Origin of the sequence: Brevundimonas sp. TWP2-3-4b1, assembly GCF_049897665.1 — a bacterium.
In the GTDB taxonomy this organism is placed as follows: domain Bacteria; phylum Pseudomonadota; class Alphaproteobacteria; order Caulobacterales; family Caulobacteraceae; genus Brevundimonas; species Brevundimonas subvibrioides_B.
This window is the reverse complement of sequence record NZ_JAFCWQ010000017.1, coordinates 1-53,382: the sequence shown is the minus strand read 5'-3', so window position 1 is coordinate 53,382 and position 53,382 is coordinate 1. Positions and strand designations below refer to the sequence as shown.

At 66.7% G+C, this 53,382-nt stretch carries 61 protein-coding genes, 2 tRNA genes and 1 pseudogene (1 of these 64 only partly in view); 48 read left to right on the top strand and 16 right to left on the bottom strand.

Features of this window, described 5'->3' with window-relative positions:
• Together yaaA and ACP7A5_RS12975 are read right to left on the bottom strand one after the other, a co-directional pair.
• Positions 1–298 carry the 5' end (the start) of a peroxide stress protein YaaA gene (gene yaaA / locus ACP7A5_RS12980; RefSeq protein WP_426042300.1) on the bottom strand. The gene continues 476 nt to the left of window position 1, outside the view, so only the first 298 of its 774 coding nucleotides appear in the window; it begins with the start codon at positions 296–298; its stop codon lies beyond the left edge, outside the window.
• A 68-nt stretch (positions 299–366) separates the two neighbouring features.
• Positions 367–1,773, bottom strand: coding sequence for an FAD-binding oxidoreductase (locus ACP7A5_RS12975; protein WP_426042299.1), 1,407 nt, complete (start codon positions 1,771–1,773; stop codon positions 367–369).
• 77 nt (positions 1,774–1,850) lie between these two features.
• Between ACP7A5_RS12975 and ACP7A5_RS12970 the strand changes: the two genes are divergently transcribed.
• From ACP7A5_RS12970 to ACP7A5_RS12955, 4 genes are all read left to right on the top strand, one after another.
• Positions 1,851–2,267, top strand: coding sequence for an NUDIX hydrolase (locus ACP7A5_RS12970; RefSeq protein ID WP_426042298.1), 417 nt, complete (start codon positions 1,851–1,853; stop codon positions 2,265–2,267).
• Between the two features lie 138 nt (positions 2,268–2,405).
• A complete protein-coding gene (locus tag ACP7A5_RS12965) occupies positions 2,406–2,861 on the top strand; it encodes a hypothetical protein (protein ID WP_426042297.1) in 456 nt (151 codons plus the stop codon).
• A 124-nt stretch (positions 2,862–2,985) separates the two neighbouring features.
• On the top strand, positions 2,986–3,969 hold the full coding sequence (locus ACP7A5_RS12960; protein WP_426035555.1) for an SPFH domain-containing protein: 984 nt from the start codon (positions 2,986–2,988) through the stop codon (positions 3,967–3,969).
• Between the two features lie 14 nt (positions 3,970–3,983).
• Positions 3,984–4,445 (top strand): NfeD family protein, encoded by a 462-nt coding sequence (locus ACP7A5_RS12955; protein WP_426035557.1) that lies wholly within the window; start codon positions 3,984–3,986, stop codon positions 4,443–4,445.
• A gap of 4 nt (positions 4,446–4,449) precedes the next feature.
• Here the strand turns inward: ACP7A5_RS12955 and ACP7A5_RS12950 are convergent, their stop codons facing one another.
• Together ACP7A5_RS12950 and rnhA are read right to left on the bottom strand one after the other, a co-directional pair.
• A complete protein-coding gene (locus ACP7A5_RS12950) occupies positions 4,450–5,040 on the bottom strand; it encodes a hypothetical protein (RefSeq protein WP_426042296.1) in 591 nt (196 codons plus the stop codon).
• A gap of 72 nt (positions 5,041–5,112) precedes the next feature.
• Positions 5,113–5,559, bottom strand: coding sequence for a ribonuclease HI (gene rnhA, locus ACP7A5_RS12945; RefSeq protein ID WP_426035561.1), 447 nt, complete (start codon positions 5,557–5,559; stop codon positions 5,113–5,115).
• Positions 5,560–5,662: 103 nt separating this feature from the next.
• Here rnhA and ACP7A5_RS12940 point away from each other — a divergent pair, with 103 nt between their 5' ends.
• The 4 genes and pseudogenes from ACP7A5_RS12940 to ACP7A5_RS12925 all read left to right on the top strand — a co-directional run.
• Entirely contained in the window at positions 5,663–5,881 is a 219-nt protein-coding gene (locus ACP7A5_RS12940) for a twin-arginine translocase TatA/TatE family subunit (RefSeq protein WP_303695654.1), read from the top strand.
• Between the two features lie 26 nt (positions 5,882–5,907).
• Positions 5,908–6,453, top strand: a complete 546-nt coding sequence (gene tatB, locus ACP7A5_RS12935; protein WP_426042295.1) for a Sec-independent protein translocase protein TatB — start codon at positions 5,908–5,910, stop codon at positions 6,451–6,453.
• A complete protein-coding gene (gene tatC / locus ACP7A5_RS12930) occupies positions 6,450–7,337 on the top strand; it encodes a twin-arginine translocase subunit TatC (protein ID WP_426042294.1) in 888 nt (295 codons plus the stop codon). Before tatB ends, tatC begins: the two co-directional genes overlap by 4 nt.
• A 282-nt stretch (positions 7,338–7,619) precedes the next feature.
• Positions 7,620–7,727 (top strand): annotated as a pseudogene (locus ACP7A5_RS12925) (excalibur calcium-binding domain-containing protein); the annotation flags it as partial.
• Between the two features lie 67 nt (positions 7,728–7,794).
• Here the strand turns inward: ACP7A5_RS12925 and glnA are convergent.
• On the bottom strand, positions 7,795–9,204 hold the full coding sequence (gene glnA / locus ACP7A5_RS12920) for a type I glutamate--ammonia ligase (RefSeq protein WP_426035567.1): 1,410 nt from the start codon (positions 9,202–9,204) through the stop codon (positions 7,795–7,797).
• A 71-nt stretch (positions 9,205–9,275) separates the two neighbouring features.
• Positions 9,276–9,614 carry a P-II family nitrogen regulator gene (locus ACP7A5_RS12915; RefSeq protein ID WP_271086072.1) on the bottom strand — a complete coding sequence of 113 codons (339 nt, stop codon included), beginning with the start codon at positions 9,612–9,614 and terminating at the stop codon, positions 9,276–9,278.
• 118 nt (positions 9,615–9,732) lie between these two features.
• Between ACP7A5_RS12915 and ACP7A5_RS12910 the strand changes: the two genes are divergently transcribed.
• The 5 genes from ACP7A5_RS12910 to ACP7A5_RS12890 all read left to right on the top strand — a co-directional run bounded on the left by ACP7A5_RS12910 (position 9,733) and on the right by ACP7A5_RS12890 (position 15,129).
• Complete coding sequence (locus ACP7A5_RS12910; protein WP_426042293.1) at positions 9,733–10,551, top strand: NAD(P)H-hydrate dehydratase; 819 nt, start codon at positions 9,733–9,735, stop codon at positions 10,549–10,551.
• Positions 10,552–10,592: 41 nt separating this feature from the next.
• Complete coding sequence (locus ACP7A5_RS12905) at positions 10,593–11,102, top strand: flavin reductase family protein (RefSeq protein WP_426035571.1); 510 nt, start codon at positions 10,593–10,595, stop codon at positions 11,100–11,102.
• Positions 11,099–11,953, top strand: coding sequence for an NAD(P)-dependent oxidoreductase (locus ACP7A5_RS12900; protein WP_426042292.1), 855 nt, complete (start codon positions 11,099–11,101; stop codon positions 11,951–11,953). The genes ACP7A5_RS12905 and ACP7A5_RS12900 overlap by 4 nt, the downstream gene beginning before the upstream one ends.
• Before the next feature lie 1,342 nt (positions 11,954–13,295).
• A complete protein-coding gene (locus ACP7A5_RS12895; protein ID WP_426042291.1) occupies positions 13,296–13,694 on the top strand; it encodes a carboxypeptidase-like regulatory domain-containing protein in 399 nt (132 codons plus the stop codon).
• Positions 13,695–14,052: 358 nt separating this feature from the next.
• Positions 14,053–15,129 carry an alpha/beta fold hydrolase gene (locus ACP7A5_RS12890; RefSeq protein ID WP_426042290.1) on the top strand — a complete coding sequence of 359 codons (1,077 nt, stop codon included), beginning with the start codon at positions 14,053–14,055 and terminating at the stop codon, positions 15,127–15,129.
• A gap of 287 nt (positions 15,130–15,416) precedes the next feature.
• Here ACP7A5_RS12890 and ACP7A5_RS12885 read toward each other — a convergent pair whose 3' ends face one another.
• The 3 genes from ACP7A5_RS12885 to hemB form a co-directional block, all read right to left on the bottom strand.
• A complete protein-coding gene (locus ACP7A5_RS12885; RefSeq protein ID WP_426042289.1) occupies positions 15,417–16,025 on the bottom strand; it encodes a peptidylprolyl isomerase in 609 nt (202 codons plus the stop codon).
• A 42-nt stretch (positions 16,026–16,067) separates the two neighbouring features.
• Positions 16,068–17,276 (bottom strand): hypothetical protein, encoded by a 1,209-nt coding sequence (locus tag ACP7A5_RS12880; RefSeq protein WP_426042288.1) that lies wholly within the window; start codon positions 17,274–17,276, stop codon positions 16,068–16,070.
• A gap of 62 nt (positions 17,277–17,338) precedes the next feature.
• Positions 17,339–18,343 carry a porphobilinogen synthase gene (hemB, locus tag ACP7A5_RS12875; RefSeq protein ID WP_426042287.1) on the bottom strand — a complete coding sequence of 335 codons (1,005 nt, stop codon included), beginning with the start codon at positions 18,341–18,343 and terminating at the stop codon, positions 17,339–17,341.
• Positions 18,344–18,537: 194 nt separating this feature from the next.
• On the opposite strand from hemB, the gene ACP7A5_RS12870 reads away from it, so the two are divergent.
• From ACP7A5_RS12870 to ACP7A5_RS12855, 4 genes are all read left to right on the top strand, one after another.
• Positions 18,538–19,677, top strand: a complete 1,140-nt coding sequence (locus tag ACP7A5_RS12870; RefSeq protein ID WP_426042286.1) for an isobutyryl-CoA dehydrogenase — start codon at positions 18,538–18,540, stop codon at positions 19,675–19,677.
• A complete protein-coding gene (locus tag ACP7A5_RS12865; RefSeq protein WP_426042285.1) occupies positions 19,674–21,185 on the top strand; it encodes a tryptophan halogenase family protein in 1,512 nt (503 codons plus the stop codon). The genes ACP7A5_RS12870 and ACP7A5_RS12865 overlap by 4 nt, the downstream gene beginning before the upstream one ends.
• Positions 21,182–22,222 (top strand): enoyl-CoA hydratase/isomerase family protein, encoded by a 1,041-nt coding sequence (locus ACP7A5_RS12860; protein ID WP_426042284.1) that lies wholly within the window; start codon positions 21,182–21,184, stop codon positions 22,220–22,222. The genes ACP7A5_RS12865 and ACP7A5_RS12860 overlap by 4 nt, the downstream gene beginning before the upstream one ends.
• A gap of 63 nt (positions 22,223–22,285) precedes the next feature.
• Positions 22,286–23,059, top strand: coding sequence for a class I SAM-dependent methyltransferase (locus ACP7A5_RS12855; protein ID WP_426042283.1), 774 nt, complete (start codon positions 22,286–22,288; stop codon positions 23,057–23,059).
• On the opposite strand, the gene ACP7A5_RS12850 is transcribed toward ACP7A5_RS12855, so the two are convergent.
• Positions 23,056–23,364: an EthD family reductase gene (locus ACP7A5_RS12850; RefSeq protein ID WP_426042282.1), complete on the bottom strand. Its 309-nt coding sequence runs from the start codon at positions 23,362–23,364 to the stop codon at positions 23,056–23,058. The two genes, ACP7A5_RS12855 and ACP7A5_RS12850, sit on opposite strands and share 4 nt — an antisense overlap.
• 128 nt (positions 23,365–23,492) lie before the next feature.
• Between ACP7A5_RS12850 and ACP7A5_RS12845 the strand changes: the two genes are divergently transcribed.
• The 15 genes from ACP7A5_RS12845 to ACP7A5_RS12775 all read left to right on the top strand — a co-directional run bounded on the left by ACP7A5_RS12845 (position 23,493) and on the right by ACP7A5_RS12775 (position 36,379).
• Entirely contained in the window at positions 23,493–24,245 is a 753-nt protein-coding gene (locus ACP7A5_RS12845) for a class I SAM-dependent methyltransferase (protein ID WP_426042281.1), read from the top strand.
• A gap of 70 nt (positions 24,246–24,315) precedes the next feature.
• On the top strand, positions 24,316–25,224 hold the full coding sequence (mmsB, locus tag ACP7A5_RS12840) for a 3-hydroxyisobutyrate dehydrogenase (RefSeq protein WP_426042280.1): 909 nt from the start codon (positions 24,316–24,318) through the stop codon (positions 25,222–25,224).
• A 175-nt stretch (positions 25,225–25,399) separates the two neighbouring features.
• The gene (gene hemA, locus ACP7A5_RS12835) at positions 25,400–26,626 is read left to right on the top strand and encodes a 5-aminolevulinate synthase (protein ID WP_426042279.1); all 1,227 of its coding nucleotides are present in this window, start codon (positions 25,400–25,402) and stop codon (positions 26,624–26,626) included.
• Positions 26,627–26,666: 40 nt separating this feature from the next.
• On the top strand, positions 26,667–27,023 hold the full coding sequence (locus ACP7A5_RS12830; RefSeq protein ID WP_426042278.1) for a hypothetical protein: 357 nt from the start codon (positions 26,667–26,669) through the stop codon (positions 27,021–27,023).
• On the top strand, positions 27,023–27,202 hold the full coding sequence (locus ACP7A5_RS12825; protein ID WP_426042277.1) for a DUF6898 family protein: 180 nt from the start codon (positions 27,023–27,025) through the stop codon (positions 27,200–27,202). Before ACP7A5_RS12830 ends, ACP7A5_RS12825 begins: the two co-directional genes overlap by 1 nt.
• 72 nt (positions 27,203–27,274) lie before the next feature.
• On the top strand, positions 27,275–28,561 hold the full coding sequence (gene glyA, locus ACP7A5_RS12820) for a serine hydroxymethyltransferase (protein ID WP_426042276.1): 1,287 nt from the start codon (positions 27,275–27,277) through the stop codon (positions 28,559–28,561).
• A 9-nt stretch (positions 28,562–28,570) separates the two neighbouring features.
• Positions 28,571–29,047, top strand: coding sequence for a transcriptional regulator NrdR (nrdR, locus tag ACP7A5_RS12815; RefSeq protein ID WP_425991610.1), 477 nt, complete (start codon positions 28,571–28,573; stop codon positions 29,045–29,047).
• A complete protein-coding gene (locus ACP7A5_RS12810) occupies positions 29,047–29,682 on the top strand; it encodes a RibD family protein (RefSeq protein ID WP_426042275.1) in 636 nt (211 codons plus the stop codon). Before nrdR ends, ACP7A5_RS12810 begins: the two co-directional genes overlap by 1 nt.
• A gap of 57 nt (positions 29,683–29,739) precedes the next feature.
• Positions 29,740–30,345 (top strand): riboflavin synthase, encoded by a 606-nt coding sequence (locus ACP7A5_RS12805; protein WP_426042274.1) that lies wholly within the window; start codon positions 29,740–29,742, stop codon positions 30,343–30,345.
• A complete protein-coding gene (gene ribB, locus ACP7A5_RS12800; protein ID WP_426042273.1) occupies positions 30,342–31,490 on the top strand; it encodes a 3,4-dihydroxy-2-butanone-4-phosphate synthase in 1,149 nt (382 codons plus the stop codon). Before ACP7A5_RS12805 ends, ribB begins: the two co-directional genes overlap by 4 nt.
• A complete protein-coding gene (gene ribH, locus ACP7A5_RS12795; protein ID WP_303695932.1) occupies positions 31,487–31,948 on the top strand; it encodes a 6,7-dimethyl-8-ribityllumazine synthase in 462 nt (153 codons plus the stop codon). The genes ribB and ribH overlap by 4 nt, the downstream gene beginning before the upstream one ends.
• Positions 31,945–32,475 (top strand): transcription antitermination factor NusB, encoded by a 531-nt coding sequence (gene nusB, locus ACP7A5_RS12790; protein WP_426042272.1) that lies wholly within the window; start codon positions 31,945–31,947, stop codon positions 32,473–32,475. The genes ribH and nusB overlap by 4 nt, the downstream gene beginning before the upstream one ends.
• Positions 32,476–32,478: 3 nt before the next feature.
• Positions 32,479–33,468, top strand: coding sequence for a thiamine-phosphate kinase (thiL, locus tag ACP7A5_RS12785; RefSeq protein WP_426042271.1), 990 nt, complete (start codon positions 32,479–32,481; stop codon positions 33,466–33,468).
• Positions 33,469–33,561: 93 nt separating this feature from the next.
• Positions 33,562–33,990 carry a hypothetical protein gene (locus tag ACP7A5_RS12780; protein ID WP_425991600.1) on the top strand — a complete coding sequence of 143 codons (429 nt, stop codon included), beginning with the start codon at positions 33,562–33,564 and terminating at the stop codon, positions 33,988–33,990.
• A gap of 241 nt (positions 33,991–34,231) precedes the next feature.
• On the top strand, positions 34,232–36,379 hold the full coding sequence (locus ACP7A5_RS12775; protein WP_426042270.1) for a sodium-translocating pyrophosphatase: 2,148 nt from the start codon (positions 34,232–34,234) through the stop codon (positions 36,377–36,379).
• 272 nt (positions 36,380–36,651) lie between these two features.
• Here the strand turns inward: ACP7A5_RS12775 and ACP7A5_RS12770 are convergent, their stop codons facing one another.
• Positions 36,652–37,131, bottom strand: a complete 480-nt coding sequence (locus ACP7A5_RS12770) for an outer membrane protein assembly factor BamE (protein ID WP_426042269.1) — start codon at positions 37,129–37,131, stop codon at positions 36,652–36,654.
• Between the two features lie 91 nt (positions 37,132–37,222).
• Here ACP7A5_RS12770 and ACP7A5_RS12765 point away from each other — a divergent pair, with 91 nt between their 5' ends.
• From ACP7A5_RS12765 to ACP7A5_RS12735, 7 genes are all read left to right on the top strand, one after another.
• A complete protein-coding gene (locus ACP7A5_RS12765) occupies positions 37,223–37,762 on the top strand; it encodes a ubiquinol-cytochrome C chaperone family protein (RefSeq protein ID WP_426042268.1) in 540 nt (179 codons plus the stop codon).
• Entirely contained in the window at positions 37,759–38,283 is a 525-nt protein-coding gene (locus ACP7A5_RS12760; RefSeq protein WP_426042267.1) for a YceD family protein, read from the top strand. The genes ACP7A5_RS12765 and ACP7A5_RS12760 overlap by 4 nt, the downstream gene beginning before the upstream one ends.
• Positions 38,284–38,379: 96 nt before the next feature.
• Positions 38,380–39,456: a phosphate acyltransferase PlsX gene (gene plsX / locus ACP7A5_RS12755; RefSeq protein WP_426042266.1), complete on the top strand. Its 1,077-nt coding sequence runs from the start codon at positions 38,380–38,382 to the stop codon at positions 39,454–39,456.
• Positions 39,453–40,430, top strand: coding sequence for a beta-ketoacyl-ACP synthase III (locus ACP7A5_RS12750; RefSeq protein WP_426042265.1), 978 nt, complete (start codon positions 39,453–39,455; stop codon positions 40,428–40,430). The genes plsX and ACP7A5_RS12750 overlap by 4 nt, the downstream gene beginning before the upstream one ends.
• Before the next feature lie 83 nt (positions 40,431–40,513).
• Positions 40,514–40,816: an integration host factor subunit alpha gene (locus ACP7A5_RS12745; protein WP_426042264.1), complete on the top strand. Its 303-nt coding sequence runs from the start codon at positions 40,514–40,516 to the stop codon at positions 40,814–40,816.
• Complete coding sequence (locus tag ACP7A5_RS12740; RefSeq protein WP_426042263.1) at positions 40,816–41,244, top strand: MerR family transcriptional regulator; 429 nt, start codon at positions 40,816–40,818, stop codon at positions 41,242–41,244. Before ACP7A5_RS12745 ends, ACP7A5_RS12740 begins: the two co-directional genes overlap by 1 nt.
• Before the next feature lie 73 nt (positions 41,245–41,317).
• Positions 41,318–41,394 (top strand) — tRNA-Pro (locus ACP7A5_RS12735).
• Between the two features lie 176 nt (positions 41,395–41,570).
• On the opposite strand, the gene ACP7A5_RS12730 is transcribed toward ACP7A5_RS12735, so the two are convergent.
• Positions 41,571–41,783, bottom strand: a complete 213-nt coding sequence (locus ACP7A5_RS12730; protein WP_426042262.1) for a DUF2842 domain-containing protein — start codon at positions 41,781–41,783, stop codon at positions 41,571–41,573.
• Positions 41,783–42,088, bottom strand: a complete 306-nt coding sequence (locus tag ACP7A5_RS12725; RefSeq protein WP_426042261.1) for a transglycosylase — start codon at positions 42,086–42,088, stop codon at positions 41,783–41,785. Before ACP7A5_RS12725 ends, ACP7A5_RS12730 begins: the two co-directional genes overlap by 1 nt.
• A 93-nt stretch (positions 42,089–42,181) precedes the next feature.
• On the opposite strand from ACP7A5_RS12725, the gene ACP7A5_RS12720 reads away from it, so the two are divergent.
• The 5 genes from ACP7A5_RS12720 (at position 42,182) to msrB (ending at position 46,374) form a co-directional block, all read left to right on the top strand.
• Entirely contained in the window at positions 42,182–43,273 is a 1,092-nt protein-coding gene (locus tag ACP7A5_RS12720; protein ID WP_426042260.1) for a COX15/CtaA family protein, read from the top strand.
• 184 nt (positions 43,274–43,457) lie between these two features.
• Positions 43,458–43,934 carry a 50S ribosomal protein L13 gene (rplM, locus tag ACP7A5_RS12715; RefSeq protein ID WP_426042259.1) on the top strand — a complete coding sequence of 159 codons (477 nt, stop codon included), beginning with the start codon at positions 43,458–43,460 and terminating at the stop codon, positions 43,932–43,934.
• Between the two features lie 2 nt (positions 43,935–43,936).
• A complete protein-coding gene (gene rpsI, locus ACP7A5_RS12710; protein ID WP_426042258.1) occupies positions 43,937–44,437 on the top strand; it encodes a 30S ribosomal protein S9 in 501 nt (166 codons plus the stop codon).
• A gap of 235 nt (positions 44,438–44,672) precedes the next feature.
• A complete protein-coding gene (gene argC, locus ACP7A5_RS12705; RefSeq protein WP_426042257.1) occupies positions 44,673–45,611 on the top strand; it encodes an N-acetyl-gamma-glutamyl-phosphate reductase in 939 nt (312 codons plus the stop codon).
• A gap of 259 nt (positions 45,612–45,870) precedes the next feature.
• Positions 45,871–46,374, top strand: a complete 504-nt coding sequence (msrB, locus tag ACP7A5_RS12700) for a peptide-methionine (R)-S-oxide reductase MsrB (protein ID WP_426042256.1) — start codon at positions 45,871–45,873, stop codon at positions 46,372–46,374.
• On the opposite strand, the gene ACP7A5_RS12695 is transcribed toward msrB, so the two are convergent.
• Together ACP7A5_RS12695 and phaC are read right to left on the bottom strand one after the other, a co-directional pair.
• Positions 46,361–46,735 (bottom strand): hypothetical protein, encoded by a 375-nt coding sequence (locus ACP7A5_RS12695; RefSeq protein WP_426042255.1) that lies wholly within the window; start codon positions 46,733–46,735, stop codon positions 46,361–46,363. The two genes, msrB and ACP7A5_RS12695, sit on opposite strands and share 14 nt — an antisense overlap.
• Positions 46,732–48,711: a class I poly(R)-hydroxyalkanoic acid synthase gene (gene phaC / locus ACP7A5_RS12690; protein WP_426042254.1), complete on the bottom strand. Its 1,980-nt coding sequence runs from the start codon at positions 48,709–48,711 to the stop codon at positions 46,732–46,734. The genes ACP7A5_RS12695 and phaC overlap by 4 nt, the downstream gene beginning before the upstream one ends.
• 120 nt (positions 48,712–48,831) lie before the next feature.
• On the opposite strand from phaC, the gene ACP7A5_RS12685 reads away from it, so the two are divergent.
• The 4 genes from ACP7A5_RS12685 to ACP7A5_RS12670 all read left to right on the top strand — a co-directional run bounded on the left by ACP7A5_RS12685 (position 48,832) and on the right by ACP7A5_RS12670 (position 52,237).
• Positions 48,832–49,251 (top strand): hypothetical protein, encoded by a 420-nt coding sequence (locus tag ACP7A5_RS12685; RefSeq protein WP_426042253.1) that lies wholly within the window; start codon positions 48,832–48,834, stop codon positions 49,249–49,251.
• 62 nt (positions 49,252–49,313) lie between these two features.
• Positions 49,314–50,270: a class II fructose-bisphosphatase gene (gene glpX / locus ACP7A5_RS12680; protein ID WP_426042252.1), complete on the top strand. Its 957-nt coding sequence runs from the start codon at positions 49,314–49,316 to the stop codon at positions 50,268–50,270.
• Entirely contained in the window at positions 50,270–52,102 is a 1,833-nt protein-coding gene (recJ, locus tag ACP7A5_RS12675) for a single-stranded-DNA-specific exonuclease RecJ (protein ID WP_426042251.1), read from the top strand. The genes glpX and recJ overlap by 1 nt, the downstream gene beginning before the upstream one ends.
• A 60-nt stretch (positions 52,103–52,162) precedes the next feature.
• A tRNA-Glu gene (locus ACP7A5_RS12670) sits at positions 52,163–52,237 on the top strand.
• Between the two features lie 218 nt (positions 52,238–52,455).
• Here the strand turns inward: ACP7A5_RS12670 and ACP7A5_RS12665 are convergent.
• A complete protein-coding gene (locus tag ACP7A5_RS12665) occupies positions 52,456–53,085 on the bottom strand; it encodes a hypothetical protein (protein ID WP_426042250.1) in 630 nt (209 codons plus the stop codon).
• Positions 53,086–53,382 lie beyond the last annotated feature (297 nt).

Here is a 53,382-nt window from a genome sequence, read left to right as displayed (position 1 = left end):
GGCCCGCCTTGTCGAGCGTCCGGGCGTCGAGCCCCTGATAGACGTCGCCGTCGAAGGCGAAGGCGGCCTGGATGCCGGCGTCGAGCGCTTCGGGCTCGAAGGCCTTGAACCGGGCCTGATTGAGCTTGGCGAGATCGGCGGAGATGCCCATCAGACGGCGCAAATCGGCCTGGCTCTGGTTGCGCGCGGTCCTCGAAAGTGTCGTTGTGTCGTCGATGAAGCGCCGATGCGTCGCGGGGACGTCATGCGAGGGTTCGGTGAAATCCAGCCGCTTGGCGGGAGAAAGCACTATCAACAAGGGCAGGGCGCTCCGTTCGTCAGCCGCGGGGTTTAGGCCGGTTCGGCGACGGTTTGAAGCCGGTTGCTCTAGAACAATACCGCCGGGTTCATGATCCGCTGCGGATCGATCGCTTTCCTGATCGCCTGCATGGTGGCGATCTCCAGCGGCGACTTGTAGCGGCGCGCCTCGTCGGTCTTCAGACGGCCCAGGCCGTGCTCGGCCGAGATCGATCCGTCGTAACGGGCGACGATGTCGTGAATGACCCGCGACCCGTCCAACCAGCGGCCGAGGAAGGCCGGCAGGTCGCCGCCCGGCGGGCACAGGATGTCGTAGTGCATATTGCCGTCGCCGACGTGGCCGAAGGCGCTGACGCGGGCGCCCGGCTCGAAGGCCTCGACGGCGGCGGTGGCTTCGTCGAGGAAGTCGGCGATGCGGCTGACGGAGACCGAGACGTCGTGCTTCCAGCCGCCGCCCTCGGGCCGCTGGGCCGCCGACTGCTCTTCACGCAGCTTCCAGAAGTCGCGGACCTGGGACTCGTTCTGGGCGATGGCGGCGTCGGTGATCAGGTCTTCCTCGAAGGCCGCGGTCAGGATCCGCTCCATCCCGGCCCCGGCGGCACCGGGCTCGCCCGAGACCAGTTCGATGAGCACGTACCAGGGCTGGACGCTGTCCAGGGGCTCGCGGACACCGGGGATGTGTCTGATCGCGAACTCGACGCCGATCCGCTTCATCAGTTCGAAGGCCTCGACCCCGCCGCCTGTCTCGGCCTTGGCGCGGGCGAGGAGTTGGATGGCGGAATGGGCGCTGGCCAGACCGACGACGGCCGTGGCACGGCTGCGCATGATCGGGAACAGCTTCAGGGTCGCGGCGGTGACAACACCCAGGGTGCCCTCGGCGCCGATCAGCAGCTGTTTCAGGTCGTAGCCGGTGTTGTCCTTGCGAAGCCGTTTCAGGCCGTTGAACATCTGGCCGTCCGGCATGACCGCCTCGATGCCGAGCACCAGGTCACGCATCATGCCGTAGCGCAGGACGGCCGTCCCCCCGGCGTTGGTCGAGATGACCCCGCCGATGGTGGCCGTGCCCTCGGCCGCAAGGCTGAGGGGAAAGAAGCGATCGGCCCCGGCGGCCAGTTGCTGGGCCTCCAGCAGGGTGACGCCAGCCTCGACCGTCATGGCGTCATCCAGGGGGGTTACATCGCGTACGGCGCGCAGGCGGCGGGTCGACAGCAGCACCTCGCCCATCGGAATCTGGCCGCCGACCAGGCCGGTGTCGCCGCCCTGGGGCGTGATCGCGACGCCGTGACGGGCGCAGATCTCCACGGCGCGGGCGACCTCGTCCGACGTGCCGGGCTTCAGCATCATCGGTGTGTGCCCCTTCCACTTGTTGCGCCATTCGGTGAGCCACGGGGCGATTTCGGACTGATCCTCCGTCCAGCCCGAGGGGCCGAGCGCGGCTTTCAGTTCGTCGAGGGCGGTGGAGGAGGGGGAGGCCATGGCGTCTTCTCTCAAAGCCTTGCCGTAGACGCTACTCAAAAGAGGGGGCCAACCAAAACAGGCGTTAGGGTGGCGTCATGAGCGATTCCTCCATGACGCCCGTGCCCGCCGTCGGCGTGGTTTGCCTGAAGGGCGACGAGGTCCTGCTGATCCGACGCGGGACGCCGCCGCGGATGGGGGAGTGGAGCCTGCCGGGAGGACGCATCGAGGCCGGAGAGCGCGCGGTCGATGCGGCGCTGAGGGAACTCGTCGAGGAGACGGGGGTCGAGGCGCGTATTCTCGGCCTCCTCGCGGTCGTGGACGGCATTTTTCCCGAGGCGGGGCGGCACTATGTGCTGATCGACTATGTCGCCGAATGGACCGGCGGCGAGGCGGTCGCGGGCGACGATGCGGCGGACGCTGTCTTCATGCCCATCGCCACCGCCATGGCCGCTGTGGACTGGGCCGAGACGCGCCGAGTGATCGCCCTGGCGGTCGCGTTTCGCCAAGATTGACGGCATTGTCAGGTCCCGTCACTTAACCTAGCGTGCTGCAAAGCCGACATGTTTACAGGACGGCCCAGACGATTCCGTGCTCGGTCGCTCTCTTTTGAACTTTGGCCGGCATCCCGCCAGCCTTGGGGGACTATACAGATGAAGACGAAACTGTTCATGGCGGCCTCGACCGCCGCCATCCTGTTCGCGACGGGCGCCATGGCGCAGGCCACCATGACCGTCACCAACACGGGCGAAGTCGCGATCACCGAACTGGCCATCTCCGGCACGTCGGTCGAGGACTTCGGCGACAACCTGCTGGACGAAGAAATCGCACCGGGCGACGGCGTCGAAGTGACCTTCGAGGTCGGTGACGACTGCGTCCAGGACGTGCAGGCCACCTATGAGGATGGCGACACGGAAGAAGTGTACGACGTCGACCTGTGTGAAGGCGGCGGCTTCGAAGTCGAAGACGACGACGTCGATGAGGAAGATCCGAGCGAAGACGAAGAAGACGAAGAAGAAGACGAAGAAGACGAAGACGAAGACGAAGACGAAGAAGACGAAGACGAAGACGAAGAAGACGAAGACGAAGACGAAGACGAAGACGAGTAGTCTTCCGACCCGCTCTTTGCGACGCGGCGGCTCCCGGGAGGGGGCCGCCGTTTTCGTTTGCAGCGTCCAGATTCCGTGGCGTGCCGGCTCGGCACGGGCTAACTTGCGGCCAGGAGGATCCTGAATGACCTATTTCGCCGTTGTGCTGCTGGTTTTCGCAGTCATATTCGTGTTCAGCACCGTCAAGATCGTGCCCCAGGGGCGGGAGCTGACGGTCGAGCGGTTCGGCAAATACACCAAGACCCTGAAGCCCGGCATCAGCATCCTGATCCCGTTCGTGGAACGGATCGGCCGGCGCATGAACATGATGGAGCAGGTCCTGGACGTGCCCCAGCAGGAGGTCATCACCAAGGACAACGCCATGGTGAAGGTCGACGCCATCGTCTTCATCCAGGTGATGGATGCGCCGAGCGCCGCCTATCGGGTCGAGAACCTGCCCTATGCGATCACCCAGCTGTGCTCGACCAACCTGCGCACCGTGGTCGGGTCGATGGATCTCGACGAGGTCCTGTTCCAGCGGGACAATATCAACTCGCGTCTGCTGACCGTCATCGACGCGGCGACCGAGCCGTGGGGCGTCAAGGTCAACCGGATCGAGATCAAGGACCTGACCCCGCCGGTCGACATCACCAACGCCATGGCGCGCCAGATGAAGGCCGAACGCGAACGCCGCGCCGTGATCACTGAGGCCGAGGGCGAGAAACAGGCCGCCATTGCTCGCGCCGAGGGCGCCAAACAGGCGGCGATCCTCGAGTCCGAAGGTCGCAAGGAGGCCGCCTTCCGCGACGCCGAGGCCCGCGAACGCGCCGCCGAGGCCGAGGCCAAGGCCACCGCCATGGTGTCCGAGGCCATCGCCCGTGGCGACGTCAACGCGATCAATTACTTCGTCGCCCAGAAATACGTCGAGGCCTTCGCCGAACTGGCTCGCAACCCGACGGCCAAGACGGTCATCGTGCCCGCCGAGATGAGCGGCCTGGTCGGGACCATCGCCGGCATCGGCGAACTGGTCGGACTGGCGCGCAACCAGCAACAGGCGGCGCGCCCGGCTCCGGCGGCGCCGCCGGCGCGGTCCACCCGGTCCGGCGGCGCCGTGCCGCCGACGGCATGACGGAGATCTGAGCCATGGGCGCAATTCTGGACATCTATGCCGCCCAGCCGTTCTGGATCTGGCTGGCCGTGGGCGTGCTGCTGCTCGCAATCGAGGCGTCGCTGTCGACCGAATGGCTTCTTTGGCCGGCGGTTGCGGCCGGCGTGGTGGCTGTCCTGACCGCCCTGGGGCTGCGCATGGGGCTGGCCGTCGAGGTGGGTCTTTTTGCTGGCCTGACGGTGCTGGCGACCGCGCTGTCGCGGCGCCTGATCCGACGTGTGAACCCGGAAGACCACCCCGACATCAACGACCGCGATCTGCGCCTCGTCGGACAGCGGGCGCGGGTCGTTCAGGCCTTCGTCGAGGGCAGGGGACGGGTCTTCGTCTCCGGCGCCGAATGGGTCGCCCTGATCGACGGCGACGCTCCGCCCGTGGGCGACAGCGTCGTGGTGGATCGGCTGGAAGGTCCGTCGCTGAAGGTGCGGCGCGAGGCCTGACCGGTCAGCCTATGCCCGCGACCGCGCCGACCTCGTCGCGACAGGCGCCCGACGCGGTGTTCAGCTGGTCCGTTTCCTCGCCCGCGAGTCGCTCGAGATCGGCGATGTCCCGGGCCGTGATGACGCCGGCGTCCAGCACCTCGACCTGCTTGTTGTAGAGCGCCACCCGCTTCTCGCTGGCGGCATAGGCGGCGTCGCTGATCTCGTCGGGGAAGACCATCGTCATCTGAAGATACTGTTGGTAGATCGACGTCGAGACGGCGTCGCCGGCCTCGAGGCGCGCGGTGATCTCGGCGCTGACGTCGTCGTCGATCGGTCCCTCGGTCAGGGCTGCGGCCTTTTCGCTGTCCGACGAGGCGCGGGCGGTCAGTTCGCTGAACTGCAGGCAGGTGGCCAGCTGGGTTTCAAAGATCTTCTGCTTCGCCGCCGTGCGGGACACGTCCAGAGCCTGGACGGCGGTGAACATCGACGCCGCCGCGACGATCATTGCAGAGATGGCCGAGACGGAGGCGATCGTGCCCTCGACGGAAACGCGCTGGGTCTTGCCCCTGGAGCCGCTATCGATCGGATCGGTCTCGGGAGGAATCGGGGTCATGTCGGTCATCCCTGGACCTGACCTCATCCCAAGCTTCACGGCAAGACGTCGTTCGGCCGTCGTTGGGAAGCGTCAGGTCGAGGCGGCGCGCATGCGGTCGATTCCGAGGTTGGCCAACTGGTCCGCGCGCTCGTTGAGTTCGTGACCGGCGTGGCCCTTGACCCAGTGCCACTTCACCTCGTGGCGGGTGCGGGCGATGTCGAGCCGCTTCCACAGGTCGTCGTTCTTGACGGGCTTCTTGTCCGCCGTCTTCCAGCCGCGCGCCTTCCAGCCGTGAATCCAGCTCGTGATTCCATCCATCACGTATTTGCTGTCGGTATGGAGGTCGATCTTGCAGGGCCGCGTCAGCGCCTCCAGCGCCATGATGGCCGCGGTCAGCTCCATGCGGTTGTTGGTGGTCAGTGTTTCGCCGCCGCACAGTTCCTTGGTCTTCCCGCCGGCCTGCAGGATCGCGCCCCAGCCGCCTGGGCCCGGATTGCCCTTGCAGGCGCCGTCGGTGTGGATTGTGACGTGACTCATTTGCGCGGACTTACAGCTTCCCTTGGCGCGTCGCCATCCGCTGGACTATAGGAACCGTATGTTTGACACGGGCCGCATTCGGCCCGTTCGAGGAGACCGTTCCGTGGGCAGCTTCAGCATCTGGCATTGGGCCATCGTCATCGTCGTCGTCGCCCTGCTGTTCGGCGGCAAGGGCAAGATCTCGGGCCTGATGGGCGACGCCGCCAAGGGCATCAAGGCCTTCAAGGAGGGCCTGAAGGACGACGACAAGAAGGACGGCCCGTCCGACGGCGTCAGCAGCCTGCCGCGAACCGACGCGGAAAAGGAAGAGCTGAAGCGCTAGGTCCGGTTCGGGAAAGAGCCTGACGCATGGGCGGCCTCGGCCCCGGGATCGGGGGCCTCGAATATCTCGTAATCGGCATCGTCGCCCTGGTGGTGGTCGGCCCCGAGCGGCTGCCTGGAATGCTGCGCCAGCTGGGCAAGATGGTCGCCAAGGCGCGCGGCATGGCCAATGAATTCCGGTCCAGCTTCGAGGAGATGGCGCGCCAGTCGGAGCTCGACGATCTGCGCAAGGAGGTCCAGGCGCTGCGCGACGGTCAGGGACCGGTCGGGCAGGGGATGGTCCGCCTCGGCGACGAGGCCAACGCCGCCTTCAAGGACATCAAGGCCGAACTCGAAGCCCCCGCCTATGTTGAGCCGCCGCCGCGCGCGGTGATGCTGGATCAGCCGGAATTCCCCGAGCCGGCGACACCGCCCGTCGTCGCGCCGGCGAAGACCCGCAAACCCCGCGCGACAGCGCCCAAGGCCGCCGCGACGCCGGCCGCCAAGGCCGCAGCCGCCAAGCCTCGCGCCAAACCCGCGTCCAAGGTCGCCGCCAAGCCGCGCGCGCCGCGCAAGCCCAAGACTGTCCCATGACCGACCGCGACGAAGCCGAGATCGAGGCCTCGCGCGCCCCGTTGATGGAGCATCTGATCGAGCTGCGCGGCCGGATGATCTGGTCCGTCGCCGCCTTCTGCCTCGCTTTCATCCTGTGCTTCTTCTTCGCCGCCCAGCTGCAGGTCGAGTTGATCAAGCCGTTCCAGGCCGCCGCAGCGGTTCACGCCGCCGCCGTGGCGAAGGGCGAGCACGGCAATCCTCTGGACCTGCTGGCCATCACGGCCGGCCTGAAGCCTTTCCCGCCCGGCGGGCTGGCGGCGGTCGAACTGATCGCCACGGCGCCGCTGGAACAGCTTTTCACCAAGATGAAGATCGCCGGGTTCGGCGCCATCGTGCTGGCCTTCCCGATCCTGGCCTATCAGCTCTACGCCTTCGTCGCGCCTGGCCTGTACCGCAACGAGAAGGGGGCCTTCCTGCCGTTCCTGATCGCGACGCCGGTGATGTTCTGCCTCGGCGGGGCGCTGGTCTATTTCGTCATGCTGCCGTTCGTGATGCTGTTCTCCCTGAGCCAGCAGATCTCCAGTGAGGGCATCACCGTCCTGCTGACGACCAAGATCTCGGACTACCTGAATCTGGTGACCTCGCTGATCCTGGCCTTCGGCCTGTGCTTCCAGTTGCCGGTCGTGACGACGCTGCTGGGCATGGCCGGGCTGGTCTCGGCCAAGATGATGAGCGAGGGGCGTCGCTATGCGATCGTCGCCGTCGTGGTCCTGGCCGCCGTGGTCACGCCGCCGGACCCGATCAGCCAGCTGATGCTCGCCGTGCCGCTGGTGCTGCTCTATGAGGTCTCGATCTGGTGCGTCCGCCTGATCGAATGGCGGCGCAAGAAGGAAGAGGACGCCGAGGGGTTGGCAGCGGCCTAGGCCGCGGCGGCTAACCATTTCGGCCAACCGGCTGCTAACCGATGTGGGGTCTGTTGCTCCGCATGGCTCGTCGTCAATCCTGGTTCAGGCATCTTTCGCTAGGCAGCGCGGTGTTCATCGGCGTCTTCCTTGTCATGGCCGGCGTTCTCTGGCGAACCGATCTCGAGTCGTTCGGACGGAGCAGGCTTGATCCCCCCCCGGGTCCATGCCGTCGCTCCGCGCCCGGTCTCCTGACCAGGCGCAGTCTTCGAGCCTCCGCGAGATCAGCATTTCTCTGGCTGTGACGCGGCGCGAGCGGCGGGACGGGTGAACATCCCCGCGTCCGATCCTTCGTACAGATCGTCCATGGACGGAGATGGCGACGGGTTGGCGTGCGAGCCTTGGCGCTAGCTCCACCCAACAAAAAGCCCCGGACGGCGGACCGTCCGGGGCTTTGTCTATCCGCCGATCGAACCGATCAGCAGCTGTAATACATGTCGAACTCGACCGGGTGGGGGTGGAGGGCCAGGCGCATGACCTCTTCCATCTTCAGCTCGATGTAGCTGTCGATGAAGTCGTCATCCATGACCCCGCCCTTCTTGAGGAAGGCCCGGTCCTTGTCGAGGTTCTCCAGGGCTTCCTTGAGCGAGCCGCAGACCTCGGGGATCGAGTGACGCTCTTCGGGCGGCAGGTCGTAGAGGTTCTTGTCGGCGGGGCCGCCCGGATCGATCTGGTTCTCGATCCCGTCGAGGCCGGCCATCAGCAAGGCCACGAAGGTGAGATAGGGGTTGCCCATAGGGTCGGGGAAGCGGGCCTCCAGGCGCTTGGCCTTGGGGTTCGAGGTGTGCGGAATGCGAATCGAGGCCGAGCGGTTGCGGGCCGAATAGGCCAGCTTCACCGGGGCTTCGTAGCCGGGCACCAGCCGCTTGTAGGAGTTGGTGGTCGAGTTGGCGAAGGCGTTGATGGCCTTGGCGTGTTTGATGATGCCGCCGATGTACCAGAGACACTGCTGCGACAGGCCGGCGTATTTGTCGCCCGCGAACTGGGGCTTGCCGTCCTTCCAGATCGACATGTGGACGTGCATGCCCGAGCCGTTGTCCCCGAACATGGGCTTGGCCATGAAGGTCGCTGACTTGCCGTAGGCCGCGGCCACATTGTGGATCACGTACTTATAGAGCTGGAGGCGGTCGGCCATGGTCAGCAGGTCGGAGAACTTCAGGCCGAGCTCGTGCTGGGCCGGGGCGACCTCATGGTGGTGCTTCTCGGGGTTGAGGCCCAGGTCGCGCATGACGCCCAGCATCTCGCCGCGCAGGTCCTGGCCGCTGTCGACGGGGTTGACGGGGAAGTAGCCGCCCTTGGGTCCCGGGCGGTGGCCCATATTGCCCTCGGTGTATTCCGCGCCCGTATTGGCCGGCAGCTCGATCGAGTCGTAGCTGTAGCCGGTGTTGTGCGGGGCGGTGTTCCAGCGGACGTCGTCGAAGATGAAGAACTCGGCTTCCGGGCCGAAATAGACCACGTCGCCCACGCCCGAGGACTGGACATAGGCCAGGGCCTTCTTGGCCATCGAGCGGCTGTCGCGGTTGTAGGGCTCCATCGTGTCCGGGTTCATGACGTCGCAGAACAGGAACATCGTGGTCTGCTGGTAGAAGGGGTCGATATAGGCCGTCGTCAGGTCCGGCAGCAGCAGCATGTCGCTCTCGTTGATTGCCTTCCAGCCGGCGATCGAGGAGCCGTCGAACATCGTGCCTTCTTCGAGGAATTCCTCGTCGACCAGGTCGATGTCGAAGGTGACGTGCTGCAGCCGACCCTTGGTGTCGGTGAAGCGGACGTCGACGTATTTTACGTCCTTGTCCTTGATCTCCTGCAGGATTTTCTTGGCGGCGCTCATGGTCGATGATCCTTATGCGTTTCTTCTGGGGAGGAAGTCTTTTGCGGGGTTCGGCCTAGACGGCCGTTCTTCTAGACAGCTTGCGCTCCGGTTTCGCCGGTGCGGATGCGGATGACGTCGATCACGTCCGAGACGAAGATCTTGCCGTCGCCGATCTTGCCGGTGCGGGCGGCGGTCTGGATGGCCTCGACCACGGCCGGGTAGAGGTCGTCGGCGACCACCACCTCGATCTTGATCTTGGGCAGGAAGTCGATGACGTATTCGGCGCCGCGATAAAGTTCGGAGTGACCCTTCTGGCGGCCGTATCCCTTGGCCTCCAGCACAGTCATGCCTTGCACCCCGATGTCCTGGAGCGCTTCCTTCACGTCGTCGAGCTTGAACGGCTTGATGACGGCTTCGATCTTCTTCATGGGCGACCCCGAGGCGGCATCAGGTGGGCCAGACGCTCGGGAACCAAAGGGACATCGCATCGCAGCATAAGGCAAGGGGCGATTTGCATTTTCGTCACGGAAGGGCGTTGAGAGAAGCATGAGCGAAACCAACGATCCCGCCCTGTGGCGCAGCCTGCTGCCGTGGCCCGGCCCCGATGCGCACAAGCATCAGCGCGGTCGGCTGGGCGTCGTTTCGGGCGGGATGCTGCACACCGGGGCGGCGCGACTGGCGGCGCGGGCGGGTCTCAGGATCGGCGCGGGGCTGGTGCGGATCCTGTGTCCGCCGGACGCCGGACCGGTGATCGCGGGGGCGATGGAGGCGGTGATGGTCTCCGACTTCGACACCGCGGAGGCGCTGGCGACCCTGGCCGAGCCGCTGGATTGCGTCGTGATCGGACCGGCGGCGGGGCTGACCCAGGCGACGGCATCGAACCTGAAGGCGCTGACCGGGACGACAGCCGCGCTGGTCGCCGATGCGGACGCGTTGACGCTGTTCAAAGGGCGGGCGGAGGATCTGTTCGCCTGTCTCGAGGCGAAGGATGTGATCACGCCGCATGAGGGCGAGTTCGAGCGGGTGTTTCCGGGCCTTCTGGGTCAGGGGCGCGAGACGGCCGCCGTCGAGGCGGCGCGGATCAGCGGGGCGCATGTGGTCCTGAAAGGTCGGGAGACGGTCATCGCCGCGCCCGATGGTCGGGTCAGGGTCAATCGCAACGGCTCGCCCTGGCTGGCGACGGCGGGCAGCGGCGACGTCCTGGCCGGATTGATCGGAGGACTGATGGCCCAGGGGATGGAACCCTTCGAGGCGGCGTCGGCCGCCGTGTGGATCCATGCTGACGCGGCCGGGCGGTTCGGGGCGGGGCTGACGGCGGAAGATCTGCCGGGATTGATCCCCGCCGTGCTGGGCAATCTCGCATGACGCCGGTTGCCTCAATGGGCGGTGTCGCCTAGGTCCGGTCCGTGAGCCTTGAATCCCTTCCCCAAGAGGTCGCCGGGGGCGACGTGACCGCCTATCGGCGCGCGCTGGGCGCGTTTGCGACCGGAGTCTGCGTGGTGACGGCCGACAGCAGCCTCGGGCCGCTGGGGATCACGATCAACTCCTTCACCTCCGTGTCGCTGACGCCGCGTCTGGTGCTGTGGTGCCTGGATGAGCGGTCGGAGCGGTGGCAGGCCTTCTGTGAGGCGGAGCGGTTCTCGATCCATGTGCTCGACGCCCAGTCGGAGGCCCTGGCGCGCCGGTTCGCCAAGGGCATAGGCCTGATGGAGGCGCACGAGTTCCAGCGGGTCGGCGATGCGCCGCCGCGGCTGGGCGCCGCGGCCGCCCGGTTCGACTGCAAGACCCACGACCGGGTGCAGATGGGCGACCACATGATGATCATCGGCGAGGTCGCGGGCTTCGAGTCCTCGGATGCCGCGGCCCTGACCTATTTCCGGGGGCGCTACGGCGTGGCCGGAGGCGCCCAGGCATGAGGATCGGTTTCGCCGGCCTGGGGGTCATGGGCGGGCCGATGGCGCGTCATCTGGTCGCGGCCGGGCACGAGGTCGCCGGCTACAACCGCTCGCCCGACAAGGCGCGGGCCTGGGCCGAGGCGAACGGCGGACGGTTCGCCGCGACCGTGGCCGAGGCGGCCGAGGGCGCGGACCTGTTCGTGCTGTGCGTCGGCAATGACGACGACGTGCGTCAGGTGGTGGGCGAGGCCCTGCCCGTGCTGAAGGCGGGGGCCGTGATCGTGGATCACACTACCACCTCGGCGAAGGTGGCGCGGGCGGTGGCGGATCTGTGCGCCGCCGCCAGTGTCGCCTTTATCGACGCGCCGGTCTCGGGCGGTCAGGCGGGGGCGGAGAACGGCCAGCTCAGCGTCATGGCGGGCGGCGACGCGAACGCCCTTGAGACGGTGCGGGCGGCGGTCATGGCCTATTCGAAGGCGATCCAGCACATGGGGGCCTCGGGCTCTGGCCAACTGACCAAGATGGTCAACCAGATCGCCATCGCCGGCGTGGTTCAAGGTCTGGCCGAGGCGGTGCATTTCGCCCGGGCCGCAGGCCTCGACACCGACGCCGCCTATGACGCCGTGTCCAAGGGGGCGGCCCAGTCGTGGCAGATGGACAACCGCTGGAAGACGGCGGCGAGGGGTGAGTTCGAGTTCGGCTTCGCCGTCGACTGGATGCGCAAGGATCTGGGGCTGGTGCTGGACGAGGCGCGGACCAATGGCGCGGTCCTGTCGCTGACGGCGCTGGTCGATCAGTTCTATTCCGAGGTTCAGGGGATGGGCGGCAATCGCTGGGACACCTCGAGCCTGAAGGCGCGTCTGAAGCCCTGAGCCAGCGCGGCCTGGACTCCGGAAAAAGACGGGGTGCAGAGTCCAATTCGCTGAGGAATGACGCGTAGTCGCCTGATATTGAACGATTAACGAGCCAGGACAGAATTGCACCCCGAGTGCAATTCGTCCAATCGACGCCCTGCGCCTGTCTGCGGGATGTCAAAGACCGGAGACCATCATACCATGGCTGCGAGGGGCGCCTGTTCGATTGCCTCAGAAATCATAAATGTCTCGGGATTTCAGCGGCCTGCCTGGCAGCGGAATGCTAACCTGAGGACCTGTACAGGTCTGTGACCCATTGGCGGAAAGTCTGTTTCCAGATCGGATGCCGATAGCCGCTTTCGACCCCAAGCAGTCTTGAATTGGGTCCGCTTTGGTTAACGCATAGCCTGTAAAGCGGACAGAACTGCGGGTCGCGGATCAGGGCGGCGATCTGATCCCCGGTGATCTCAATATGGAGATTGCAGCCGCTGCAATGCCTCCAGCCCGGGCGTTAGGCTCAGCCTTGCTAGCTGTACCATTTGCTGTTGCTGCCGTTCAGTTTCATGGAAATCTGCAGCCCGTACCCCTGCCATTCGTTGTCACCGCAACGGGCACGGACACGTTTGTTACAATGAGCGAACTGCTCTGGGCTGACCCAGGAGAGTGTGAAATCGTCAAGTCGTAGACGCCTGCCGGAATGTCGAAAAACTGATACTGACGGTTATAGTACTGCATTGGTCCTTCGATTACTGCGCTGGCCGGCACATTAGATGCAGCGGGAGATAGACTAAGTGTGGCCCCGCCCTGAACGTTGCGAAAATTGAAACTGTAGTCGCTAAACCGGGTAACTCCATTTTTCATGGATTGGATGCGGACCGTGTATCGCTGGCCGTCGGCGTAGCCGCATGCCACATCGACCTCGTAAATCGTTGGGGGAAAAGGCCTGATCATCTGGGCAAAGGCGATGTTCGGAAAGCAGGCGAGCAGCAATGGGCTCAGCCCTGCGACAGCGAGGGCTAGGACACGGACGATCATGTTGGGGGTACCCCATGCCGCTGAAATGCAGCGAGCAGTTTTGAGACTATTCGCCCCCGATGACCGGCTGTCAATCTGAAGGAACATCGCTCGACTAAGTTGGGTTTGGGGCGGCGTCTATGAACTTATGGCGGACCGTGTGATCGACCCTCGCACTGGTGCCTGTGGTGATCGACTGCTGTAAGCCCTCACGTCACCGCCGAAGCAGAGTTCGCGCCCTGAACCGCGATACGTCGGACAGATTGACAATGATTACGGGAAGTGACCAGCGTTTTGCGACCGCAACTGGCGGCCGGAATGGCCTGGCGGGAACCAGAAGATGGCATTGAACTTCAGACGTGTTGCCATCGCCGGTATGGCCCTGGCTGCACTAGCCTCGACCGGGATGGCCACCCTAGGTGAGCCCATTCCGGGAGTCGATATCTACCTGGGCAAAAATCCCGGGGGCTCGCCGATTGTGGTCGCAACCTCGGATCGGGAAGGCCGCTTCTCGGCGCGTGCGAGGGTCGAGCCGGGCGAATATGCGGTTTCGACGGCCTGCTCTCCCCGACAGACCTGTCCGTCAAACCGGCAGTTGATCCTCAGTGTCGATGGCCGGCCTGTCAGGCCCGACGCCCGAGGGGCCTACCTGTTTCCGATCGGCGCGAGCCTGGGCACGGTGATGCTCAGCGGACGGGTCGAGATCTTCGACCGATGGGGACGCCAGAACGAGACCCGGCGGTAGCGCCGAACTCGCCGGCGCCCGCATCGGATTTTGCCCCGCCTCTCGCACGGCCGCGCAGGAGACGTTCCGACGCCGCTTGAACCCTGAAAGTCGTCTATCCGGCGAGGGGATAGTGTTGGCTACTGGCACGGAGCGGCCCCTGGCGAGGTTGGGCCTATCGTCCGCTACCCCCCCCCAGCGGACATTCGGTGAGTCTCTTTTACCGCGTAAGGCCCGGCCAGACATGTGGGCGGACGGCTTGAATCGCGCCGGGACTGCCGACGGCCGGTTTTCGGGTGTCGGCGACCCCTGTGCGTTTTTTGGTCAGTACGGGAGAGTCTTCCCCTAGTCTGGCACTCCCGGGGGAGTGAAGACGGCCATGCGTATCGCGACGATCCTTCTGTTTCTGCTGGTCTGGTGTGGTCAGGCCTATGCCCGGACCCCGCAGACGTGGAGCCCGATCGAGGGCGATGCGGCGATCGGCGACCTGCCCATGGCGCGTGGATCGACGCTGGCGAACGCGCGGATCCACTATCGCACGCTGGGAGAGCCCCGGCGTGACGCCGAGGGGCATGTGACCAACGCCGTCCTGCTGCTGCACGGCACCGGCGGGACCGGGGCCCAGTTCCTGTCGCCCCAGTTCGCCGACGACCTGTTCGGGCCGGGCCAGCCGCTGGATACAGCCCGCTGCTATGTCATCATGCCGGACAACCTGGGTCACGGCGCGTCGTCCAGGCCCAGTGACGGCTTGCGGGCGGCCTTCCCGGAGTACGGCTATGCCGAGATGGTCGAGGCGCAGCGGCGGCTTCTGGTCGATGGCCTGGGCGTCGATCGTCTGAGGCTGATCCTCGGCACCTCGATGGGCTGTATGCATATCTTCGTCTGGGGCACGACCCACCCGGACTTCGCCGACGCCCTGATGCCCATGGCCTGCCAGCCGACGGCGATCGTGGGGCGCAACCGGCTGTGGCGGACCATGCTGAAGGACGCGATCCGGAGCGATCCTCTCTGGGCGGGCGGCGACTACCAGGCCCAACCGGTTCAGGGCCTGCGCACGGCCGTCGATCTGTTGCTGCTGGCGGGTCCGGCCCCGATGGCGATGCAGCGGGATCTGGCGACGCCGGAGACGGTCGACGGCTATCTGGCGACCCAGATGGAGCGGCGGCTGCCGGCGCTGGACGCCAATGACCTGTGGTACCAGGTCAACGCCTCATGGGACTATGACCCCTCGGCGGGGCTGGAGCGAATGACGGCGCCGACGACCTGGATCAACTCGGCCGACGACTTCATCAATCCGCCGGAACTGGGCCTGTCGGAACGGTTCGCGCCGAGGCTGGCGAACACGACCTACCGGCTGATCCCGAACAGCGCCGACGGCAAGGGTCACGGAACCCACACCTGGGCGCGGTTCTGGAAGGACGATCTGGTCGCCCTGCTGGCGCGGACCGAACGCTAGGCTCAATCGACAGTCAGCGTTCCAGACGCTTGTCATCCCGGTCGCAGCCCACGGGTCCGAGCTTCGCTCGGCCCGAGGACAGGCTAAGCGGAGAGCCGGGACGCTGGAGGCTGAGAGTCGGGCTCCCGGAAATCGCGCTGGCGATTATCCGGGAGAAGGCCCGACCGCCCTTTGCTGTCTCCCGGACAGCCGCTTCGCGTCTTCCGGGAGGGTCGAACAGATGGCTTTTCGTCCCGGATAATCGCCAGCGCGATTTCCGGGATGACAAGGTCGAATGTCGATTGAACCTAGGGAGCCTCCCGCCAGGCCTGGAGGATCACGATCTTCGGCTCCAGAATCTGGCCGCGCATGAACCCTTCGCCCTCGGTCGGGGAGGTCGGGCTGGCGAGGATGGCGCGGACGATGTCCATGCCCCCGACCACGCGGCCGAAGACCGCGAAACCGTCGGGATCGACCGAGAAGGACCGTCCGGCGTCGTAGGACAGGGTCGGGCCCACCGAGACGAAGAAGTCGCCCGTGGCCGTGCCGGGGGCGTAGCGGGCCATCGAGACGGCGCCGTCGATATGGCTGAGGCCCGTCTGGGTCGTCGGCTCGTGGGCGATGGGCGGCAGGACCCGCTCGGGATCGTTGTTCACCCCGCCCTGGACCAGACCCGTCCCGGGGCCGGACTGCATGGCGCGATAGAAGGTGGCTCCGTCGAAGCGGTGCTCATCGACGTATTTCAGGAAGTTGGCGGCCGTGATCGGCGCCCTGGCCTCCTCCACCTCGATGGTGATGCGACCGGCCGAGGTCTCCAGCGCCACGCGGGGCAGGGCGGGCGCGGCCGGGTCCTGGGCCGCGGCGAGCGCGGGCCACAACAGCAGGGCTGCGAGGGCGAGGAGGGTGCGTCTGATCATCGATGGTGTCTCACGTCGTGCTCGCGGGCGACGCTAGCGGGATCAGCCGGTCGCGGCCAGCGAGCGATCGATCGTCAGGACCGGCAGAGCCCCGGCCTCCCACGCACGACCGCCGATCGGCTCGCTCTGGAGCCGGCAGATTCCCGGCCCGGTCAGGAACGGGAAGCCGAGGCTGATCGCCAGCTCGCGCTCGGCCCGGTAGCGGATGTTGGACAGCCCCGGCCAGATGAGGCGGCGCCGGTATTCCGGAGCGTGAGAGGCGAACCGCCTCAAGGCGGCCGTGCGAACCTCCTGGCTGGCGTTGGGGAGCACCAGGGTGACGCTCGTCACCGTCTTCTCCGCCAGCTGCCTGACCTCGAAATCCGGGTCCTGGGTTCGCAGGTCCAGGCTGGAGAAATGGTCCCGCAAGGCCTCATGGATGACCTTGAGCGACTGAAACGACGGCGCCCTGGGCACGTCATAGACGGTCGCCGCCAACTGGGAACGGGTCTCCGCAGGCAGGATGCCGAGAAGCTCGACATAGTCCGCCCTCTGGCTGGGGCGGACCAGGGTCGAGAAGGATACCGGCACGAACAACGGGGTCACGACCGGGAAATCGACCAGGAAACGCAGCGCCGTCATCACGCAACTGCCGTCGAACGACCCGGACTCTTCGGGCAGGTGCTCCTCGCCGTCGACGGCGCTGTAGTAGGTGGCTGCGCGTGACGGGGTGCAGCTGATGACGTCGCCTACGAAGGCCCGGGCCTTGGGGAAATAGATGCCCTGCGCGCCATCGATCGAGGGACCGAAGTTGGTGTCGTCGATGGGGCCCTTCGGAGCCCTGACTTCCTCCGGCACGTCGATCAGCGATCCGTCCGCCGCGATGCGACGCAGGCGACCGCCTTTCGGCAGGCGGCCAGGATCCTCCATGGCCAGCACCACCTCTTCGGCGGATGCGGCGGTGAAGGCGCGCATCGCCTCCGGCTTGCCCTCGAACAGCACAAGCTTCACCGCGTCCTCGACCCCGGTGCCGAACAGCCGTTCCTGGAGCTCGGTGGCCAGGTGGGCGAGTTCGAAGGTGTCCAGCTGGTCGGTCTGCGGGTCGCTCAGCAGATAGCAGTAGTGGGTGAGCGGATCGGCGGTGCGGGGCCGGACCCAGCGCACCTCCAGAAAGATGATGGTGTATTTGGCCACGAGGGGGCCGAGCGTATCCGCTGGCAAATCCGTGCGATTTGCGTCCACCATGACCCGCAGGCACGAAACAGCCGTCATCGCCTTCCCTTTTCCCGAATCGTGGCGGGGTCGGGTGAAGATTTGACGAAGGAGCTTGGCTGTTAGCGGCCCAGCAGCCTCGCGGCCTGGGGGGCGAAGTAGCTGAGCACGCCGGCGCAGCCCGCGCGTTTGAATCCGTGCAGGCTCTCCAGGATGGCGCGGTCCTGGTCGAGCCAGCCGTTGGCGATGGCGGCCTGCATCATCGAATATTCGCCGCTGACCTGATAGGCGAAGGTCGGGAGCCTGAAGGTCTCGGACACCCGCTGGACGATGTCGAGATAGGGCATGCCGGGCTTGACCATGACCATGTCGGCGCCCTCGGCGATGTCCATGGCGACCTCTTTCAGGGCCTCGTCGGAGTTGGCGTAGTCCATCTGATAGGTTTTCTTGTCGCCGGTCAGCATCTTCGCCGAGCCGACCGCGTCGCGGTACGGGCCGTAGAAGGCCGAGGCGAACTTGGCCGCGTAGGACAGGATCAGGGTGTCGTGGAAGCCGTTGGCCTCGAGCGCCTCGCGGATGGCCTGGACCCGACCGTCCATCATGTCCGAGGGGGCGACGACGTCGGCGCCGGCGTGGGCCTGGATGAAGGCCTGTTCGGCGAGGCGGTCCAGCGAGGCGTCGTTGACGATCCGACCATTCTCGACGACCCCGTCGTGGCCGTGATCGGTGTAGCAGTCCAGCGCCACGTCGCACATGACGCCGATCTCGGGCGCCGCGTCCTTGATGGCCTTGATGCAGTCCGGGATCAGGCCGTCGGGGTCCGTCGCGCCGGTGCCGATCGCGTCCTTGGTCGCGGGGTCGACGTTGGGGAAGAGGGCGACCATGGGGATGCCGAGGTCGCGGGCCTCGACGGCGGCGGCGGCCGCAGCTTTCGGCGACAGGCGGAAGATTCCGGGCATGGAGGGGACGGGCACGCGGTCCTCGGCGCCGTCGTGGACGATCAGGGGCCAGATGAGGTCGGACGGCGTCAGGGTCGTCTCGGCCACCAGTCGGCGCACCCACGGCTGGCTGCGCAGGCGGCGGGGACGGGCCATGGGGAAGGCGGCGGGTGCGAAGGGGAGGGTCATGGGGGGTCTCTACCTCCCTTCTCCCGGTGGGAGAAGGTGGCCCGCAGGGCCGGATGAGGGTCGGGTCTGACCGTTGAGGCACGCCCCTCACCCTTTGGCGCAAGGACGACGGCTGCGCCGCCGTGCGCTCAAGCCCTCTCCCAACGGGAGAGGGATGCGGATAGAAGCCGAAGAAAAGCCGCACCGGAGACCCCATGGATTTCGCCCTCACCGACGACCAGCGCGCCATTCAGGACGCGGCGCGCGCCTTTGCCGATGCGGAGCTGGCGCCCCACTCGGCCGAGTGGGACGAGACCAAGCATTTCCCGGTCGATGTGATGCGCCGCGCGGCGGAGACCGGGTTCGCCGCCATCTACACCTCCGAGGAGCACGGCGGCATGGCCCTGGGCCGGGTCGAGGCGGCGCTGATCTTTGAGGAGCTGGCGCGCGGGGACGTGTCGACGGCGGCCTTCATCTCGATCCACAATATGGCGACCTGGATGATCGACCGGTTCGGGTCGGACGAACTGCGCGCCCGTTATGTGCCGCGTCTGGCGACGATGGAGCTGATCGCCTCCTACTGTCTGACCGAGCCGGGCTCGGGGTCGGACGCGGCGGCCATGCGGACAAGCGCGACGCGGGACGGCGACGCCTGGGTGCTCAACGGGTCGAAGGCCTTCATCTCCGGCGCGGGCACGTCGGACGTCTATGTCGTCATGGCGCGGACCGGCGAGGCGGGGCCGAAGGGCATTTCGGCCTGCGTGGTTGAGATGGGCACGCCGGGCCTCAGCTTCGGGGCGCAGGAGAAGAAGATGGGCTGGAATTCCCAGCCCACGGCCATCGTCCAGTTCGACGACTGCCGCGTGCCGGCGGCCAACCTGCTGGGCCAGGAAGGCGACGGTTTCCGCTATGCGATGATGGGGCTGGACGGCGGGCGGCTGAACATCGCGGCCTGTTCCCTGGGCGGGGCGCGGCTCGCGCTCGAGACGGCCCAGGCCTATGTCGCGACGCGCAAACAGTTCGGCAAGGCCCTGGCCGAGTTCCAGAACACCCAGTTCAAGCTGGCCGACATGGCGACCGAACTGGAGGCGGCGCGGCTGATGGTCCTGCGCGGCGCCTGGGCGCTGGACACGCGTCACCCCGAGGCGACGAAGTGGTGCGCCATGGCCAAGCGGATGGCGACCGACGCCTGTTTCCAGATCGCCGACGAAGCCCTGCAGCTGCACGGCGGCTACGGCTATCTGAAGGACTACCCGCTGGAGCGGATCGTGCGCGACCTCAGGGTTCACCGCATCCTGGAAGGCACCAACGAGATCATGCGGGTGATCACGGCGCGGGAGATGATGCGACAGTGACCGGCGCGCCCATCAAATCCGTCCTCATCGTCGGGGGCGGCACGGCCGGCTGGATGGCGGCGGCCGCGATCAAGCGGTCGGTGGGACCTCATGCCGAGGTGCGGCTGGTCGAGAGCGCCGACATCGGCATCGTCGGGGTGGGGGAGGCGACGGTGCCGCCGATCCGCGACTTCAACGCCCTGATCGGCCTCGACGAGGCCGAATTCATGCGCGAGACCAAGGCCACGATCAAACTCGGCATCGAGTTCAAGGGCTGGGGGGCGAAGGACAGCGCCTATTTCCATCCGTTCGGGACCTTCGGCGCCGGGCCGACGCTGGGCGATTTTCCCGGGTCGTATTTCGCCCTCAAGGAACGGGGCAAGGCAGGGTCGCTGGAGAGCTATTCGATCACCTCGCATGCGGCCAGGCGCGGCAAGGTCGGGGCGCGGTCGAACGATCCCCGGTCGGCGTTGTCGGGCTTTCACACCGCCTATCATTTCGATGCGACCCTCTACGGCCAGTACCTGAGAAAGGTCTGTGCGACGCGCGGCATCGAGCGGATCGAGGGGGAGATCGTCGAGGTCGTACAGCGGCCGGAAGACGGCTTCGTCGACCATGTGGTGCTGAAGGACGGACGGACGGTGACGGCGGATCTGTTCATCGACTGCACCGGCTTCCGGGGCCTGCTGATCGAAGGGGCGCTCAAGGCCGGATATGAGGACTGGTCGCACTGGCTGCCGATGAACCGGGCCCTGGCCGTGCCCTGCGCCAAGGTGCGGGCAGTCGATCCGTTCACATCCTCGACGGCGCGGGAGGCGGGGTGGCAGTGGCGGATCTCGCTGCAGCACCGGACCGGCAACGGCTATGTTTATGGCTCGGATTTCATCGAGGACGAGGCGGCGAAGGAAACACTGCTGGCCAACCTCGATGGCGAGGCCCTGGCCGATCCGCGGCCGCTGCGGTTCGTGACCGGGCGGCGCAAGACGTTGTGGGACAAGAATGTGGTGTCGCTGGGCCTGTCGTCAGGCTTCATCGAGCCTCTGGAATCGACCAGCATCCACCTGGTCCAGAGCGGCATCATCCGGCTGTTGCAGCACTGGCCAGACATGGCATTCAGTCAAACGAATACAGACGGTTACAACAGACGGTTGACACGCGAGATCGAGCTGATCCGGGACTTCGTGATCCTGCATTATCACGCGACCCGGAGGGACGACACGCCGTTCTGGCGGCACGTCCGCGACATGGCGATCCCCGACAGCCTGGCCGAACGGGTCGAGATGTTCCGCGACCGGGGCCTGCTGTTCCAGGTCGGCGCAGACGAATATTTCAGCCAGGGGTCGTGGATGGCGGTGATGATGGGCCAGGGTATCGTGCCCAGGGCGCACAACCCGCTTTATAACTATCAGGACCTCGACCGGGTCGCGGCGGGTTTCGAACAGATCAAACAGGCCTGGGCGACGACGGCGGAGAACCTGCCGGCGCACGAGGATTATCTGAAGGCGAACAGGATGTGGGCGGACGCATGAGCGAGGCTGAAGTCATCACCCGGATCGAGGGATCGGTCGGGCGCATTACCCTGAACCGGCCCACGGCGCTGCATGCGCTGAACCTGGCCATGTGCGAGGCGATGACAGCGGCATTGCTGGCCTGGCGCGACGATCCGGCGGTGACCTCGGTGCTGGTCGACCATGCGGGCGAACGCGGGTTCTGCGCCGGCGGCGATATCCGGATGATCGCCGAGAGCGGGGCCACGGATGCGTCGGAGGCCAGGGCCTTCTTCCTCGCGGAGTACCGGCTGAACCACCTGATGTTCGAATACGCCAAGCCGATTACGGCCCTCGTGGACGGGATCGTGATGGGCGGCGGCGTCGGCATCTCCGAGCCTGCCGACCTCCGGATTGCGACCGAGCGGACGACCTATGCCATGCCGGAGACGGGCATCGGCCTGTTCCCCGACGTCGGCGGCGGCTGGTTCCTGCCGCGGCTGCCGGGCGAGACCGGGACCTGGCTTGCCCTGACCGGGGCGCGGCTGAAGGCGGCGGACACGGTGGCGTTGGGGATCCATACGCATTTCGTGGCGTCGGGCAGCCTTGAGGCGCTGAAGGCCGATCTGCTTTCCCGTGCGCCGGATGCCGTCGCGGAGCATGCGGCTGATGCCGGCGCCGCGCCGCTTTCTCCTCACCGCGAAGCCATCGACCGGCTGTTCGCCTTCGACACGGTCGAGGCGATCCTAGCGGCGCTCGAGGCGGACGGGTCGGACTGGGCCCTGGCGCAACTGGCGACGCTGAGGACCAAGTCGCCGCAGTCGCTGAAGGTCACCCTGCGCCAGCTGCGGGCCGGGCGGGCGATGCAGACCTTCGCCGAGGTCATGGCGATGGAGTACCGACTGGGCGGCCGGGTGGTGCGGACGCACGACTTCCAGGAGGGGGTGCGGGCCGTCATCGTCGACAAGGACAGTGCGCCGAAATGGTCGCCGGCGACGCTGGAAGGCGTGACCGATGACGCTCTCGACGCCCTGTTCTCGCCTCTGCCCGTCGATGAGGAATGGACGCCGCTGTCCTGACCGCTTGCATCCTGTGAAGCTCTCGCGCGTATGTGCGTCCAACCGCTGTTCGAGGATCGCGCCATGCTGAAACTGTCCCTGCTCGCCGCAACCGCCCTGGCCCTGACGGCCTGCGCGCCGATGATGTCGGCTGAGACGCCGGCTGATCCCGCCGAGCGAGCCTCGGCGATCGTCAACGACTACGCCCTGGCCATCGCCGATCCGTTGCGGCCCGCCGGAGAAGTGGCGCGCGATCCGCTGAGGAAGCCGGCCGAGATGCTGGCCTTCATCGGCATCGACGGCGGCGAGCGGATCGCCGACGTGCGGCCGGAGGAGGGCTATTTCTCCCGCCTGTTCGCCCGCGCCGTGGGGCCCGAGGGTCGGGTCTACGCCTATGTGCCGAACCAGACGGCGGCGCGCGAGAACGCCTTCGGCGACACCCTGGCGACCGACTATCCGAACGTGACCCGGCTGACCGGCGCGCTGGAAGAGTTCGCCATTCCCGAGCCGCTGGACGTCGTCTTCATGGGCCAGGAATACCACGACTTCGTCATCGACCGGTTCAACGTCGACGTGACGGCGATGAACGCGGCGGTGTTCCGGGCGCTGAAGCCGGGCGGGCTTTACGTCATTCTGGATCACCAGGCGGCGGCGGGGGCGGGGACCAGCGTGGTCGGCACCCTGCACCGGATCGAGGGCTCGGCCCTGCGCGCCCAGGTCGAGGCCGCAGGCTTCATCTTCGACGGCGAGACCAGCGTGGTCAGGAACCCCGAGGACGATCACAGCCTGTCGGTCTTCGACGAGGCCATCCGGGGCCGCTCCGACCAGTTCGTCTATCGCTTCCGGAAGCCGGGCTAGACCTCCCGGGTCTCGAACATCAGCATCGAGGCGCCGCCCGTGGCGAAGCCGGCGACGTCCCCGGCGGCCGCCTGACCCGGCGGGCTGGCGAAGGCGGCGGCGATGTCCGCAAGGCTGTCGAAGGTCAGGGTGGCGATCAGATGCACGTCGGAAGGGCCCTCCGGCGTCAGGACCGGACCCTCGGTGACCTCGAAGCGGCGCAGACCCGGGATCGCCCTTGCGAGCGGGATGTGGACGTCACGATAGTGGGCGTCGAAGGCTGCAGGGTCGGCGGGCTTTCCATAGGTCACGACGAGCTGGGCCACGGGCGTATCCTTGTGTTGATATCCAGCGATATCATGAATTCGAAGACAGGAACCCGGCTTCAACTGACAGCGTTCGCTGGACGAGGTAAAAGCCTGAGTGCGCCGTGAGAGCGCCACGGGAGAGAGCCATGCGTCGTTCGTTGATCCTGGCCGTTTCGGTCGCCGTCCTGATGTCCACCGGGGCGATGGCGCCCGCGCCCCAGGACGTCGGCGCCTATGCCGCCGTGCTGGCCGATGCTGACCGGCCCGAGGCCGACACTGCCCGCGACGCCGCGAGGAAGACGGCCGAAGTCCTGGCCTTCGCCGAGGTCGGGCCGGGTCAGACCATCGGCGACATGATCATCGGCGGTGGCTATTTCACCCGCGTCTTCGCCAGCGCCGTCGGCGAAAGGGGCCAGGTCGTGGCCTGGCAGCCGGCGGAGTTCATCGCCTTCCAGGCCAGCTACGCCGACTCGATCGCGGCGGCCGACGCGATGGACAATGTCACTGGCATCCGCTCGCCCATCGGCGCGCCCGAGTTTCCGGCCGGGATGGACCTGATCTTCACGGCCCAGAACTATCACGACCTGCACCTGCGGCCCTTCCCGGCGGATACGGCGGCCAGGGTCAATGCGGCGGTGTTCGCGGCGCTGAAGCCGGACGGGCTCTATGTCATCGTCGACCACGCCGCGACGGCGGGCGCGGGGCTGGACGTCGCCGACACCCTGCACCGGATCGACATCGCCGACGTGAAGCGCGAGGTCGAGGCGGCGGGCTTCGTGCTGGACGGCGAGAGCGACATCCTGCTGCACGCGGAGGACCCGCTGACGGCCAATGTGTTCGATCCTTCGATCCGGGGACACACCAGCCAGTTCATGCTGCGCTTCCGCAAACCCGCGTAAGGACTCTGGCGGCGGTCGGAATGAGAGGCTAACCGGAGGCCAACAAGAACGCTTCCAGGGAAACGCCGCAATGACCGCCACCAAGATCGCCTTCATCGGCCTGGGCAACATGGGCGGCGGCATGGCCGCGAACCAGGCCAGGGCGGGCCATGCGGTCGCGGCCTTCGACCTGTCGGCGGCGGCTCTGGATCGGGCGAAAGGCGCGGGCTGCGTGCCGGTCGAATCGGTCACCGTGGCCGTGCGCGATGCGGAGGTGGTCATCACCATGCTGCCGGCCGGGCCGCATGTGCTGAAGGTCTATTCGGAACAGATCATCGGCGTGGCGCCGTCTTCGGCCCTGCTGCTCGATTGCTCGACCATCGACGTGGACACGGCGCGCAGGGTCGCGGGCCTGGCGAAGGAGGGCGGCTACGCCTTCGCCGACGCGCCGGTATCGGGCGGGACGATGGCGGCGGACGCGGGGACGCTGGCCTTCATGGTCGGCTGCGACGAAGGCGACTTCGCGCGCATCGAGGCGGCGCTGGAGCCCATGAGCCGGGCGACCTTCCGCGCCGGCGACCACGGAGCGGGGCAGGCGGCCAAGATCTGCAACAACATGATCCTGGGCATCACCATGCTGGGGACGTGCGAGGCGATCGCCCTGGCCGAGAAGCTGGGTCTGGATCCGGTGAAGATGTTCGACATCGTCGCCAAGTCATCGGGCCAGAGCTGGTCGACGACGACCTATTATCCGTGGCCGGGGCCGGTGCCGACCGCGCCGTCGAATCGCAACTATGACGGCGGCTTCGCCACGGCCATGATGCTGAAGGATCTCAAGCTGGCCCAGGACGCAGCGGCCAAGGCCGGCGCGAGCACGCCGCTGGGGGCGCAGACCGAAGCCCTGTTCCAGATGTTCGACGGCCTGGGTTACGGCGGCCGCGACTTCTCTGGCATCCTGCAGATGCTGCGCGGGAAGCTGGACGAGTTGCCCCGGACTTGATCCATCTCAATGCGGCGCATGTCTCTTCCTGCGATTGTCGCACATGCGCACGAACGAAACTGAGAACCGTTATCAATTAGAAGGTTGCGACCATTTTGCAGCCTGTGGCGATAGACTTTCGCGGACCCGGAGCGCAAATACCGCGCCATCCAGAGAGACCACGCGAGTAACAGGGTTGTTCGACTACACCGCAGCATTCCAGTCCGCCGTCGACCAGGTGAAGGGCGAAGGGCGCTATCGCGTCTTCGCCGATATCAAGCGCGTGCGCGGCCAGTTTCCGAAGGCGGTTCGGCGCCTGGATGACGGGTCCGAGCAGGACGTCGTCATCTGGTGCTCCAATGACTATCTCGGCATGGGGCAGCATCCGGTCGTGCTCGACGCCATGCAGGCCGAGCTGGACGCCGTGGGCGCCGGCGCCGGGGGCACGCGCAACATCTCGGGCACGACCCGCTCGGCCGTGGACCTGGAGGCCGAACTGGCGTCCTGGCACCAGAAGGAGGCCTCGCTGCTGTTCACCTCGGGCTATGTGGCCAACGAGGCGACGCTGACGACGCTGCAGCGGATCCTGCCGGGGCTGATCATCTTCTCCGACAGCCTGAACCACGCCTCGATGATCGCGGGCATCAGGAACGGCGGCTGCGAGCGGCATGTCTTCCTGCACAACGACCTGACGCATCTGGAGGAGTTGCTGGCCGCCGCGCCCGCCGATGCGCCCAAGCTGATCGCGTTCGAGAGCGTCTATTCGATGGACGGCGACATCGCCGACCTGGCCGGCACCATCGCCCTGGCCCGGAAATACGGCGCCATGACCTATCTCGACGAGGTTCATGCGGTCGGCCTCTACGGCGCGACCGGTGCGGGCGTGGCCGAGCGCGATGGCGTGCTCGACGGGATCGATATCGTCGAATGCACCCTGGGCAAGGCCATCGGCGTCATGGGCGGCTATATCGCCGCTGACGCGGTGATCATCGACGCCGTGCGCAGCTGGGCCTCGGGCTTCATCTTCACCACCTCGCTTCCGCCCGCATTGACCGCCGGGGCCCTGGCCTCGGTGCGGCACCTGAAGACGCATCCGGAACTGCGCGAGGCGCACCAGGAGCGGGCCCGGACCCTGAAGGACCGTTTCGCTGCGGCCGGCATCCCGGTGATGCCGAGCGAAAGCCACATCGTGCCGGTCTTCGTCGGCGATCCGGTGCACGCCAAGATGATCTCGGACATGCTGCTGGAAGACTTCGGCGTCTATGTTCAGCCGATCAACTATCCGACGGTGCCCAAGGGGACGGAGCGGCTGCGCTTCACGCCCTCGCCGAACCATGACGAGGGCATGATGGACGCCCTGGTCAGCGCGATGGACAAGCTGTGGACCCACTGCCACATCGCCCGGATGCCCGTAGCGGCTTGACCGATTTCCGGCTGCCGCGGATTCGCGGTATGCTGACGGCATGAACGTCCATCAGCCGATCCCGGAGACGCCGGCCGAGGAGGAAGACTTCTTTCTCATGTCGAACCTGCGCCCGAAAGACACTGGCCTCCCTATGGTTATCTGGGTCAGCAACCGGGGCAAAGCGCGACACGATGCCCGAGTGAAGGTGTGTCGGACGCCGGGAGATCGGATCTCCAGCGACGACATGGCGGTTGTCGGCGTTCGACCGACGCCGACCTTGATCGACGGGCCGCTCGACAACACCAGTTTGAAACTGGTCCAGCAGTGGATTACGCTCAACGAGGCTACGATCATCGGATATTGGGATAGCGAGCTGAGCACGGGCGAGATGTTCCAAGCCCTGAAGCGCATCTAGTGTCTGACGACATCGGCGAGGTCATCGTCGAGGCGATCCGCAACGGGACCTATCTGAAGGTCACGGCGGTCCATGTCGCCACCGGTCGTGAGGCGACAGCGGTCGGACCGGCGCACGAACCCAGGGCTGTCGAGCGGCTGGCCATAGCCAAGCTCAAGCGGCTGCTTGCGACGCAGTGACACAAGATGTTGTGGTGACTGGGCGCGGGGACTAGACAGGCAGCCTCCCGTTTCTTCAGCCCGGACCTGCCCGTGACCGCTCCCTTCATCCACGACGCCTATTTTTCCAAGGGTCTGGCCGAGGCCGATCCTGAAGTGTTCGGCGCCATCCAGGGCGAACTGCATCGCCAGCAGGAACAGATCGAGCTGATCGCGTCCGAGAACATCGTCTCCCAGGCGGTGCTGGACGCACAGGGCAGCGTCCTGACCAACAAATACGCCGAGGGCTATCCGGGCCGTCGCTACTACGGCGGCTGCGAGTTCGTCGACGTCACCGAGGATCTGGCGCGCGAGCGGGCCAAACAGCTGTTCGGCGCGGCCTTCGCCAACGTCCAGCCGCACTCGGGCGCCCAGGCCAACCAGGCGGTGTTCCTGGCCCTGCTGCAGCCCGGCGACACCTTCCTGGGTATGGATCTGGCGGCGGGCGGGCATCTGACGCACGGCTCGCCGGCGAACCAGTCGGGAAAGTGGTTCCGGCCCGTGACCTATTCGGTCAACCCTGACACCCATCTGATCGACTACGACCACGTCGCCGAGATGGCGCTGAAGGAGAAGCCGAAACTGATCGTGGCGGGGGCCTCGGCCTACAGCCGCCACATCAATTTCGCCCGCTTCCGCGAGATCGCCGATAGCGTCGGCGCCTGGCTGATGGTCGACATGGCCCACTACGCGGGTCTGGTCGCAGGCGGCGCCTATCCTAACCCGGTGCCGCACGCGCACGTGGTGACGACGACGACCCACAAGACCCTGCGTGGACCGCGCGGCGGGATGATCCTGTCCAACGATGTCGAGCTGGGCAAGAAGTTCAACTCGGCCGTCTTCCCGGGGCTGCAGGGCGGGCCGCTGGAGCATGTGATCGCCGCCAAGGCCGTGGCCTTCGGCGAGGCGCTGAAGCCCCAGTTCAAGCTGTATGCTAGACAGGTCGTGGCCAACGCCCAGGCGCTGGCCGGGGTTCTGATCGAACGGGGCCTGGCGGTCGTGTCCGGCGGCACCGACAGCCACATCGTCCTGGTCGATCTGCGGCCCAAGAGCGTGACGGGCAAGGCGACCGAGCTGCAGCTCGAGCATGCCCTGATGACCTGCAACAAGAACGGCGTGCCGTTCGACACCGCGCCGTTCACGGTCACCTCGGGCGTTCGCCTGGGCACGCCGGCGGGCACGACGCGCGGCTTCCGCGAGGAAGAGTTCAAACAGATCGGTCACTGGATCGCCGACGTCGTCTCCTCGATGAACGGTGGGGACGAGGCCGATCCGGCCGTGGTCGCCGAGGTCGCCGGAAAGGTCCGCACCCTGACAGCCCGCTTCCCGATCTACGGATAGGGCCCAGCGATGAAGTGCCCCTTCTGCGGCAACGCGGACAGCCAGGTGAAGGACAGCCGCCCGTCGGACGACGGCGCGGCGATCCGTCGTCGCCGGTCCTGTCCCAACTGCAACGGGCGCTTCACGACCTTCGAGCGGGTGCAGCTGCGCGAGCTTGTCATCCTGAAGCGCAACGGACGGCGCACCCCCTTCGATCGCGACAAGCTGGAGCGGTCGCTGGCCATCGCGCTGCGCAAACGCCCGATCCAGCCGGAACAGGTCGAACAGCTGGTGTCGCGGATCGTGCGTCAGTTGGAGAGCCTTGGCGAAACCGAGATCCCGTCCAGCGTCGTCGGCGACTTCATCATGAAGGGGCTGAAGGCCGTCGATGAGGTCGCCTATGTCCGCTACGCCTCGGTCTACAAGGACTTCCGGGCGACCGGCGACTTCGCCCGCTTCCTCGGCGACGAGGGCCTGGACGACGATCCGGGATCCTCGAGCCGCTGATGAGACCCCGGATTACCTGGAAGGTCGCCACGTCGCTGGACGGGCGGATCGGCACGTCGACGGGCGAAAGCCAGTGGATCACGGGGCCGGAGGCGCGCGAGCAGGGTCACCGGCTTCGCGCGGCGAACGACGCCGTGCTGGTCGGGGTCGAGACAGTGCTGGCTGACGATCCCCGCCTGACGGTGCGGCTGCCGGAGGGCGAGGCGAGCAAGGACCCTCTGCGCGTCGTGCTGGACAGCAAGCTGCGGACGCCTTCGTTCGCGCGGCTGGCCAACGCCGGCACGCTGATTCTGACCACGCGCGAGCCGATCGCGGTCGGCGAGGCGGAAGTTCTCAAAGTGAAGGGCGACGCCCAGGGCCGCCCCAGCGTGGACGCCGTGCTGGAAACGCTCGCCGGACGAGGCGTCAAATCCCTGATGATCGAGGGCGGCGGCCGGGTCGCCGCCTGTTTCATCGCGGCGGGGGTCGTGGACGCCATCGAGTGGTTTCGGGCGCCGATCCTGCTGGGCGGAGACGGGCGTCCGGGAGTCGCGGCCCTGGCTCTCGCACGCCTCGCGCACGCGCCGAAGTACCGGCGCCTTGCGGCGGAGCCCATGGGTGACGACCTGTGGGAACGCTACGAGAAGGTCGTTTGATGTTTCCCGCTGTCCTATCCGAAAACCGGCGTCCACCTTTCGGGACGGCGGGCTGACATGTTCACCGGAATCATCACCGACATCGGCCGCGTTCGCTCGGTCGCCCAGACGGCGCGTGATCGCCGGTATGAGGTCGAGACGGCCTGGGATGTCTCGGGCATCGACCTGGGCGCCTCGATCAGCCACGGGGGCGTCTGCCTGACCGTGGTGGAGAAGAGCGCCAGGCCTGAAGGGGGCGGCTGGTTCGCCGTCGAGGTTTCGGGCGAGACGCTGGACAGGACCACGCTGGGCGAATGGAGCGCCGGCACGCCGGTCAATCTGGAGCGGGCGACGAGGGTCGGCGATGAGCTGGGCGGCCATATCGTCTCGGGTCACGTCGACGGGCTGGGCACGGTCGTCGAGATCACGCCCGAGGGCGGATCGCACCGGATCGTCATCGAGGCCCCGGCGCCGCTGCACCGGTTCATCGCCGCCAAGGGCTCGATCACCGTGGACGGTGTGTCGTTGACGGTGAACGCGGTGGACGGTCGCCGCTTCGGCCTGAACATCATTCCGCACACCTGGGAGGCGACGACGCTCGGCGCCCTGAAGGTCGGGAGCGCGGTCAATCTGGAGATCGACATGCTGGCGCGTTACCTCGCGCGGTGGCAGGAGACGGCATGATGACCAACACCATCGCCCTGGCCCACGACATGTTCGACAGTCCGATCAGCCCGATCGAGGATATCCTCGAGGATGCCCGCAACGGGCGTCCCTACATCCTGGTGGATGCCGAGGACCGCGAGAACGAGGGCGACGTCATCATCCCGGCCCAGTTCGCGACGCCGGACCAGATCAACTTCATGGCGCGGCATGCGCGCGGCCTGATCTGCCTGGCGATCACCGCCGAGCGCGCCCGTGAGCTGCGCCTGCCGCCGATGGCCGCCGAGAACCGCGAGAGCATGGCGACCGCCTTCACCGTCTCGATCGAGGCGGCCGAGGGGGTGACGACGGGAATCAGCGCGGCGGACCGCGCGCGAACGGTGCAGGTCGCCTCAGACCCGACAAAGACGGCCGACGATATCGTCTCGCCAGGCCACGTGTTCCCGCTGGTGGCGCGCGATGGCGGCGTTCTGGTTCGTACCGGACACACCGAGGCGGCGGTGGACATCAGCCGGATGGCGGGTCTGACCCCCGCCGGCGTGATCTGCGAAATCATGAACGACGACGGGACCATGGCGCGCTTGCCGGATCTGTTCGCCTTTGCCCAGTTGCACGGACTGAAGATCGGCACCATCGCCGACCTGATCGCCTATCGCCGCCGCACCGAGCGGTTCGTCGAGCGGATCATGGACCAGCCGTTCGAGAGCGTGCACGGCGGGCCGTTCCGCCTGATGCTCTACAAGAACACCATCGAGGGCGCCGAACACGTCGCCCTGGTCCACGGCCGGATCGTACCGGGCGAGCCGACGCTAGTGCGGATGCACCAGGTTGATTTTGCCGCCGACCTGCTGGGCCATGTCGAGGATCGCCAGAGCTATATCCCCGATGCCCTGAAGACGATCACCCGGCATGACGGGCCGGGCGTGGTGGTCTTCCTGCGCGACCCGACCCTGCAGGGTCTGGCCGAACGGCTGGCGGGCGTCGACAAGCCGGCGGCGGTCGATCGCAGCCTTAGAAACTACGGCGTGGGCGCGCAGATCCTGCTGGATCTGGGGGTCAAGGACATGATCGTCATGAGCTCCACCCGCCCCGAACCCGCCGCCATCGAGGGCTATGGCCTGCGTATCGTCGGCTGGCGCGACATGGACGGAGAAGACCAATCCTGAAGGATCCCCCCCGCGTTCTCATCGTCGAGGCGCGCTTCTATGACGAACTGGCCGACGCGCTTCTGGAAGGCGCGAAGGATGCGCTGCGGTCCCAGGGTATCGCGTTCGACGTCGTCACCGTGCCGGGCGCGCTGGAGATTCCGTCGACCATCGCCCTGGCCGAGGAGGCCGGCCGCTATCCGACCGCCCCGCGCTATGACGGCTATGTCGCGCTGGGCTGCGTGATCCGGGGCGAGACCTATCATTTCGAGATCGTGTCGGATCAGTCGGCGGCCGGGATCATGCTGCTCGGCACGCGCGGCGTGATCATCGGCAACGGCATCCTGACCGTCGAGGACGAGGATCAGGCCTGGGCCCGGGCCCGTCTGTCCGAAGGGGACAAGGGCGGCGGCGCGGCGCGCGCCTGCATGGACCTCATTGCGCTGAAGAAGCGTCTGCGCGTAGGGCTCGGGGAATGACCGAGCCCCACTCCATCCAGGCCGTCCTCGCCCAGCTGGCCGAGAACGAACGCGCCCAGGCCGAACCGCAGCTGACCAGCCGCCAGCGGCGCGCGCGCACGGTGGCGCGTCTGGCCGCCGTGCAGGCCCTCTATCAGATGGAACTGGCGGGGGAGGGCGTCGAGACCGTCATCACCGAGTTCTCGAACCATCGCTTCGACGCGGACATCGAGGGCGAGGCGCTGGCGGAGGCCGATGAGGCCTGGTTCGCTGATATCGTGCGCGGCGTCATCGCCGGCCAGAAGGACATCGACGCCTCTGTGACGGCCCGTCTCGCCTCGAACTGGCGGCTGGAACGGCTGGACGCCACGCTTCGGGCCCTGCTGCGCTGCGGAGCCTGGGAGCTGACGCACAAGACCGAAGTGCCCAAAGAGATCGTGATCGACGAATATGTCGAGCTGGCGAAAGCCTTCTTCGACGAGGGCGACGCGAAATTCGTCAACGCCGCCCTGGACGGGGTGGCCCGCGACGTGCGTTCGAAGGCCTAGGTTATGGCCGCCGTCGACGCCGCCGGTGAATTCGAGACGATCCGCAAGCTCTTCGCACCACTGGCCCACCCGGGCCATGCCTGGGGGCTGAGCGACGATGTCGCGGTGATGCCCACGCGGCCGGGCGCCGATCTGGTCCTGACCAAGGACGCGATCGTCGAGGGGGTCCATTTCCTGCCCGGGGACCCGCTCGACACCGTGGCTCAGAAGCTCCTGCGGGTGAACCTGTCGGACCTGGCCGCCAAGGGTGCGGAACCGTTCGGCTATCTTCTGGCCTGCCACTGGTCGCCGCGGTGCGGCTGGCCCGAACGGGAGGCCTTCGCGGCCGGACTGGCGGCGGACCAGAAAGAGTTCGGCATCCATCTGCTGGGCGGGGACACTGTGCTGACGCCCGGACCGGCGTCCTTCTCCGCGACGATGCTGGGCTGGGCGCCGAAGGGCGGATCGGTGACGCGCGGCGGCGCCAAGCCCGGGCACGGGATCTATGTCACCGGCATGATCGGCGACGGCTGGCTGGGGCTGCAGGCGGCGAAGGGTCATCTGAAGCTGGAACAGGAACGGATCGACGCGCTGGCGGAGCACTATCGCCGGCCCGTGCCGCAACTGGCCTTCGGTCAGGCGGTGCAGGGACTGGTCACGGCCATCATGGATGTTTCGGACGGCCTCATCGCGGATCTCGGACATATCGCCAGCGCCAGCGGCGTGGCGGCCTCGGTGCAGCTGGAACTGCTGCCGCGGTCGGCGGCGGCGACGGCCTGGTTCGACTCCCGGACGGACCCCGAGGCCGCGCTGGTGACCCTGGCGACAGGCGGCGATGACTACGAACTGCTGCTCACCGCCGCCCCTTCGGACGAGGCGGCGTTGAAGCGCGAGGCTGATCGACAACTGCTGCGCCTGACCCACGTCGGGTCCATTTCGGCGGGACGCGGCGTGACGGCGAGCTATCTCGGCAAGCCGGTCGATATCCGCAAACCCGGCTGGACCCACGACTGAAACGGTCCCCGGCTCTCCGCTCTGCTCCGGCCGGGATGACAGGGGCCGGAGCGAAGCAACGGAATCCTAATCGATCCGCGCGATAAGGCTCTCATGCGCCGTAGAGACCTCTTCGCCCTCGGAACCCTGGCCCTGGCCGGAACCGCCGCCAGCGCCGCTTCGGCGTCGGAGGCCCCGGCCTCGTCCGGTGCGGTCACCTCGAACATCGCGGGCGTCGGTCTGCCGATCATCGCGGGCGGGCGTATCCGCAACTATGTCTTTGTGACCATCAGCCTGACGCTTGGCGGCGGTTTCACCGCAGAGCAGATGCGGGCCAAGGAGCCCTATTTCCGGGACGCCCTGGTCCGCGCCGCGCACCGGACGCCGTTCGTGCTGGCCGATGACTGGACCCAGGTCGACGCCCCGGCGCTGTGCGCCGCGATGATGCGTATTGCGCCGTCGATTTCCGGCGCCGGTTCGATCGCCAGCATCCAGGTCGCCCTGCAGGCGCCGCGTCGCCGCACAGGCGTCAGGCCCACCTAGACCAGGATCGGCCAAGGAAGACTCGCAGCCCGGTTCCGCGGAGGCCGTGAATCCTGCCCCGCCTGTTCCTGAAAAACGCCGGTTGCGTCGTTCCGACGCAGTTGTAAGCTTCCCGGGCAATTCCCGAGGGACGCGCTACTGCGTCGAGACTGCGCACGGGGGGACCGGAAGGCGGACAGAGGCCAAAAGGCCCGCCGCGCCAAGGGTCCGCGCGCCTAATGCTTTAGGTATGGAAACGCCAATGACCAATGTTCTGTGGCTAGTGATAGCCGCCGGCGCGCTGGGGGTCCTCTACGGGCTCGTCCAGACCGCCAGTCTGATGAAGGCCGAAACCGGCAACGACAAGATGCGAGAGATCGCAGCCGCCATTCAGGAAGGGGCCTCGGCCTATCTGAAGCGCCAGTACACCACCATCGCCATGGTCGGCGTGGTCATCCTGATCATCGCCTATCTGCTGATCGGCCAGTACGCCGCCATCGGCTTCGTGATCGGCGCCGTCCTGTCGGGCCTGGCCGGGTTCGCCGGCATGCTGATCTCGGTTCGCGCCAATGTGCGCACGGCGCATGCGGCGTCGCAGAGCCTGTCCAAAGGACTGGACCTGGCCTTCCGATCGGGCGCCATCACCGGCATGTTCGTGGCGGGCGGAGCCCTGCTGGGCGTGGCCGGCTACTACGGGGTGCTGACCGAGGTGCTGGGGCTGGAATCGACCGGCCGCGAGGTCATCGACGGCCTGGTCGCCCTGGGCTTCGGGGCCTCGCTGATCTCGATCTTCGCGCGTCTGGGCGGCGGCATCTTCACCAAGGGCGCCGACGTGGGCGGCGACATGGTGGGCAAGGTCGAGGCCGGCATTCCCGAGGATGATCCCCGCAACGCCGCGACCATCGCCGACAACGTCGGTGACAATGTCGGCGACTGCGCCGGCATGGCCGCCGACCTGTTCGAGACCTATGCGGTGACCACGGTCGCCACCATGGTGCTTGCGGCGATCTTCTTCCGCGGCCAGCCCTATGTGGACGTGATGATGCTGCTGCCGCTGGCCATCTGCGGCATCTGTATCGTGACCTCGATCATCGGCTCGTTCTTCGTGCGCCTCGGCAAGTCCAACAACATCATGGGGGCCCTGTATCAGGGTCTGATCGTCACCGGCGTCCTGTCGGTCGGCGCGGTCTACTGGGTCATCACGACCCTGGTCACCGGACCGGTCGTCACGACCAGCGGTCTGCAGATCGAGCCTATGGCCCTGTTCTGGGCCGGCATGGTGGGTCTCGCTGTCACCGCGGCCATCGTGGTGATCACCGAATACTACACCGGCTCGAACTTCCGTCCGGTGCGGTCGGTGGCCAACGCCTCGGTCTCGGGCCACGGCACCAACGTCATCCAGGGTCTGGCCGTGTCGCTGGAGTCCACCGCCCTGCCTGCGCTGGTCATCATCGTCGGCATCATCGCCAGCTTCCAGCTGGCCGGTCTGTTCGGCATCGCCATCGCCACCACGACGATGCTGGGCGTGGCCGGGATGATCGTGGCGCTCGACGCCTTCGGTCCCGTGACCGACAACGCCGGCGGCATCGCCGAGATGGCGGGCCTTCCGGCCGATGTGCGTCACGTCACCGACGCCCTGGACGCCGTGGGCAACACCACCAAGGCCGTGACCAAGGGCTATGCGATCGGTTCGGCGGGCCTCGGCGCGCTGGTGCTGTTCGCCGCCTACACCTCGGACCTGCAGTATTTCGCCGCCAACCCGGCGGAGTACCCGTTCTTCGCCAACATGGGCGTGGTCGCCTTCGACCTGACCAACCCCTATGTCGTCGTCGGCCTGCTGTTCGGGGGGCTGCTGCCCTTCCTGTTCGGCGGCATGTCGATGATGGCCGTGGGCCGGGCGGCCGAAGCCGTTGTCGAAGAAGTCCGTCGCCAGTTCCGCGAGAACCCCGGCATCATGACCTATGAGGTCAAGCCGGAGTACGGCCGGGCCGTCGACATCCTGACGAAGGCGGCGATCCGCGAGATGATCGTGCCGTCACTGTTGCCGGTGCTGTCGCCGATCGTCCTGTTCACGGCGATCCTGTTCATCTCGGACAAGGCCAACGCCTTCGCCTCGCTGGGCGCCATGCTGATGGGTGTGATCGTGACCGGCCTGTTCGTGGCCATCTCGATGACCTCGGGCGGCGGCGCCTGGGACAACGCCAAGAAGGTCATTGAAGAGGGCTTCACCGACAAGAACGGCGTCGTCCACGGCAAGGGCTCCGAGGCCCACAAGGCCGCGGTCACCGGCGACACGGTCGGCGATCCCTACAAGGACACGTCCGGCCCGGCGGTGAACCCGATGATCAAGATCACCAACATCGTGGCCCTGCTGCTGCTGGCGGTGCTGGCGAGCGGGAACGTGGGCTGATCGCGTCCCGGATAGCGGCTTTGCCGCTTCCGGGATGACAAGACAGAACGCCCCGGAAATCGATCTCCGGGGCGTTTTGTTTTTCCCTTCTCCCCCTGCGGGAGGAGGTGGCTCGCGAAGCGAGACGGATGAGGGATCACGCTCACGGCGGATGTAAGTTGTCCGTTCGGCAAGATCAGCCGTCGGCGTGACCCCTCATCCGACCGCGCGAGAACGACGGCTTCGCCGCCGTGCGCGATCTCCTTCTCCCGCAAGGGGAGAAGGACGAGATGTTAGTCCGGGCGCCGTTGACCCGGGACGTCCTCGTCCGTGCGGGGCAGCTGGCCGCGGCCGACGTTGCCGAGCAGTTGTTCCAGGATGGTCAGCTGGCGACCGCGCGTGGGCGTCTCGCGGCGCTCCATGGCGATCTGCTGGCCGTCTTCGAGGTTGAGGTTGCGGACCTCGGCAACCTTGTCGTCGGCCTCGTTGAAGGTGATGGCGGTGACGCTGCGCTGGGACACCTGCGGGCGGTTGTAGGTGTATCGCTCCGTCGTCTGGGAGATGTAATACCAGATGTTGTCCTCGAACGTCGAAACCGCCGAGGGCGAACCGAGCTGGGCCAGGACGGTCGACTTGGTGTCGGTCCCGATGACGATGTCCTTGGGATTGACGTCGATGACCTGGAAGCCGTGGTTACCCACGACGGGGGCGCAGGCGACCGCAAGCGGCGCGAGGGCGACCAGAACGGCGAGACGAACGACGACTTTATTCATGGAGACGAGCGCCTGGGACGAAACAAGGTCTTTGACCTAACCGGACCTGACGCCTAGTTCAACGGCGCGGCGGAAAAGGGGCCGTCTACCGATGCTGAAGAACCTGTTCCGAACCCGATCCGCCGAGCGCATGGGCCTGCCGTTGTACACGGCGGCCGTAGAGCAGGCCCGCGATCCGGGATTCTACACCACCCTGGGCGTGACCGACGAGATCGATGCCCGCTTCGAGCTCTACACCCTGCACGTGCTGCTGCTGATTCTGCGCCTGCGTGACGAGACGGGCGCAGAGGCTGAACGGGGCGCCGAAGCGGCGCAGAACCTGTTCGACGTCTATGTCTCCGCCCTGGACAACGCGCTGCGCGAGCTGGGCGTGAACGATGTGACCATGGCCAAGAAGATGCGGCGCCTCGGCGAGGCGCTGTACGGCCGGATGACCGCCTACGAGACGGCGCTGCGGGCCGGCGACGCGCCTGAGCTGTCCGGCGGTCTGGCGCGCAACGTCTATGCGACAGAAGATGCCGGGCGGGCGACCGGACTGGCGGCCTATGCCCTGGCGGCGCGTGGAGGGCTGGCGGAACAATCGATCGACACGGTGCTGGCCGCGCCGGTCTGGCCGGAGATCAAGGCATGAACCCGGAGCATCGACTGCCCTTCAGCGAGGTGGTGCGGGTCAACGAGATCGGCGCCGGGCTGGAACGCCGCCTGGTCCCGGATGAGGCGGCGCGGAAGCGCATCATCAAGGCGCTGGATCTGGGGTCGCTGTCCGCGTTCCAGGCCGATCTGAAGATCACGCCCAGCCATGTCGGCTGGATCCTGACGGGCCGGGTCACGGCGACGCTGGAGCAGGTCTGCGGCATCACGCTGGACCCGCTGCCGGTTCAGGTCGATGAGCGATTCTCCGTCGATCTGGTCGAAGCGGCCGAGCCGGAGCCGGACGAGATCGAGGTGACGCTGGACGACGACGCGCCCGATGTGATCGAGGACAGCCGAATCGACCTCGGCCAGTACGCCGTCGAGCAACTGGCCCTGACGCTGGACCCGTTCCCGCGCAAGCCGGGCGCCGAGTTCGTCCAGCCGGAAGAGCCCGCCGAGATCTCGCCTTTCGCGGTGCTCAAGGCGTTCAAGGCCAGGGACCACGACGGAAAATCTTGACGTAACGTCCGCGCGGTTTGCATCCGCACGGCGCGGCGGTATCCTTGAGACCAGCAGAAAGCGCCGCAACGACGACGCACCGGAGTTTCCGACCCCTTGCCAACCCCCACGCTTATATCGCTCGACGCCATGGGCGGCGACCATGGCCCGCCCGTCGTCGTAGGCGGAATACGCGACTACATCCGGCGTCACGGCGGGCAGGACGTCCGCTTCCTGCTGCACGGCGATGAGCCGGCGATCGTCGCCGAGCTGGCGAAGTTCAACCTGACCTCCGACCTCTGCGACATCCGCCATACGGACAAGAAGATCGCCTCCGACGAAAAGCCGGCCCAGGCGATGCGGCGCGGCAAGGGCTCCAGCCTGTGGAACGCCATCGAGGCGGTAAAGTCGGGCGAGGCGGGCGCTGTCGTTTCCGCCGGCAACACCGGCGCCCTGATGGCCATCTCCAAACTGATCCTGCGCATGGCGGCGCCGGGCCTTGAGCGGCCGGCGATCGTGGCCAGCTGGCCGACCCAGCGTGGCGTCACGGCCGTCCTGGACGTCGGAGCCAATATCGAGAGCGACGCCGAACAACTGGTAGAGTTCGCCATCATGGGCGAGGCCTTCCACACCGCCGTGCACGGCACGGCACGGCCGACCATCGGCATCCTGAACGTCGGGTCCGAGGACATGAAGGGCCACGAAGAGGTGCGCGAGGCGTCCCGGATCCTGCGCGAGGGTGGCCTGGGCCTGAACTATCAGGGTTTCGTCGAGGGCGACGACATCGCCAAGGGCACGGTCGATGTGGTCGTCACCGACGGTTTCACCGGCAATATCGCCCTGAAGACCGCAGAGGGCGTGGCGCGGTTCATCTCGGCCCTGCTCAAGGAGGCCCTGACCTCCAGTCTCCAGGCCAAGGCCGGAGCCTTCATCGCCATGCCCGCGTTGAAGGCCATGGCCCAGAAGATCGACCCCAGCGCCATCAACGGCGGCCCTTTGCTGGGGCTGAACGGTATCGTGGTGAAGAGCCACGGCGGCGCCGACGCCAAGGGATTCGGCAACGCCATCCGCATCGCTGTCGATCTGGCCCGCAGTGACTATATGCAGACCGTCGGCGCCAATCTGGGTCGACTGGGCGATGTGCTTCATGCCCCGGCGGCCCCCCAAACCCAGTCCCAAGAGAGCGTTTCGTGAGCGTCATCCGCAGCGCCGTCACCGGCGTCGGTTCCTTCCTTCCGGAAAAGGTCGTCACCAACGCCGATCTTTCGAAGTTCGTCGACACCTCGGACGAATGGATTCTCGAGCGCACCGGCATCCGGCAACGCCATCAGGCCCGTGACGATCAGCCGACCAGCGACCTGGCGGCCGAAGCCGCAAGGCGGGCGCTCGCCGACGCAGGCAGGACCGCCGCCGACGTGGACATGATCATCGTCGCCACCACGACGCCGGACATGACCTTCCCGGCGACCGCCTCGATCGTTCAGAGGAAGATCGGCGCGCCCGTGTGCATCGCCTTCGACGTCCAGGCCGTCTGTTCGGGCTTCGTCTATGCCCTGAGCGTGGCTGACGGCTTCGTCGCGCGCGGCCTGGCCAAATGCGCCCTGGTCATCGGCGCCGAGGAGATGACCCGGCTGATGGACTGGACCGACCGGACGACCTGCGTCCTGTTCGGCGACGGGGCCGGGGCTGTGGTGGTCGAGCCGCGCGAGGGGCAGGGGACCAGCGCCGATCAGGGCCTGCTCGGCTTCGCCCTGCGCTCGGACGGGACCAAGACCGATCTGCTCTATGTCGACGGCGGTCCGTCCAGCACAGGGACGGTCGGTCATCTGCGGATGGCAGGCAACCAGGTGTTCCGCCACGCCGTGGTGAACATCGCCGAGGCCATCACCGCCGCCTGCGCCGCCTCCAATATCACCGTGGCCGAGGTCGACTGGTTCGTGCCGCACCAGGCCAATCAGCGAATCATCAAGGGCGTGGGCGACCGGTTGGGCCTGGATGAGCACAAGGTGATCTCCACGGTCGCCATGCACGCCAACACCTCGGCCGCCTCCATCCCGCTGGCGCTGGACGCCGCCATTCAGGACGGGCGCATCAAGAAGGGCGATCTGTTGCTGCTGGAGGCCATGGGCGGGGGCCTGACCTGGGGCGCCTGCGCTTTCCGGCTGTAACTTCGGGCTACAATCGCCCGGTGTCCTTTGACTTCGCCCGCTTTTCGCCTTCTATGGTATGTCGGGATCAAAGGGGATGAACCTTGGGCGAACTACAAACCTTGACCCGCGCGGACCTGTGCGAAGCGGTTCATGAAGAGGTCGGCCTGTCGCGGCAGGAATGTTCCAGCATGGTCGAGCGCACGCTCGAGCTCATCGTCGAAAGCCTGGAACAGGGCGAGACGGTGAAATTGTCGGGTTTCGGCGTCTTTCAGGTGCGCGAGAAGCGCGCGCGCATGGGGCGCAATCCCAAGACGGGCGAGCCGGCGGCGATCAATCCGCGCCGTGTGATCAGCTTCCGCGCCTCACAGATCATGAAGTCCCGCGTCCACGGCGCCGGCGCCTGATGGCCAAGAGCCCCAACGCCTTCCGAACGATTTCGGAGGCCGCGGAGGCGGTGGGCGCGCCACAGCACGTCCTGCGGTTCTGGGAGACCAAGTTCCCGTTCGTGACGCCTGTCAAACGCGCCGGCGGGCGGCGATTCTATCGCCCTCATGACATCGTGGTGCTGAAGGCGATCCGTCGGCTGCTGCACGAAGAGGGCCTGACCATCAAGGGCGTGCAGCGCCTGCACCAGGAACAGGGTCTTGCCCGTCTGGCAGCCTATGGCGATGCGGATGCGGCCTTCAGCATGGATGCCCAGCCCGGAGCCGCGCCTGCGCCGTCGACCGAACCAGTGTCCTCGACCTCGGGGCGGTCCGAGCGCGAATTGCGTGGGATTCTCGCCGATCTGGAGGGCGCCCGGGCCCGGCTGGACGCCGTTCTGGCGGGTTGAACCCGCCGATCGAACGCGTGACGCGTTTTCTCGTTTGCGGCGACGCCAACCCCCCGCTATAGGACCGGCCTCTCGGAGCGTGGCGCAGCCTGGTAGCGCACTTGACTGGGGGTCAAGGGGTCGCAGGTTCGAATCCTGTCGCTCCGACCATCTTCCTTTTCAGGAAAATGAGTCGGCTAAGAGGGGCCGCTTTCGAGCGGCCCCTTTTTGCATCTTTGAGGCGCTATCGCTCACCGCGCGGCGGCTCGCTGCTTGAGCGCATTCCTGGTGCGCTATCGCTCGCCGCGGGATCGCTCACTGCTTGAGTGGGTTTGGGTGGCGCGCTTCTACCGCTTCTTCAGGAACGGCTTGCCCTCGGCCCAGGACATCAACGGCAGCAACGGCACGCCCCACAGCGTTCCGGCCAGACCGTAGAAGAGCAGGGTCACGACCGGATGATCCGGCACATGGGCGCCGATGGCGATGACCCCCCACACATAGAGGACGAGGAAGGCGAGAATGCCGACCGAGGCGATCGCCCGACGTGCGCGCAGCCCCATCAGCGGGTGTTCCGGAACAGATAGTAGGTGACCAGACCCAAGACCGTGCCTGCGCCCGACCACAGGACCCAGCCGAACTCGTCCATCGTCGAGACCCCGAAGACGCGCACCGCCAGGAACCAGCCGCAGGCCGCGCCGGTCAGGGCCACCAGCGAGGCGGCGAACAGCCCCCGCCGCCCTGTCAGCAGATCGGCGATCCAGGCGAGGACGAACGCCCCAACAACGGCGACGACGATATCGGCGTATTCCAGCAGTGATTCCAAAACGGGGGGCTCCAGGCAGGTCGGCATGCGACCCTGCGTCATGACTTCGGACTTTGATCTCGCCACGATCCAGGGGCATACCGCCCCGGTCGCCGCGATTAGCGACACTGTATCCGTTGGAGCGTCAGGCGTCGAATGAGCCGTTTCAGAAGTCGGGACCAATCGAGAGCCGTCGCCATCTGGCTGTTCGTCTGCGCCGCCATGGTGTTCGCCATGGTGGTCATCGGGGGGATCACCCGACTGACGGGCTCAGGCCTGTCGATCACCGAGTGGAAGCCGATCATGGGCGCCCTGCCGCCGATGTCGGCCGCCGACTGGGCCCAGGCCTTCGAGAAATACAAGGCGATCCCGCAGTACGCCCAGATCAATGCCGGCATGTCGCTGGGGGAGTTCCAGGGCATCTTCTGGTGGGAGTGGTTCCACCGGCTCGTCGGGCGGCTGGTCGGCGTGGTGTTCGCCGTGCCGTTCTTCGCCTTCCTGTCGTTCCGTCTGCTGTCCGGGCGGGGCTTCCTCGGCCGGATGGCCATGCCGACGCGGTTGATCTGGCGCTGCGCGGTCCTGCTGCTTCTGGGCGGGCTTCAGGGGCTGATCGGCTGGTGGATGGTGTCTTCGGGTCTGTCTGAACGGGTCGATGTCGCCCCCGAGCGGCTGGCCACCCACCTGGGGCTGGCGCTGGTCATTTTCGCCGGCCTGATCTGGACGGGGCTGGAGGCCTGGTCGGGCGAGGAACATTCGCGTTCGCCCGCAGGCTGGAGCCGGGGTGCCGCCATCCTGCTGGGCGCGATCTTCATTCAATGCCTGCTGGGCGGTCTCGTCGCAGGGGCCAAGGCCGGCTTCATCTACACCGACTGGCCGCTGATGAACTGCGATGTCCTGGCGCCTGTCGACTGGGGTCTCGGCGGTCTGGCCTTCCTGCATGACCAGGCCCTGGTCCAGTTCAATCACCGGGTCTTCGCCTATGGCCTGCTGATCGGCGGCACCATCTACGCCGTTCAGGCCTGGCGCTGGCGGCTGGCCGAGGGGCTGGGTCTGGCCGCCTTCGCGGTGGCCGCAGCCCTGTGGCTTCAGGCGACGCTGGGGATCGTGACCCTGATCCACGCCGTGCCGCTATGGCTGGGTGGGCTGCATCAGGCGGGGGCGGCGGTCGTTCTGGCCCTGGCGACGGCCAATCTCTGGCTGGTCCGACGCTCGCAACCCCGGCTTTTCATGTCCGGGCCCCGCCTGTAGGCCGTCAAATAGTGCGGTATTTTAATACCGTTACAGAAAAGACGTTTAAGAACAGCGCTATAGAGCATGTTGTGCGCGCGAGCCGGCATTGACGCCTGTGGATGTTTCCCCTACTAGCGCGCCTTCGCTCGCTTCGGCCCGTCCGGAGCGACCCCGTTTCGCCTCCTATTTCAGGAACCACCTCATGCTGAAGAGCACCACGGCTGCCTTGAAGCCGTCCGAGGTCGAGAGGAAGTGGATTCACATCGACGCTGAAGGCGTCGTCGTGGGCCGTCTCGCGACCTTCATCGCCATGCGCCTGCGTGGCAAGCACCTGCCGACCTACACCCCCCACGTCGACTCGGGCGACTATGTCGTCGTGACCAACGTCGACAAGGTCGTGTTCACCGGCAAGAAGCTGACCGACAAGATCTACTATCGCCACACCGGCCACCCGGGCGGCGTCAAGTCGACGACCCCGCAGAAGGTCCTGAACGGCCGCTTCCCCGAGCGCGTGCTCGAGAAGGCCGTCGAGCGGATGATGCCCAAGGAAAGCCCGCTGGCGCGTGGTCAGATGACCCACCTGCGTCTGTTCGCCGGCTCGGCCCACGAGCACGACGCCCAGAAGCCCGAGACCATCGACTTCGCCGGCCGTTCGGCCAAGAACACCCGGAGCATCTGAGCATGACCGACGTCACTGAAGACACGGCCACCGGCTTCGACGCCCTCAAGGGTCTCGCAACCTCGGACAACGGCTACGACAACTCTGCTCCGGTCTATGTCCGCAAGGTCGACGCCCAGGGTCGCGCCTATTCGACCGGCAAGCGCAAGAACGCCATCGCCCGCGTCTGGGTCATGCCCGGCACCGGCAAGTTCACCATCAACGGCAAGGATCAACTGCAGTATTTCGCCCGCGAAATCCTGCGCATGATGATCGCCCAGCCGCTGGTCGTGTGCGGTCGCGAGACCGAGTTTGACGTGGTCTGCACTGTCGAGGGTTCGGGCCTGTCCGGCCAGGCCGGCGCCATCCGCCACGGTCTGTCGCACGCCCTGACGCACTACGAGCCGGCCCTGCGCCCGGTCCTGAAGCCGCACGGCTTCCTGACCCGCGACAGCCGCGTCGTCGAGCGCAAGAAGTACGGCCGCGCCAAGGCTCGCCGTTCGTTCCAGTTCTCGAAGCGCTAACTCGCAACTGCGAGTGGGATTACAAAGGCGCTCCGGGGAAACCCGGGGCGCCTTTTCTTTGTCTTCCTTCTCCCCTTGCGGGAGAATGTGGCAGGCGAAGCCTGACGGATGAGGGGTCGCACCCATTGTCCGTGAGGCTTCAAGTGCCGGTGATTTCCGGGTCCGCGTGACCCCTCATCCGACCCGCTGCGCGGGCCACCTTCTCCCGCAAGGGGAGAAGGATCAGGACAGTCAGATGACCCACACGATCTTCATCGACGGCGAGGCCGGGACTACGGGGCTGGAGATCCGTCAGCGGCTGGAAGGCCGTGCGGACCTGGAGTTCATCTCCCTGGCGGGCGACCGGCGCAAGGACCCGGCCGCGCGCGCCGAGGCGCTGAACGCCGCCGACGCCGTGATCCTGTGCCTGCCCGACGAGGCGGCCAGGGAAGCCGTGGCCATGATCGAGAACACGACGACGCGGGTCATCGACGCCTCGACCGCCTTCCGCACCGCCACGGGCTGGACCTATGGCTTCGCCGAGATGGACGCCATCCAGCGCGGCCAGATCATCGGTTCGCGCCGGGTGTCGAACCCCGGCTGCTATCCGACCGGCTTCATCGGCCTGATGCGGCCGCTGGTGAGGGCCGGGCTGGTGCCCGCCGACTGGCCGCTGACGGTCAATGCCGTGTCCGGCTATTCCGGCGGTGGAAAATCAATGATTGCCGAGTTTGAACAGGGCGGCACGACCCACGCCTTCCGCGCCTATGGCCTGTCGCTGCAGCACAAACATGTGCCGGAGATGACGAAACATTCGGGCCTGAAGCACGACGTCCTGTTCGCCCCGGCCGTCGGCGCCTATCGGCAGGGGATGCTGGTCGAGGTGCCGCTGCAGCTCTCGGCCCTGCCCGAGACGCCGTCGATCGACCGTCTGCACGGCGCCCTGGTCGAGGCCTATGACGGCTGCCGCTTCGTCGAGGTCGCCGGGCTGGATGATACCGAGGCGATGACGGGCCTGGATCCCGAGGCGCTGAACGGCACCAACAGGATGCGTCTGCACGTCTTCGGCCATCGCGACGGCGCGCAGGCCCGGCTGGTCGCCCTGCTGGACAATCTCGGCAAGGGCGCATCGGGCGCGGCGGTGCAGAACCTCAATCTGATGCTGGGTCTGGACGAGGCGACGGGGCTGAGCTGATATCGCGTCCTTTCGTTCGTCATCCTCCGGCGCGAAGCGACCGGAGGACCCAGCGGCGCGCGGGAGCGCGAACCTGTCGCGAACTTCCCGCGTCAACATCGCGCCTGAACAGATCGCCTTCGGCGCCTCCCCCGGTCCGATCTCCGATCGGCCGGAGGATGACGATGGGTCCCCCGGTCTGCGCCGCAAGAGCGGCTTGCCGGAGGATGACGAAAGGGCGGCTTGAAACCTCGGTCGTCATCCCGACGTATAAGGGATCATGACCCACGTTCTCACGACCTCACGCCGGACCCTGCTGCTCGGCGCCGCCGCGACCGCCCTGGCGTCCTGCACCTCGGGCGAGGCCGATGCCTCCGTGGCGCAGTACGCCAACTCGCCGTTCCGCCGCGTGACCGACGCCCAGTGGCGTGCGCGCTTGCCGGGCCTGAGCTATGACGTCCTGCGCCACGAGGCGACCGAACGGCCGTTCACCAGCCCGCTGAACGACGAGCATCGGGCCGGGACCTTCGTCTGCCGGGGCTGCGATCTGCCGTTGTTTGAGTCGCGGACCAAGTTTGACAGCGGCACCGGCTGGCCCAGCTTCTACGCCCCGATCAACGGCGCGCTGGGGACCAAGACCGATCTCGCCATCGGCATCCCCCGGACGGAGTATCACTGCGCCCGTTGCCTGGGGCATCAGGGTCACGTCTTCGACGACGGCCCGCGTCCGACGGGCAAACGCTATTGCAACAACGGCGTCGCCCTGACCTTCAGGCCCGCCTGACCTTCAGCGCCGACTCGATCGTCACCCCGGCCATGACCGAGGCGATGATGACCAGCAGGCCGTAGTCGTGGCCGCTCCAGATCATCGGGATGGCGGCGAACAGCATGACCACGACCGGGAAGCCGCCGGCCCAGGCGGCGGTCGCGGGCGTGTCGAGATTGATCATCGGCGGCGTCACCCGGCCCAGGCGCCGGGCCATCATGCCGTTGCCGATCACGAAGGCGATGACGCAGATCACGGCGATGACCGGATATTTGATCGCCCCTCCCGGCGCGCCGAACAGGGCGCCGGTCGCGATCAGCAGGGTCAGGGCGATCAGGGTCGAGACGGCGAGCAGGAAGTTCGGTTCGAGACGCTTCAAGACTTCACTTTCACATAGGAGCCGGGGGCCGGCTCGATGGGCTTCAGCGGCCCCTTGTTCGGATCACGCGCCGGGATCATGTCGCCGGACTTGTCGGCCAGCCAGGCGGCCCAGTGATTCCACCAGCTGCCGGGATGCTCTACCGCCGCCGCCTGCCATTCGGCGAGAGTCCCGGGCAGGGCGGCGTTGGTCCAGTGCTGGTACTTGTTCGCGCTGGGCGGATTGATCACTCCGGCGATATGGCCGGACCCCGCCAGCGTCAGGGTCACAGCGGCGTTCGAGAAGGCCTTGGCCGAGCGATAGACCGAGTTCATGGGCGCGATATGGTCCTCGCGGCTGGCCTGGAAATAGAGCGGGATCGTCACCTTCGACAGGTCGACCTTGATGCCGCCGATCGTGAACTCGCCCTTCGACAACAGGTTCTGGCCGTACATCGACCGCAGATAGTCGAGGTGCAGCTTTTTGGGCATGCGGGTCTGGTCGGCGTTCCAGAACAGCAGGTCGAACGCGGCAGGCGATTTGCCCATCAGGTAGTTGCTGACGAAGAACGACCAGATCAGGTCGTTGGCGCGAAGGGCGTTGAAGGTCTCCGCCATGGCCGCGCCGGGCAGGACGCCGCCTGCTGCGTCCATCTGCTCCTCGACCTGGGCCAGCCAGTGCTCGTCGGTGAACAGCAAGAGGTCGCCGGCCTCGGCGAAGTCGTGCTGGGCGGCGAAGAATGTGGTGGCGGCGACACGCCCGTCCTTCCTGGCGGCCATATGCGCCAGCGCCGCCCCCATAAGCGTCCCGCCGATGCAGTAGCCGACGGTGTTCACCGTCTTCGAACCCGTCTGCTCGAGCGTCTTCTCGACGGCGCGATAGATGCCCTTTTCCAGATACTCGTCGAAGCCAAACCCGGCCTTGTCCTTGTCGGGATTGACCCAGGAGCAGACGAAGACGGTGAAGCCCTGGGCCGACAGCCAGCGGATCAGCGAGTTCTCCGGCTGCAGGTCCATGATGTAGAATTTGTTGATCCACGGCGGGAAGATAAGCAGCGGGACGGCGTGCTGCGTCTCCGTGGCCGCATCGAACTGGATCAGCTCGAACAGCTCGTCCCGCCAGACGACCTGGCCCGGGGCGGTGGCGACGTTCTCTCCGACGACGAACTTGCCGTAGTCGGCCTGGCTGATCTTCAGCTTGCCCATGCCGCGTTCGAGGTCGGCCGCGAAATTCTGCATCCCCTTGACCAGCGATTCGCCGTTTGTCTCGGCCATGGCCTTCAGGGCGACCGGGTTGGAGGCGAGGAAGTTCGACGGAGAGAAGGCGTCGGTCAGCAGTTTGGTGAAGAACTCGGCCCGCCGCTTGGTCCGCGGATCGACGTCCTCGACCGACGAGACCAGGCCGTTCATCCAGTCTGAAGTGACCAGATAGGACTGGCGCATCATGTCGAACATCGGATTCTCGGACCAGGCCGGGTCCTTGAACCGCTTGTCTTTCGAGGGGGCAGGGGGCTCTTCCCCGGCCGCGCGACGAGTCGAGGTGGCCCACAGGTCCATATAGCGATTGAACAGATCGGCCTGGGCCGCGAACAGCTTGTCCGGGCGCGAGGCGAGGCTGGTCATCACCGAATTCATCGCCGGGCCGACGTTGAACGGGTCGGGCGACAGCGCGGCGGGGCGATCCGCCTGTGACAGGGCCGCCTCGGCGATCGCCGATTGCGCCGTCATCGCCGCCCTGGCCAGGTTCAGCGACAGGGCCTCCAGCATTTCGCGCTGGTCGGCGCCGGGGAAGGCGAACGGAGTGTCGGCCGGGGGCGACGAGGCGGCCTGGGGCGCTTCAACCTGGGCCTCGACCCGGGGTTCCGGCGGCGGGGCCATCTCGACCGTCGCCGTCTTCGCACGCGGCGCACGCGGTTTGGCCGAGGTCGGGCGGCCCGATTTCCGCGGCGCCCTGGCGACGGGCAGGGGCTCGGGCGGGGTCCTGGGGGTCCTGGCCATGGGTATCCGCGCGCCTCCGCTGGGACGTCGGACGTATGCTCCGCCCTTCCGCCTGTCGCGATCATGGCCTAGACCGGACCCGAAATGAACGCGCGTCAGGCGAAAAAGATATCCGGCGGCTTGCTGCTCGCTTCGGCCATCACGGCCCTGGGCGGATGCGCGACCGCGTTCGACCCCCAAACGGACGAGGCCTCGCCCCTCGCGCCCCGAGTTCAGGCCCTGGTGGACGCCAACCGCGCCTATCCCCGCTGGGAGGATTTTCCGCGTTCGACCGATCCCCTGCCGGAACCCGTGGAGGTGGCCGCGCGCGTGAACAGCCTGCGCGGCAGCGGCACGGACCTGGCCGCCGAAGCCGCGCGGATCGACTGGCAGCTGGGCGACCCGGTCGCCTTCGCCAATGAGGTCAACAGCCGTATCGACGCCCAGGCCGTGGCCCCGGTCACCGCCGAGACCCAGGCGGAGGTCGAGGCCTTCGCCGCCCGCACGCGCCAGCGCGGAACCGCTCCGCCGCCCGTGGACAGGGGCCCGGCGCCCCGCTGATTTTCGTCCCTATCGCCCGGTCGAGAGAATCCGGGGATCATCCTTCCTCAGGAGCATTCGACATGGCTGACACGGCCCCCTTCGCCTCGACCCTCGCTGCCGACGCCGCCATGGTCACCGAACTGGCGGCCATCGCGTCCTGGGCCCAGATCGGCCGCGGCGACGAGAAACAGGCCGACCAGCTGGCGGTTGACGCCATGCGCACGGCGCTGAACAGCCTCGACATCGACGGCAAGATCGTCATCGGCGAGGGCGAGCGCGACGAAGCCCCGATGCTCTACATCGGCGAGAAGGTCGGCACCGGCATAGGCCCCAAGATCGATATCGCCCTGGACCCTCTGGAAGGCACCACCCTGACGGCCAAGGCCATGGCCAACGCCCTGACGGTTCTGTCGATGTCGGCCGGCGGCGGCATGCTGCATGCGCCCGACACCTATATGGACAAGATCGCCATCGGCCCGGGCTATGCGCCGGGCACCGTCGATCTGGACATGAAGCCGGGCGACAATGTCCGTTCTCTGGCTTCCGCCAAGGGCGTGCGGCCGCAAGACATCACCGTCTGCGTCATGGACCGTCCGCGCCACGAGGCCCTGATCGCGGCGCTTCGTGAAGTCGGGGCTCGGGTCATGCTGATCACCGACGGCGATGTGGCGGGCGTCATCCACACGGCCGAGCCGGAAACGGGCATCGACCTCTATCTCGGCTCCGGCGGAGCGCCCGAGGGCGTGCTGGCCGCCTCGGCGCTGAAATGCGTCGGCGGTCACTTCCAGGGCCGACTGCTGTTCCGCAACGACGACGAGCGCGCCCGCGCCGAACGCACCGGCGTCACCGATTTCGACCGCAAATACGACCTGCATGAACTGGTGTCGAAGGACGCCGTCTTCGCCGCCACCGGCGTGACCAAGGGCGCCATGCTGGACGGGGTGAAGATGGGGCAGGGCTTCGTCACCACCCACACCCTGGTCATGGATTCCTCGACCTGCACCGTGCGGCGCATCCACACCACGCGCCCCCTCTGATGGCGGATGGAGCCCCCGCATCCGGCCCTCATAAAGAGGGATGGGCGCCGGGGTTCCTCGATGTCTCGCGCTCGCTGTCCGGGCGGGCCTGGCGGCAAAGGCCAGCCGAGGCTTCGGTCGTCCGCGCGCATATGCAGGGGCTGGGCCTGTCCGAACCGCTGGCCAGGGCGCTCGCCGCTCGAGGCGTCCTGGCGGATCAGGGCGCGGACTTTCTCGAGCCGACGCTGAAACGGCTGTTCCCCAATCCGTCGTCCTTCATGGACATGGACGCGGCCGCCGCGGCCATCGTCGCCGCCCTCCAGGCGGGCGAGAGCATCCACGTCTTCGCCGACTATGATGTCGACGGCGCCTCCAGCGCGGCCCTGCTGGTGCGCTGGTTCCGGTCCCTGGGGGCTGACCTGCCCCTCTATGTGCCGGACCGGCTGACCGAAGGCTACGGGCCGAGCCCGCTGGCCTTTGACCGGCTGAAGGCGTCGGGCGCCGATCTGGTCATTACCGTGGACTGCGGCGCGGCAGCCAACGAGGCTATCGCCCACGCCTGCGCCGTCGGGCTCAAGGTCGTGGTCATCGACCACCACATGATGCGCGAGGAGCCGCCGCAGTGTCTGGCCGTGGTGAACCCGAATCGACCGGGCGACGCATCAGGCCAGGGCAATCTGGCGGCGGCAGGGGTGGTCTTCGTCCTTCTGGCCGCCCTGAATCGCGAGGCGCGCCAACAGGGCCTGTTCGCCGACCGGGCAGAGCCCGACATCCGACAGTGGCTGGATCTCGCCGCGCTCGGCGCCATCTGCGACGTCACCGGCCTGACCGGCTTCAATCGCGCCCTGACCGGCCTGGGCCTGAAGGTCATGTCGAGCTGGGGCAATCCGGGGCTCAAGGCCCTGCTGGCTGTCGCGGGCGCCGAACCCGGCCCCGCGAAGTCGAATCACGCCGGCTTCATCCTCGGGCCGCGCATCAACGCAGGCGGGCGAATCGGTCGGGCCGATCTCGGCGCCCGGCTGCTCTCGACCGACGACCCTCTGGAAGCCCGGGCTCTGGCCGAAGAGCTGGACGCGCTGAACATCGCCCGACGCGAGGTCGAACGCGAGGTCACCGAGACCGCTACCCGCCGCGTCGAGGCCACCGGCCAGCACGCCGACGGCTCGGCCGTGGTCGTGGTCTCCGGCGACGACTGGCACCCCGGCGTCGTCGGCATCGTCGCGGGACGGCTGCGCGAGCGCTGGAGGAAGCCGGTGATCGTCATCGGCGTCGATGCGGTCGGCAAGGTCGCAAAGGGCTCCGGCCGTTCGCAGCCGGGCATGAACCTGGGTCGCGCCATCCAGGCGGCCTGGCGCGAAGGCCTGCTGCTGGCCGGCGGGGGGCACGCGATGGCGGCGGGGTTGACGATGCGGCCGGACGGGATCGACGCCCTGAGAGATTTCCTGAACGCGGCCATGGCCGGCGAACAGGCCGACGCCGACGCGCTGGACTGGGTCGAGGTCGACGCCCTGATCGAGCCGGGCGCCGCGTCTCGCGCCCTGTTCGAGGATTTCGAACGGCTGGCGCCTTTCGGCCCCGCCAACCCCGAACCCTTGTTCGCCCTGCACGGCGTCCAGGCCCGCGAGCCGGTGCAGATGAACGGCGGCCATGTGCGCTGTCGCCTCGTCGGGGCGGACGGCGCCTCGGTCAAGGCCATCGCCTGGCGCTGCGCCGACCTGCCGACCGGCCGCGCGCTGTTGGCAGGGCAGGGCGGTCTGAGCGTCGTTGGTCGTCTGAAGGCGGACGACTGGAACGGTCGCAAGGGTGTGCAGTTCGAGATCGAGGACATCGCTGATCCGCGGATGGCTAGTTAGTTCGAAACGGCGCTTGCGCCCCCCGAAATCGCCCGCTATATCGCCGCTTCCCCGCGCCGCGGTCCCTTCGTCTATCGGTTAGGACGTCAGGTTTTCAACCTGAAAAGAGGGGTTCGACTCCCCTAGGGACTGCCACGCGGGGCCAGTCTTTTCAAAGGCTTAGCATCTCTAGGGGTGCCAGGTTGGTGCGCCTTTTTTGGCGCCCATATCCACCACATGATGAGTATCCAACTGGCGCAGGGTCCGCCAATGCACTCACCATGCGTGGATTTTTTCCCTCTGACCCACTCCCCTCATGTCTGCGAATAGACCCCGCTCTATCGAGACAGACGATTGTCCAGGTTCGCCACCCGCTATGCCGCCAGTCCGACCTCGTCGTCGAGGGAGAGGTTCATCTTCAGTCCAAGAGCCTTGGTCATATCGGCAGCTGTGCTCTGGAGAGCCGCTTTAGCGTCTTGAACGTCGCGGTCGATTGAGCCGAAGGCCCACGTAATCAGGTTGTTCATTTCCATCCGGAGCGGCGCTGTCTGATGGGACTGCTCTTCGGTCATCCGGAGCCCCTTGCTTGTAAAGCAATCCGCAGGAAGCATGAGCCTTAGCTGCTCACGTTTTTCGCCGTATGCGCGCATGATGTCGAAGAGGTTCTTGTGTATTCTTGGCAAGGCTCCGGCTATATTGAAGGCCTCGTTCATCTCTAGATCGAGGTATAACGCCGTCTCCTCTCCGTCGAACTCTATTGGTCCGTGGCTTACAAACATTGGGATAACAAAGGACCACGGCTCTGCCGATAGATTGTCGCTCTGCTTGCGAAACTCATCTTTCAAATGCTCCTGAAGTTTCACAAGGTCTGAGTAGATGCCAAGTAGTTTGACGATGAGTCGGTGAGCAATCGACTTCTGCTTTAGCAGGAGATCGGCCTTCCTCAGCGCGTCAGCGCGCTCGTGTTCTCGCTTCTGAATGTTAAACGAGATCGCGCCCGACACCCCGGCACCAAAGACAGCACCGATTAAGCCGCCCCACAGACCTAACCAAGCGTCGCCGCCACCCCCCCTCCGAAAGCAAGCGTAAAGAACACGGGGACAGCAACAGATGGAACCATGTCACAATGGTTAAGCCAGACAGGCACTCCACGCTAGTGGAATGATCGGGACATAAGAGTCCGAGGTGGGATTCCCCGGGGCGTGGCGTCGTGCGAGTCTGCGGGATGCGTACAGGCGTCACCGTGCATCTGAGCCCGACCGATCGTAAGCGCCTGCAGGCGACCGTCGATGACCGCAACA

Bases quoted from the DNA above. Each gene is read 5' to 3' on its own strand.
- glpX (WP_426042252.1), top strand. From the start codon at position 49,314: ATGGCTGACACGGCCCCCTTCGCCTCGACCCTCGCTGCCGACGCCGCC.
- tatC (WP_426042294.1), top strand. From the start codon at position 6,450: ATGACCGACCGCGACGAAGCCGAGATCGAGGCCTCGCGCGCCCCGTTG.
- recJ (WP_426042251.1), top strand. From the start codon at position 50,270: ATGGCGGATGGAGCCCCCGCATCCGGCCCTCATAAAGAGGGATGGGCG.
- ACP7A5_RS12725 (WP_426042261.1), bottom strand. From the start codon at position 42,088: ATGACGCAGGGTCGCATGCCGACCTGCCTGGAGCCCCCCGTTTTGGAA.
- ribB (WP_426042273.1), top strand. From the start codon at position 30,342: ATGATGACCAACACCATCGCCCTGGCCCACGACATGTTCGACAGTCCG.
- rnhA (WP_426035561.1), bottom strand. From the start codon at position 5,559: ATGAGTCACGTCACAATCCACACCGACGGCGCCTGCAAGGGCAATCCG.
- ACP7A5_RS12915 (WP_271086072.1), bottom strand. From the start codon at position 9,614: ATGAAGAAGATCGAAGCCGTCATCAAGCCGTTCAAGCTCGACGACGTG.
- tatB (WP_426042295.1), top strand. From the start codon at position 5,908: ATGGGCGGCCTCGGCCCCGGGATCGGGGGCCTCGAATATCTCGTAATC.
- mmsB (WP_426042280.1), top strand. From the start codon at position 24,316: ATGACCGCCACCAAGATCGCCTTCATCGGCCTGGGCAACATGGGCGGC.
- ACP7A5_RS12760 (WP_426042267.1), top strand. From the start codon at position 37,759: ATGAACCCGGAGCATCGACTGCCCTTCAGCGAGGTGGTGCGGGTCAAC.
- ACP7A5_RS12845 (WP_426042281.1), top strand. From the start codon at position 23,493: ATGCGTCGTTCGTTGATCCTGGCCGTTTCGGTCGCCGTCCTGATGTCC.
- ACP7A5_RS12855 (WP_426042283.1), top strand. From the start codon at position 22,286: ATGCTGAAACTGTCCCTGCTCGCCGCAACCGCCCTGGCCCTGACGGCC.
- ACP7A5_RS12730 (WP_426042262.1), bottom strand. From the start codon at position 41,783: ATGGGGCTGCGCGCACGTCGGGCGATCGCCTCGGTCGGCATTCTCGCC.
- ACP7A5_RS12950 (WP_426042296.1), bottom strand. From the start codon at position 5,040: ATGACCCCGATTCCTCCCGAGACCGATCCGATCGATAGCGGCTCCAGG.
- phaC (WP_426042254.1), bottom strand. From the start codon at position 48,711: ATGGCCAGGACCCCCAGGACCCCGCCCGAGCCCCTGCCCGTCGCCAGG.
- nusB (WP_426042272.1), top strand. From the start codon at position 31,945: ATGACCGAGCCCCACTCCATCCAGGCCGTCCTCGCCCAGCTGGCCGAG.
- ACP7A5_RS12770 (WP_426042269.1), bottom strand. From the start codon at position 37,131: ATGAATAAAGTCGTCGTTCGTCTCGCCGTTCTGGTCGCCCTCGCGCCG.
- ACP7A5_RS12765 (WP_426042268.1), top strand. From the start codon at position 37,223: ATGCTGAAGAACCTGTTCCGAACCCGATCCGCCGAGCGCATGGGCCTG.
- ACP7A5_RS12890 (WP_426042290.1), top strand. From the start codon at position 14,053: ATGCGTATCGCGACGATCCTTCTGTTTCTGCTGGTCTGGTGTGGTCAG.
- ACP7A5_RS12775 (WP_426042270.1), top strand. From the start codon at position 34,232: ATGACCAATGTTCTGTGGCTAGTGATAGCCGCCGGCGCGCTGGGGGTC.
- nrdR (WP_425991610.1), top strand. From the start codon at position 28,571: ATGAAGTGCCCCTTCTGCGGCAACGCGGACAGCCAGGTGAAGGACAGC.
- ACP7A5_RS12955 (WP_426035557.1), top strand. From the start codon at position 3,984: ATGGGCGCAATTCTGGACATCTATGCCGCCCAGCCGTTCTGGATCTGG.
- ACP7A5_RS12880 (WP_426042288.1), bottom strand. From the start codon at position 17,276: ATGACGGCTGTTTCGTGCCTGCGGGTCATGGTGGACGCAAATCGCACG.
- ACP7A5_RS12965 (WP_426042297.1), top strand. From the start codon at position 2,406: ATGAAGACGAAACTGTTCATGGCGGCCTCGACCGCCGCCATCCTGTTC.
- ACP7A5_RS12910 (WP_426042293.1), top strand. From the start codon at position 9,733: ATGAGCGAAACCAACGATCCCGCCCTGTGGCGCAGCCTGCTGCCGTGG.
- ACP7A5_RS12975 (WP_426042299.1), bottom strand. From the start codon at position 1,773: ATGGCCTCCCCCTCCTCCACCGCCCTCGACGAACTGAAAGCCGCGCTC.
- ACP7A5_RS12885 (WP_426042289.1), bottom strand. From the start codon at position 16,025: ATGATCAGACGCACCCTCCTCGCCCTCGCAGCCCTGCTGTTGTGGCCC.
- msrB (WP_426042256.1), top strand. From the start codon at position 45,871: ATGACCCACGTTCTCACGACCTCACGCCGGACCCTGCTGCTCGGCGCC.
- rplM (WP_426042259.1), top strand. From the start codon at position 43,458: ATGCTGAAGAGCACCACGGCTGCCTTGAAGCCGTCCGAGGTCGAGAGG.
- ACP7A5_RS12900 (WP_426042292.1), top strand. From the start codon at position 11,099: ATGAGGATCGGTTTCGCCGGCCTGGGGGTCATGGGCGGGCCGATGGCG.
- ACP7A5_RS12870 (WP_426042286.1), top strand. From the start codon at position 18,538: ATGGATTTCGCCCTCACCGACGACCAGCGCGCCATTCAGGACGCGGCG.
- ACP7A5_RS12860 (WP_426042284.1), top strand. From the start codon at position 21,182: ATGAGCGAGGCTGAAGTCATCACCCGGATCGAGGGATCGGTCGGGCGC.
- argC (WP_426042257.1), top strand. From the start codon at position 44,673: ATGACCCACACGATCTTCATCGACGGCGAGGCCGGGACTACGGGGCTG.
- ACP7A5_RS12720 (WP_426042260.1), top strand. From the start codon at position 42,182: ATGAGCCGTTTCAGAAGTCGGGACCAATCGAGAGCCGTCGCCATCTGG.
- glnA (WP_426035567.1), bottom strand. From the start codon at position 9,204: ATGAGCGCCGCCAAGAAAATCCTGCAGGAGATCAAGGACAAGGACGTA.
- ACP7A5_RS12970 (WP_426042298.1), top strand. From the start codon at position 1,851: ATGAGCGATTCCTCCATGACGCCCGTGCCCGCCGTCGGCGTGGTTTGC.
- ACP7A5_RS12805 (WP_426042274.1), top strand. From the start codon at position 29,740: ATGTTCACCGGAATCATCACCGACATCGGCCGCGTTCGCTCGGTCGCC.
- ACP7A5_RS12830 (WP_426042278.1), top strand. From the start codon at position 26,667: ATGAACGTCCATCAGCCGATCCCGGAGACGCCGGCCGAGGAGGAAGAC.
- ACP7A5_RS12740 (WP_426042263.1), top strand. From the start codon at position 40,816: ATGGCCAAGAGCCCCAACGCCTTCCGAACGATTTCGGAGGCCGCGGAG.
- ACP7A5_RS12780 (WP_425991600.1), top strand. From the start codon at position 33,562: ATGCGCCGTAGAGACCTCTTCGCCCTCGGAACCCTGGCCCTGGCCGGA.
- rpsI (WP_426042258.1), top strand. From the start codon at position 43,937: ATGACCGACGTCACTGAAGACACGGCCACCGGCTTCGACGCCCTCAAG.
- thiL (WP_426042271.1), top strand. From the start codon at position 32,479: ATGGCCGCCGTCGACGCCGCCGGTGAATTCGAGACGATCCGCAAGCTC.
- hemB (WP_426042287.1), bottom strand. From the start codon at position 18,343: ATGACCCTCCCCTTCGCACCCGCCGCCTTCCCCATGGCCCGTCCCCGC.
- ACP7A5_RS12960 (WP_426035555.1), top strand. From the start codon at position 2,986: ATGACCTATTTCGCCGTTGTGCTGCTGGTTTTCGCAGTCATATTCGTG.
- ACP7A5_RS12810 (WP_426042275.1), top strand. From the start codon at position 29,047: ATGAGACCCCGGATTACCTGGAAGGTCGCCACGTCGCTGGACGGGCGG.